Annotated in this window: 55 protein-coding genes (1 of these 55 cut by a window edge); 32 read left to right on the top strand and 23 right to left on the bottom strand. The window is 59.9% G+C overall.

Features of this window, described 5'->3' with window-relative positions; translation table 11 throughout:
• Positions 1-449 precede the first annotated feature (449 nt).
• Complete coding sequence (locus TX23_RS08170) at positions 450-1670, bottom strand: CaiB/BaiF CoA transferase family protein (RefSeq protein WP_057701765.1); 1221 nt, start codon at positions 1668-1670, stop codon at positions 450-452.
• A 13-nt stretch (positions 1671-1683) separates the two neighbouring features.
• Positions 1684-2865: an acyl-CoA dehydrogenase gene (locus TX23_RS08175; protein ID WP_057701766.1), complete on the bottom strand. Its 1182-nt coding sequence runs from the start codon at positions 2863-2865 to the stop codon at positions 1684-1686.
• Between the two features lie 156 nt (positions 2866-3021).
• Here TX23_RS08175 and TX23_RS08180 point away from each other — a divergent pair, with 156 nt between their 5' ends.
• The 19 genes from TX23_RS08180 (at position 3022) to TX23_RS08270 (ending at position 23332) form a co-directional block, all read left to right on the top strand.
• Positions 3022-3921, top strand: a complete 900-nt coding sequence (locus TX23_RS08180) for a LysR family transcriptional regulator (RefSeq protein WP_057701767.1) — start codon at positions 3022-3024, stop codon at positions 3919-3921.
• A gap of 452 nt (positions 3922-4373) precedes the next feature.
• Positions 4374-5495 carry a Re/Si-specific NAD(P)(+) transhydrogenase subunit alpha gene (locus TX23_RS08185; RefSeq protein WP_057701768.1) on the top strand — a complete coding sequence of 374 codons (1122 nt, stop codon included), beginning with the start codon at positions 4374-4376 and terminating at the stop codon, positions 5493-5495.
• Between the two features lie 15 nt (positions 5496-5510).
• Complete coding sequence (locus TX23_RS08190; protein WP_005783507.1) at positions 5511-5834, top strand: NAD(P) transhydrogenase subunit alpha; 324 nt, start codon at positions 5511-5513, stop codon at positions 5832-5834.
• Positions 5834-7270 carry an NAD(P)(+) transhydrogenase (Re/Si-specific) subunit beta gene (locus tag TX23_RS08195; RefSeq protein WP_057701769.1) on the top strand — a complete coding sequence of 479 codons (1437 nt, stop codon included), beginning with the start codon at positions 5834-5836 and terminating at the stop codon, positions 7268-7270. Before TX23_RS08190 ends, TX23_RS08195 begins: the two co-directional genes overlap by 1 nt.
• Positions 7271-7449: 179 nt before the next feature.
• Positions 7450-8943: an acetyl-CoA hydrolase/transferase family protein gene (locus TX23_RS08200; protein WP_057701770.1), complete on the top strand. Its 1494-nt coding sequence runs from the start codon at positions 7450-7452 to the stop codon at positions 8941-8943.
• Between the two features lie 318 nt (positions 8944-9261).
• Positions 9262-9477, top strand: coding sequence for a DUF1127 domain-containing protein (locus TX23_RS08205; protein WP_043048367.1), 216 nt, complete (start codon positions 9262-9264; stop codon positions 9475-9477).
• A 329-nt stretch (positions 9478-9806) separates the two neighbouring features.
• On the top strand, positions 9807-10127 hold the full coding sequence (locus TX23_RS08210) for a DUF2388 domain-containing protein (protein ID WP_032878532.1): 321 nt from the start codon (positions 9807-9809) through the stop codon (positions 10125-10127).
• A gap of 105 nt (positions 10128-10232) precedes the next feature.
• Positions 10233-10541, top strand: coding sequence for a DUF2388 domain-containing protein (locus TX23_RS08215; protein ID WP_057701771.1), 309 nt, complete (start codon positions 10233-10235; stop codon positions 10539-10541).
• A 26-nt stretch (positions 10542-10567) separates the two neighbouring features.
• On the top strand, positions 10568-10888 hold the full coding sequence (locus TX23_RS08220) for a DUF2388 domain-containing protein (RefSeq protein WP_057701772.1): 321 nt from the start codon (positions 10568-10570) through the stop codon (positions 10886-10888).
• On the top strand, positions 10885-12846 hold the full coding sequence (locus tag TX23_RS08225) for a DUF7844 domain-containing protein (RefSeq protein WP_057701773.1): 1962 nt from the start codon (positions 10885-10887) through the stop codon (positions 12844-12846). Before TX23_RS08220 ends, TX23_RS08225 begins: the two co-directional genes overlap by 4 nt.
• Before the next feature lie 379 nt (positions 12847-13225).
• A complete protein-coding gene (locus TX23_RS08230; RefSeq protein ID WP_003187405.1) occupies positions 13226-14533 on the top strand; it encodes a CitMHS family transporter in 1308 nt (435 codons plus the stop codon).
• A 64-nt stretch (positions 14534-14597) separates the two neighbouring features.
• Positions 14598-15365, top strand: coding sequence for a TerC family protein (locus TX23_RS08235; protein WP_005783489.1), 768 nt, complete (start codon positions 14598-14600; stop codon positions 15363-15365).
• Positions 15366-15577: 212 nt separating this feature from the next.
• Positions 15578-17236 (top strand): Na/Pi cotransporter family protein, encoded by a 1659-nt coding sequence (locus tag TX23_RS08240; RefSeq protein ID WP_057701774.1) that lies wholly within the window; start codon positions 15578-15580, stop codon positions 17234-17236.
• Between the two features lie 58 nt (positions 17237-17294).
• Positions 17295-18680: a M16 family metallopeptidase gene (locus TX23_RS08245; protein ID WP_057701775.1), complete on the top strand. Its 1386-nt coding sequence runs from the start codon at positions 17295-17297 to the stop codon at positions 18678-18680.
• 69 nt (positions 18681-18749) lie between these two features.
• Positions 18750-19781 (top strand): DUF5924 family protein, encoded by a 1032-nt coding sequence (locus tag TX23_RS08250; protein WP_057701776.1) that lies wholly within the window; start codon positions 18750-18752, stop codon positions 19779-19781.
• A 54-nt stretch (positions 19782-19835) separates the two neighbouring features.
• On the top strand, positions 19836-20984 hold the full coding sequence (locus TX23_RS08255) for an ABC transporter permease (protein WP_057701777.1): 1149 nt from the start codon (positions 19836-19838) through the stop codon (positions 20982-20984).
• On the top strand, positions 20981-21784 hold the full coding sequence (locus TX23_RS08260; protein WP_057701778.1) for an ABC transporter ATP-binding protein: 804 nt from the start codon (positions 20981-20983) through the stop codon (positions 21782-21784). The genes TX23_RS08255 and TX23_RS08260 overlap by 4 nt, the downstream gene beginning before the upstream one ends.
• A gap of 1 nt (position 21785) precedes the next feature.
• Positions 21786-22724 (top strand): MlaD family protein, encoded by a 939-nt coding sequence (locus tag TX23_RS08265; RefSeq protein WP_057701779.1) that lies wholly within the window; start codon positions 21786-21788, stop codon positions 22722-22724.
• Positions 22721-23332: an ABC-type transport auxiliary lipoprotein family protein gene (locus TX23_RS08270; RefSeq protein WP_057701780.1), complete on the top strand. Its 612-nt coding sequence runs from the start codon at positions 22721-22723 to the stop codon at positions 23330-23332. Before TX23_RS08265 ends, TX23_RS08270 begins: the two co-directional genes overlap by 4 nt.
• Before the next feature lie 92 nt (positions 23333-23424).
• On the opposite strand, the gene TX23_RS08275 is transcribed toward TX23_RS08270, so the two are convergent.
• The 5 genes from TX23_RS08275 to TX23_RS08290 all read right to left on the bottom strand — a co-directional run bounded on the left by TX23_RS08275 (position 23425) and on the right by TX23_RS08290 (position 27808).
• Positions 23425-24654 carry a nucleoside recognition domain-containing protein gene (locus tag TX23_RS08275; RefSeq protein WP_057701781.1) on the bottom strand — a complete coding sequence of 410 codons (1230 nt, stop codon included), beginning with the start codon at positions 24652-24654 and terminating at the stop codon, positions 23425-23427.
• 98 nt (positions 24655-24752) lie between these two features.
• The gene (gene gltP / locus TX23_RS08280) at positions 24753-26084 is read right to left on the bottom strand and encodes a glutamate/aspartate:proton symporter GltP (protein WP_057701782.1); all 1332 of its coding nucleotides are present in this window, start codon (positions 26082-26084) and stop codon (positions 24753-24755) included.
• Positions 26085-26811: 727 nt separating this feature from the next.
• The gene (locus tag TX23_RS08285; protein ID WP_057701783.1) at positions 26812-27279 is read right to left on the bottom strand and encodes an inhibitor of vertebrate lysozyme family protein; all 468 of its coding nucleotides are present in this window, start codon (positions 27277-27279) and stop codon (positions 26812-26814) included.
• A gap of 2 nt (positions 27280-27281) precedes the next feature.
• Complete coding sequence (locus tag TX23_RS26995) at positions 27282-27446, bottom strand: DUF1328 domain-containing protein (protein ID WP_003187386.1); 165 nt, start codon at positions 27444-27446, stop codon at positions 27282-27284.
• A gap of 77 nt (positions 27447-27523) precedes the next feature.
• Positions 27524-27808 (bottom strand): hypothetical protein, encoded by a 285-nt coding sequence (locus tag TX23_RS08290; protein ID WP_057701784.1) that lies wholly within the window; start codon positions 27806-27808, stop codon positions 27524-27526.
• Between the two features lie 392 nt (positions 27809-28200).
• Between TX23_RS08290 and algB the strand changes: the two genes are divergently transcribed.
• Positions 28201-29547: a sigma-54-dependent response regulator transcription factor AlgB gene (gene algB / locus TX23_RS08295; RefSeq protein WP_032878543.1), complete on the top strand. Its 1347-nt coding sequence runs from the start codon at positions 28201-28203 to the stop codon at positions 29545-29547.
• A gap of 10 nt (positions 29548-29557) precedes the next feature.
• On the top strand, positions 29558-31342 hold the full coding sequence (locus tag TX23_RS08300; protein ID WP_057701785.1) for an ATP-binding protein: 1785 nt from the start codon (positions 29558-29560) through the stop codon (positions 31340-31342).
• A 105-nt stretch (positions 31343-31447) separates the two neighbouring features.
• On the opposite strand, the gene TX23_RS08305 is transcribed toward TX23_RS08300, so the two are convergent.
• From TX23_RS08305 to TX23_RS08325, 5 genes are all read right to left on the bottom strand, one after another.
• The gene (locus TX23_RS08305) at positions 31448-32224 is read right to left on the bottom strand and encodes an N-acetylmuramoyl-L-alanine amidase (protein ID WP_057701786.1); all 777 of its coding nucleotides are present in this window, start codon (positions 32222-32224) and stop codon (positions 31448-31450) included.
• An 88-nt stretch (positions 32225-32312) separates the two neighbouring features.
• Positions 32313-34358 carry a GGDEF domain-containing protein gene (locus tag TX23_RS08310; RefSeq protein WP_057701787.1) on the bottom strand — a complete coding sequence of 682 codons (2046 nt, stop codon included), beginning with the start codon at positions 34356-34358 and terminating at the stop codon, positions 32313-32315.
• Positions 34355-35233, bottom strand: coding sequence for an endonuclease/exonuclease/phosphatase family protein (locus TX23_RS08315; protein ID WP_057701788.1), 879 nt, complete (start codon positions 35231-35233; stop codon positions 34355-34357). The genes TX23_RS08310 and TX23_RS08315 overlap by 4 nt, the downstream gene beginning before the upstream one ends.
• A 10-nt stretch (positions 35234-35243) precedes the next feature.
• Positions 35244-35879 (bottom strand): thiol:disulfide interchange protein DsbA, encoded by a 636-nt coding sequence (gene dsbA, locus TX23_RS08320; RefSeq protein WP_057701789.1) that lies wholly within the window; start codon positions 35877-35879, stop codon positions 35244-35246.
• A 167-nt stretch (positions 35880-36046) separates the two neighbouring features.
• Positions 36047-36673, bottom strand: coding sequence for a c-type cytochrome (locus TX23_RS08325; RefSeq protein ID WP_057701790.1), 627 nt, complete (start codon positions 36671-36673; stop codon positions 36047-36049).
• Positions 36674-37120: 447 nt separating this feature from the next.
• On the opposite strand from TX23_RS08325, the gene yihA reads away from it, so the two are divergent.
• Entirely contained in the window at positions 37121-37762 is a 642-nt protein-coding gene (gene yihA, locus TX23_RS08335; RefSeq protein WP_057701791.1) for a ribosome biogenesis GTP-binding protein YihA/YsxC, read from the top strand.
• A 268-nt stretch (positions 37763-38030) separates the two neighbouring features.
• Here yihA and polA read toward each other — a convergent pair whose 3' ends face one another.
• Positions 38031-40826, bottom strand: a complete 2796-nt coding sequence (polA, locus tag TX23_RS08340) for a DNA polymerase I (RefSeq protein WP_057701792.1) — start codon at positions 40824-40826, stop codon at positions 38031-38033.
• A 74-nt stretch (positions 40827-40900) separates the two neighbouring features.
• Here polA and TX23_RS08345 point away from each other — a divergent pair, with 74 nt between their 5' ends.
• Positions 40901-41191 carry a DUF2782 domain-containing protein gene (locus tag TX23_RS08345; RefSeq protein WP_057701793.1) on the top strand — a complete coding sequence of 97 codons (291 nt, stop codon included), beginning with the start codon at positions 40901-40903 and terminating at the stop codon, positions 41189-41191.
• Between the two features lie 55 nt (positions 41192-41246).
• Complete coding sequence (locus tag TX23_RS08350; protein WP_057701794.1) at positions 41247-42200, top strand: homoserine kinase; 954 nt, start codon at positions 41247-41249, stop codon at positions 42198-42200.
• A gap of 124 nt (positions 42201-42324) precedes the next feature.
• Here the strand turns inward: TX23_RS08350 and TX23_RS08355 are convergent, their stop codons facing one another.
• Positions 42325-43254, bottom strand: a complete 930-nt coding sequence (locus TX23_RS08355) for a zinc ABC transporter substrate-binding protein (RefSeq protein ID WP_057701795.1) — start codon at positions 43252-43254, stop codon at positions 42325-42327.
• 58 nt (positions 43255-43312) lie between these two features.
• Between TX23_RS08355 and zur the strand changes: the two genes are divergently transcribed.
• From zur to TX23_RS08375, 4 genes are read left to right on the top strand one after another with little or no spacing between them, the layout of a single operon-like run.
• Positions 43313-43795, top strand: a complete 483-nt coding sequence (zur, locus tag TX23_RS08360; RefSeq protein ID WP_005783442.1) for a zinc uptake transcriptional repressor Zur — start codon at positions 43313-43315, stop codon at positions 43793-43795.
• A complete protein-coding gene (znuC, locus tag TX23_RS08365; protein ID WP_005783440.1) occupies positions 43795-44565 on the top strand; it encodes a zinc ABC transporter ATP-binding protein ZnuC in 771 nt (256 codons plus the stop codon). Before zur ends, znuC begins: the two co-directional genes overlap by 1 nt.
• Complete coding sequence (gene znuB / locus TX23_RS08370; RefSeq protein WP_057701796.1) at positions 44558-45346, top strand: zinc ABC transporter permease subunit ZnuB; 789 nt, start codon at positions 44558-44560, stop codon at positions 45344-45346. The genes znuC and znuB overlap by 8 nt, the downstream gene beginning before the upstream one ends.
• A 37-nt stretch (positions 45347-45383) precedes the next feature.
• The gene (locus tag TX23_RS08375; RefSeq protein ID WP_005783438.1) at positions 45384-46103 is read left to right on the top strand and encodes a PA5502 family lipoprotein; all 720 of its coding nucleotides are present in this window, start codon (positions 45384-45386) and stop codon (positions 46101-46103) included.
• 49 nt (positions 46104-46152) lie between these two features.
• Here the strand turns inward: TX23_RS08375 and katE are convergent, their stop codons facing one another.
• A complete protein-coding gene (katE, locus tag TX23_RS08380; RefSeq protein ID WP_057701797.1) occupies positions 46153-48294 on the bottom strand; it encodes a catalase HPII in 2142 nt (713 codons plus the stop codon).
• A 265-nt stretch (positions 48295-48559) separates the two neighbouring features.
• Between katE and TX23_RS08385 the strand changes: the two genes are divergently transcribed.
• Genes TX23_RS08385 through TX23_RS08395 form a run of 3 tightly spaced genes read left to right on the top strand, consistent with a single transcriptional unit; the run spans position 48560 to position 51063 of the window.
• The gene (locus TX23_RS08385; protein ID WP_057701798.1) at positions 48560-49567 is read left to right on the top strand and encodes a methionine ABC transporter ATP-binding protein; all 1008 of its coding nucleotides are present in this window, start codon (positions 48560-48562) and stop codon (positions 49565-49567) included.
• Positions 49567-50241 (top strand): methionine ABC transporter permease, encoded by a 675-nt coding sequence (locus TX23_RS08390; RefSeq protein ID WP_005783435.1) that lies wholly within the window; start codon positions 49567-49569, stop codon positions 50239-50241. Before TX23_RS08385 ends, TX23_RS08390 begins: the two co-directional genes overlap by 1 nt.
• Before the next feature lie 51 nt (positions 50242-50292).
• Positions 50293-51063, top strand: a complete 771-nt coding sequence (locus tag TX23_RS08395) for a MetQ/NlpA family ABC transporter substrate-binding protein (protein ID WP_057701799.1) — start codon at positions 50293-50295, stop codon at positions 51061-51063.
• A 213-nt stretch (positions 51064-51276) separates the two neighbouring features.
• Here the strand turns inward: TX23_RS08395 and TX23_RS08400 are convergent, their stop codons facing one another.
• The 5 genes from TX23_RS08400 to TX23_RS08420 are packed head-to-tail and all read right to left on the bottom strand — an operon-like array spanning position 51277 to position 55200.
• On the bottom strand, positions 51277-51912 hold the full coding sequence (locus tag TX23_RS08400) for an SCO family protein (RefSeq protein ID WP_057701800.1): 636 nt from the start codon (positions 51910-51912) through the stop codon (positions 51277-51279).
• Positions 51909-52808, bottom strand: coding sequence for a heme o synthase (gene cyoE / locus TX23_RS08405; protein WP_057701801.1), 900 nt, complete (start codon positions 52806-52808; stop codon positions 51909-51911). The genes TX23_RS08400 and cyoE overlap by 4 nt, the downstream gene beginning before the upstream one ends.
• Positions 52796-53875: a COX15/CtaA family protein gene (locus tag TX23_RS08410; RefSeq protein ID WP_057701802.1), complete on the bottom strand. Its 1080-nt coding sequence runs from the start codon at positions 53873-53875 to the stop codon at positions 52796-52798. Before TX23_RS08410 ends, cyoE begins: the two co-directional genes overlap by 13 nt.
• Positions 53876-53885: 10 nt before the next feature.
• Positions 53886-54470, bottom strand: coding sequence for a hypothetical protein (locus tag TX23_RS08415; RefSeq protein WP_057701803.1), 585 nt, complete (start codon positions 54468-54470; stop codon positions 53886-53888).
• Positions 54436-55200 carry an SURF1 family protein gene (locus tag TX23_RS08420; RefSeq protein WP_057701804.1) on the bottom strand — a complete coding sequence of 255 codons (765 nt, stop codon included), beginning with the start codon at positions 55198-55200 and terminating at the stop codon, positions 54436-54438. The genes TX23_RS08415 and TX23_RS08420 overlap by 35 nt, the downstream gene beginning before the upstream one ends.
• A 32-nt stretch (positions 55201-55232) precedes the next feature.
• Between TX23_RS08420 and TX23_RS08425 the strand changes: the two genes are divergently transcribed.
• Positions 55233-55436 (top strand): twin transmembrane helix small protein, encoded by a 204-nt coding sequence (locus tag TX23_RS08425; protein ID WP_032878566.1) that lies wholly within the window; start codon positions 55233-55235, stop codon positions 55434-55436.
• A gap of 6 nt (positions 55437-55442) precedes the next feature.
• Here the strand turns inward: TX23_RS08425 and TX23_RS08430 are convergent, their stop codons facing one another.
• From TX23_RS08430 to ctaD, 3 genes are all read right to left on the bottom strand, one after another.
• Positions 55443-56330 carry a cytochrome c oxidase subunit 3 gene (locus tag TX23_RS08430; RefSeq protein WP_044270265.1) on the bottom strand — a complete coding sequence of 296 codons (888 nt, stop codon included), beginning with the start codon at positions 56328-56330 and terminating at the stop codon, positions 55443-55445.
• A 35-nt stretch (positions 56331-56365) separates the two neighbouring features.
• Positions 56366-56917 (bottom strand): cytochrome c oxidase assembly protein, encoded by a 552-nt coding sequence (locus TX23_RS08435; protein ID WP_057701805.1) that lies wholly within the window; start codon positions 56915-56917, stop codon positions 56366-56368.
• Between the two features lie 135 nt (positions 56918-57052).
• Positions 57053-57133: the final stretch of a cytochrome c oxidase subunit I gene (gene ctaD, locus TX23_RS08440; protein ID WP_057701806.1), read on the bottom strand. The gene runs 1503 nt beyond the window's last position; the window shows 81 of its 1584 coding nt (coding positions 1504-1584); its start codon lies off the right edge, out of view — the gene reads right to left on this strand; the stop codon is at positions 57053-57055.

Genomic DNA, 57133 nt, shown 5'->3' on the forward strand with positions numbered 1-57133 from the left:
CTCCACAAGCACCCACACGAATTGCTTGATTCAGTTGTTAAAGAGCGGTTGGTTAAGATCTTTCGTCTCAACCGAGGCGCGCATTCTACAGCAGCCTCATTTGCTGTCAAGTGATTATTTTCAGAAGTTTTCGAAGATTTCTTCAACAACTTCAACCACTTGCGCTTAAGATCTCTCCGAAGCGGGAGGCGAATTCTACAGCGTTACACGCTGCTGTCAACACCTCTTTTTCAACTTCCTTTTGGCTTCGATGAACTGAAGCAACCTACTGCCGAAAACCGCGTAACTCATTGTTTACCAAGGAGTTTTCCGTTTCGACTGCGCCGGAAGTGGGGCGAATTATAGGCCTCCAGAATCTGCCGTCAACTTCTAATTTCGTTTTCTTATCAAATAGTTAGGATTGATCAGAAAACGCACAGCAGACACCTCTCTATGATAGAAGAGAGTATTCATATAACCCCGGCTTCCTTTAATACAGCCACATTGGCTGGCGATAGCCCCAGCACCCCTTGCAGCACCTGGAGCGTGTGTTCGCCCAGCAACGGAGGTGCACTGCGATACTCCACGGGCGTCTTCGAAAGCCGGATTGGGCTGGCAACCTGAGGCACCATCCCCGCCAAAGCATGAGGCAACTCTATAGCCAACCCGCGCGCCTTGACGTGCGGATCAGCAAACATCTGCGCCAAATCATTGATCGGCCCGCACGGCACACCGACTTTTTCCAGTTGCGACACCCATTCCGCCGTAGTCCTGAAGACTGTTGCCTGACGAATCAACGGAACCAACGCCGCACGATTGGCAACCCGCATCTTGTTAGTAGAGAACCGCGGATCATCCGCCCACTGCGGCTGCCCGGCCACCTCGGCAAACTTGCGAAACTGCCCGTCATTACCAACCGTCAGGATGAAATCACCATCAGCCGTGGGAAAGTCCTGATACGGCACGATATTCGGATGCGCATTACCCAGGCGCTTTGGCGAAACTCCGGTGGTCAGGTAATTCATTGCCTGATTAGCCAGACAAGCCACCTGCACATCCAGCAGCGCCATATCGATATGCTGCCCACCGCCGTCATGGTCCCGGTGAGCCAACGCGGCCAGGATCGCGACGGTCGAGTAGAGCCCCGTGAGAATATCGGTCAATGCCACGCCAACTTTCACCGGCCCCGCGCCTTCATCACCCTCAGGCCGGCCAGTCAGGCTCATCAACCCACCCAGCCCTTGAATCATGAAGTCATAGCCGGCACGCGCGGCATAAGGCCCGGTCTGACCAAAACCCGTGATTGAGCAGTAGATCAACTCCGGGTTTATCTCCTTTAGCGACTCGTAATCCAGCCCATAAGCTGCCAGACCACCCACTTTGAAGTTCTCGATCAGAATGTCCGACTTGGCCGCCAGATCACGCACCAGCTTCTGCCCTTCAGGCTTAGTGAAGTCGATGGTCACCGACTCTTTATTTCGGTTGGCGGACAGGTAGTACGCCGCCTCACTGGTATTTTCGCCGTACGCGTCCTTGAGGAAAGGCGGCCCCCAGGCGCGTGTGTCATCACCGCAGCCCGGCCTTTCGACCTTGATCACCTCAGCCCCAAGATCCGCGAGAATCTGCCCGGACCAAGGGCCCGCCAGTACTCGTGATAAATCCAGTACCCGCAGATGCGACAGCGCGCCCATGCCCATGCTCCTATTAATAGAACGCCTGAAGACCGGTTTGCGCACGCCCAAGGATCAAGGCATGCACGTCATGGGTCCCTTCATAGGTATTGACCACTTCCAGGTTGACCAAGTGACGCGCCACCCCGAACTCGTCGGAGATGCCGTTGCCGCCCAACATGTCACGGGCCATACGGGCGATGTCCAGGGACTTGCCACACGAGTTACGCTTCATGATCGATGTAATCTCGACCGCTGCAGTCCCCTCGTCTTTCATCCGCCCCAGACGCAGGCAACCTTGCAGCGCCAGGGTGATCTCGGTCTGCATATCGGCCAGCTTCTTCTGGATCAACTGCGTTGCGGCCAATGGTCGACCAAACTGCTGACGATCCAGGGTGTATTGGCGCGCGGTATGCCAGCAGAACTCAGCAGCCCCCAACGCCCCCCAGGAGATACCGTAGCGCGCCGAATTCAGGCAGGTAAAAGGCCCTTTCAAGCCACGCACATCCGGGAAAATGTTCTCTTCGGGTACAAACACGTTATCCATGACTATTTCGCCGGTAACGGACGCTCGCAGGCCGACCTTGCCGTGAATCGCCGGGGCGCTCAGGCCCTTCCAGCCTTTTTCCAGGACGAACCCACGGATATCGCCTGCATCGTCCTTGCCCCACACCACAAATACATCAGCGATCGGGCTGTTGGTGATCCACATCTTCGCGCCGGTCAGGCTGTAGCCGCCATCTACCTTTCGCGCACGGGTAATCATCGCGCCCGGATCAGAGCCATGGTTGGGTTCGGTGAGCCCGAAACAGCCAATCCATTCGCCGGACGCCAATTTCGGCAGGTATTTTTGTTTTTGCGCTTCGGTGCCGAATTCATTGATCGGCACCATGACCAGTGACGACTGAACACTCATCATCGAACGATAGCCGGAGTCGACACGCTCTACCTCACGCGCAATCAGCCCGTAGCTGACGTAGTTCAAGCCGCTGCCACCGTACTGCTCGGGAATCATCGCGCCCAGCAAACCGGTCTCTCCCATCTCACGGAAGATAGCGGGATCGGTCTTTTCATGACGGAAGGCTTCAAGCACGCGAGGAGCCAGCTTGTCCTGAGCAAACTGCTCGGCGCTGTCACGCACCATGCGCTCTTCTTCGGTGAGCTGTTGATCCAGCAGCAGTGGATCGATCCAGTTGAAGCTTGCCTTGCCAGCCATGAATAAGTCCTCGCGGATAAAAACAGAAGTCGTGATTCAGACTAGGCCGGGCACGCGCAGAGGGCAAACGAGGTTTCTGCATAGGGTTGTGCTAATTTCTCACTTCGTAACACTCAAAAAGCCCAGAAACACGCCTTATCTGTGAGGGCAACGTACATGCGCAGGAAAATCCCAAGCACCACCGCGCTTATCAGCTTCGAAGCGGCAGCCCGTCACGAAAGCTTCACCAAGGCGGCGCAGGAGCTTTCCATCACCCAGGGCGCCATCTGTCGACAGATCGCCAGCCTGGAGGAGTTTTTAAGTGTCGAACTGTTTCGCCGTTCGCGTCGCGGGGTGAAGCTGACAGAGGCAGGGCTTTCTTATAGCCGCAGAGTTGCCACACAATTGGACGCCGTAGAGCGCGATACCTTGTCGGTCATGGGCCAGCAGGGCGCCAACGCCATCGAGCTGGCGGTGGTACCGACCTTCGGCACGCAATGGCTGATTCCACGCCTCAAGGACTTCCAGGACCGGCACCCGGAGGTGACGGTGAACCTGACCAATCGGACACGCCCGTTCCTGTTCGCCGACACGGCGTTCGACGCCGCGATCTACTTCGGCGACGCCGACTGGTCCGGCACAGAGTCACACCGGCTGATGGGAGAGAACCCTGTCCCGGTGTGCAGCCCACGCTTACTTGGAGACCGCGCGCACTTCACCCCTCAAGAGATCGCCGAACTGCCACTGCTACAACAGACCACCCGCCCCTATGCCTGGCGTCAGTGGTTCAACGCGCAGCAGCTGAGCCTGCCTCGCGACATGACAGGCCCTCGATACGAGCTATTCTCGATGTTGTCCCAAGCGGCCATGCATGACATGGGCATCGCACTGATACCTCCCTTCCTCATCCAGCGCGAACTGAAGGAGAAGCGACTAGTGATCGCGAGCACCGAAACGCTAAGCAGCGAAAAGGCTTACTACCTCATGATTCCCGATAAAAAGGTCGAATCGGCTTCGCTGCACGCCTTCAGAGACTGGCTGATTGAGCAGTCAAAACGCTATAGCCCTAGCATTTAAAGGACAAACTCCAATTACTGACCTTGTAGTCAGTTTATTTTTAATCCTACAGATATACGTATATGTCGCATTTAAACAGTCTGTACCGGTCGAGCAAAAATAAGGCTCAAGGCCATGATTTACATGGCGTGTAGCGACTATTAACAACCTATAAGCGACCATTCACAACGACCATTGAAAAAGAGCCGATAAACACCATACCCCCTTTAAAGGCTTGTATTTAAAGCGGTTATTTCCGAGCATTGCGACAATCAGTCACAGGGTGACTTGTAGTTAATTTTTCGTCACCCGTCATAATCTCTTGAAGGCCGTAAAGTTCGCCTGCAAAATGCCGCGCCCCGCTGTCATTTCAGCGGGATCGTGCTGATCGGTCGCCCCAGTTGCGCCACTCGCGGTGCACTGGCCTTTTTACAAAAAGATCAAAAGCAAAAAGATCATGCAGGAGATTTGACGTGCACATTGGTGTTCCTCTCGAAACCCAGACCGGTGAAACGCGGGTGGCTGCCACCCCGGAAACCATCAAGAAACTGATCGGCCAGGGCCATAAGGTCACTGTACAAAGCGGCGCAGGCATCAACGCCAGCATCGTCAACAGTGCTTATGAAACGGCAGGCGCAACCATTGGCAGTGCCAGCGATGCGTTCGGTGCCGAGCTGATCCTCAAGGTGGTGGCCCCCAACGACAGCGAACTGGCGCTGATCAAAAGCGGCACCGTATTGGTGGGCATGCTCAATCCGTTCAGCAACGAAACCATCGCCAAGCTTGCCGAACACGGCATCACCGCCTTCGCCCTCGAAGCCGCGCCGCGCACCTCCCGGGCCCAAAGCCTCGACGTGCTGTCTTCGCAAGCCAACATCGCCGGTTACAAGGCTGTGTTGCTGGCCGCTCATCACTACCCGCGCTTCATGCCAATGCTGATGACCGCCGCCGGCACTGTAAAAGCTGCGCGCGTGTTGATCCTTGGCGCCGGTGTGGCGGGGCTGCAAGCCATCGCTACGGCAAAACGCCTGGGCGCGGTCATCGAAGCGTCCGACGTCCGTCCGGCGGTGAAAGAGCAAATCGAATCCCTGGGCGCCAAGTTCGTCGACGTTCCCTACGAAACCGATGAAGAGCGTGAATGCGCCGTCGGTGTCGGCGGCTACGCGCGCCCGATGCCCACCAGCTGGATGCAGCGCCAGGCCCTGGCCGTGCACGAACGCGCCAAGCAGGCCGACATCGTTATCACCACCGCACTGATCCCCGGCCGCAAGGCGCCGACCCTGCTTAGCGCCGATACCGTCGCGCAGATGAAACCCGGCTCGGTGGTCATTGACCTCGCAGCAGCCCAGGGTGGCAACTGCCCACTGACCGTTGCCGACCAGGTCGTGGTGGAAAACGGTGTGATCATCTGCGGCCCGACCAATCTGGCAGGCGCTGTCGCCGCCGATGCTTCGGCCTTGTACGCGCGTAACCTGCTGGACTTCCTGAAGCTGGTCTTCACCAAGGAAGGGCAGTTTGAAATCAACCTCGAAGACGACATCGTCGCCGCGTGCCTGATGTGCCGCGACGGCCAAGTCATCCGCAAAAACGCCTAAGCAGGGATTCAGACGATGGAAGAGCTTATCTCCCCCGGTATCTACAACCTGATCATCTTTGTGCTGGCGATTTATGTCGGTTACCACGTGGTCTGGAACGTTACCCCCGCGCTGCATACGCCGTTAATGGCAGTAACAAACGCAATTTCCGCGATCGTGATCGTGGGCGCCATGCTGGCCGCTGCACTCACCGTGACGCCATTGGGCAAAACGATGGGCACTCTGGCGGTAGCGCTGGCTGCGGTTAACGTGTTCGGCGGTTTCCTGGTTACGCGTAGGATGCTTGAGATGTTCAAGAAGAAAGCGCCCAAAGCTGTGAAAGAAGAGGTGCAGAAGTAATGAGCATGAATCTGGTGACGACGCTCTACCTGATCGCGTCGATCTGCTTCATCCAGGCCCTCAAAGGCCTGTCGCACCCCACCACCTCCCGACGCGGCAACCTGTTCGGCATGCTCGGCATGGCGCTGGCGGTGCTAACCACCGTCGGCCTGATCTACAAGCTCGGCGCGGAGCTGGCGACAGCCGGCATCGGCTACGTCATCGTCGGCCTGCTGGTCGGCGGCACCGCCGGCTCGATCATGGCCAAGCGTGTAGAGATGACCAAGATGCCGGAGCTGGTGGCGTTCATGCACAGCATGATCGGCCTGGCAGCGGTGTTTATCGCAATTGCAGCGGTCGTCGAGCCGCAATCCCTGGGCATCGTCAAACACCTGGGCGACTCGATCCCGGCCGGTAACCGCCTGGAGCTGTTCCTCGGTGCCGCCATCGGTGCTATCACCTTCTCCGGCTCGGTGATCGCGTTCGGCAAGCTGTCGGGCAAGTACAAGTTCCGCCTGTTCCAGGGCGCACCGGTACAGTTTGGTGGGCAACACAAACTGAACCTGGTGCTCGGCCTGGCCACCCTGGGCCTGGGCCTGGCGTTCATGTTCACCGGCAACCTCACTGCGTTCGCACTGATGCTGGCCTTGGCCTTCGTGCTGGGCGTGCTGATCATCATCCCGATCGGCGGGGCAGACATGCCGGTAGTGGTATCGATGCTCAACAGTTATTCCGGCTGGGCAGCGGCAGGCATTGGCTTCTCGCTGAACAACTCGATGCTGATCATCGCCGGCTCCCTGGTCGGCTCCAGCGGCGCGATCCTGTCTTACATCATGTGCAAGGCGATGAACCGCTCCTTCTTTAATGTACTGCTGGGCGGTTTCGGCAATGCGCCAGACGCCGGCGCAGCAGCCGGCTCTAAAGAAGCGCGCCCGGTGAAGTCCGGCTCTGCCGACGACGCTACCTTCCTGCTGACCAACGCCGACACGGTCATCATCGTGCCGGGCTATGGCTTGGCCGTTGCGCGGGCACAACACGCGCTTAAAGAGCTGACCGAAAAGCTCACCCATCGCGGGGTCACCGTGAAGTACGCGATCCACCCGGTGGCGGGCCGTATGCCTGGGCATATGAACGTGCTGCTGGCCGAGGCTGAAGTGCCTTACGACCAGGTGTTCGAGATGGAAGACATCAACTCCGAGTTCGGCCAGGCCGACGTGGTGCTGGTGTTGGGCGCCAACGACGTGGTCAACCCGGCGGCCAAGAACGATCCAAACTCACCGATTGCCGGTATGCCGATTCTCGAAGCGTTCAAGGCCAAGACCATCATCGTCAACAAGCGCTCGATGGCCAGCGGCTATGCCGGCCTGGATAACGAGCTGTTTTACCTGGACAAGACCATGATGGTCTTCGGTGATGCCAAAAAGGTCATCGAAGATATGGTCAAAGCCGTCGAATAACACTGCGCCAGCGCAATACCCGAAACCCTGGCCTCCAGTAGGCTGGGGTTTTTTATTAGCGGATGAAACCCGACCAAAGGCTCTAAATCGCCACCTGGCATTCGACCATGGTAGCGGGCCGAAACTTTTTGAAATCACTACACTGCCCACCTTGCTTCCGTAGCCTGAGATAACAATTCATGTACCGTGATCGTATCCGCTTGCCTTCGTTGTTGAACAAGGTCATGAGCGCGGCAGACGCCGCCGCACTGATCGAGGACGGCATGACCGTCGGCATGAGCGGCTTCACCCGTGCCGGTGAAGCCAAGGCCGTCCCCCACGCCCTGGCCGAACGCGCCAAGACTTCGCCCCTCAAAATCACGCTGATGACCGGCGCCAGCCTGGGCAACGACCTGGACAAGCAACTGACCGAAGCTGGCGTACTGTCGCGACGCATGCCGTTTCAAGTCGACAGCACCCTGCGCAAGGCAATCAATGCCGGCGAGGTGATGTTTATCGACCAGCACCTGTCGGAAACCGTCGAACAGCTGCGCAACAATCAGCTCAAGTTGCCGGATATTGCGGTCATCGAAGCGGTCGCCATCACTGAACAAGGGCACATCGTGCCTACCACCTCCGTGGGCAACTCAGCCAGCTTTGCAATTTTTGCCAAGCATGTGATCGTCGAGATCAACCTCGCGCACAATCCGAACCTGGAAGGGCTGCACGACATCTATATTCCGACCTATCGGCCGACGCGCACGCCGATCCCGCTGGTGAAAGTCGACGACCGCATTGGCAGCGCTGCGATTCCGATCCCGCCGGAGAAAATCGTCGCCATCGTGATCACCAACCAGGCTGACTCTGCCTCAACCGTGACGCCGCCCGATGATGACACTCAAGGCATCGCCAACCACTTGATCAACTTCCTTAAGCAGGAAGTAGACGCCGGTCGCATGACCAACAAGCTTGGCCCGCTGCAAGCCGGGATCGGCAACATTGCCAACGCGGTGATGTGTGGCTTGATCGACTCGCCCTTCGAAGACCTGACGATGTACTCCGAAGTGCTGCAGGATTCGACATTCGACCTGATCGACGCCGGCAAGCTGAGCTTCGCTTCCGGCAGCTCGATTACCTTGTCGGAGCGCCGCAATGCCGATGTTTTCGGCAACCTGGAGCACTACAAGGACAAACTGGTGCTGCGTCCACAGGAAATCTCCAACCATCCTGAAGTGGTACGCCGCCTGGGCATCATCGGTATCAACACCGCACTGGAGTTCGATATCTACGGCAACGTCAACTCCACCCACGTTTGCGGCACGCGGATGATGAATGGCATTGGCGGCTCCGGGGATTTCGCGCGCAACGCGCACCTGGCAATCTTCGTCACCAAGTCGATCGCCAAGGGCGGCGCGATTTCCAGCGTGGTGCCGATGGTCAGCCATGTGGACCATACCGAACATGACGTGGACATTCTCGTGACCGAAGTGGGCTTGGCCGATCTGCGGGGCCTGGCACCGCGGGAACGTGCACGGGTGATCATCGACAACTGTGTGCACCCGGCCTACCGCGACGCGCTCAATACCTACTTCGAAGCAGCCTGCGCAATCGGTGGGCACACGCCACATATTCTGCGCCAGGCACTGAGTTGGCACATCAACCTGGAAGAAACCGGGCATATGCTCAAGGCTTGATGAATACAGATCCGGGCTGATGCAACTACAGTTTCATCAGCTCGATCGACCAATCGGCACAAATAGCAAAAACTGTACTACTGTACCGCTCCATTCCTACCGAAATATCCCACACCTCGCCTTGAAACCGGTCATTTCGCACCTTTTAGGTGCGCACAGGTACAGTTGCCCCATTTCCGTACCGTACAGCCGCATTAAACAGTTAACTGGCCCCTCACAATACAGGTGAACTGTATCTAGAGAGTCTTGTGCTGGAAGAGGATCATTGGCATCAGTTAAACCACTACCTAATCCCGCCACAAGCGGAAGGATGTCATCATGGAACGTACACTCAGTTCCGAACTGTTCTTCGAAGATAAAGCTGTAAACACTAACGCTTCCCTGCCTTTGCGCGTTCTCGCCAACCTGATGTTGTGGCAGCGCCGCATTTCCAGCCGCCACCAGTTGGCTCGCCTGGATTCGCGTCTGCTGGCTGACGCCGGTATCAGCGAAGCTCAACGCTACGAAGAGCTGAGCAAGCCGTTCTGGCGCTAAGCAGCGCCCGCTGGCCCTGACCCGTCGGGTCCACCGCCAGCACTCTGATTTGTCAAAACAAAGCCCGCCCCGGGTAACCGGAGGCGGGCTTTGTTGTTTCTGTGCAAAGGGCATTGAATCAGTACAGATTGCGCGGACAGGTACAGTTTTAATAGCGTTACAATTAACCAGTACAGTTAAATTACAGGCTTCCTGTTGCAACGGCGCGAGCCTAATATCCACCCACCACGTGGCGAACCCTGTAGAGCGAGCGTCTGATGCTCAACAGTCCCAGTCCGTTTAACTGTGGCCGCTTCGCGCCACCTTATTTCGTCTACAGGAGTTATCCCATGTCCCGTCTTCGCCTGCTGTGCACTGCCGCTGTGCTGACCCTGGCCGCTAACGCCAACGCGAGCAGCTTCATCATGACCACCGACTCGATCGTCGGCGCCCTGAAAGCCACTTCCGATGCTACCTCCGATGCGACGTCCTCGTTGCGCGACAACAAGGTAGTCCAGGCCGCCCGTGATGACGCCGCCAGCTTTGTCGCCAGCGAAGGTGCTATCCGTGGCGTGAAACTGGAAAGCGCCCTGGCTCACATCCGCCAGCAAGCTCCGCAACTGGCCATCGCTACCGATGCACAGCTGGCACAGGCAATCCTGGCGATCTGATCGGCGGCAACAGACGGGAGCGCCAGCCGCTCCCGGATGCCTCGGCGCTGGCCCTCGCCCGGCCATTGCGCTAGCCTTGGCGCTCGTTTTCAGTTGTCGAGTCCCATGTTTTTTTCATACCGCCTGTTGATTGTTCCCGTACTGTTTTGCGCCTGCTGGTCACCCTTGGTTTCGGCCCTGGACGTGTCCACCCAGAGCTCCGTCGTCAGCGTGTACGCCACCGGCAAGGTGACCTCTGCGCCGTTCGACAACAAGTTGGTCATGGCCGCCCAGGATGATGCTGCCGCATTTATTGCCACTGATGGTCAATGGCGGGGCGCGCGCCTGGAGTCTGCGCTGGATTATCTGCGCCGCAGCCAGCCAAAACTTCATGCGAGCGACCTTGAACTGGCGCGAGCAATTCTCGTCCAATAGCTATCTTTGTATTTCGGAGTCACTCGATGCGTAGCCCGCTGATCGTCGCCGCCCTCGGCCTGCTGTTTTTGGCCGATGTCGCCCAGGCGCAAACCTTGAAAGCCACCAGCAATATCATTGTGCGTGCATCGGCGCGCACCATTGATTTCACCTCGGACACCACCACTTCCATCCGCGACTCCAAAATAGTGCGCGAAGCCCACGATGATGCCGCCAGCTTCGTCGCCACCAATGGCGAGATCCGTGGTGCCCAGCTGGAAGCCGCGTTCGATACCCTTCGCACCCGCGTGCCAGAAGCCCGTGATGCCAGCGACCAGACCCTCGCCGAAGCTATCCTCGCTCTGTGAGGCGCATCAAAACATGGCTCTTGGCCGGGGCTGTGCTGCTGTGTGCAACTACAGCCCAGGCCAGCCTGCAACTGCGGCTCAAAACCGACGGTTTGAGCCCGGCCGAACAACAGGCCAGCCAGGCATTGCTCGATGAAGCGCTGCACGCCTTGCCGCCACGTTTTGTCGAGCAACTGGATCGGCGCATTGATGTCGGCTGGACCGACAAAATGCCTGAAAATGCCTACGGCCAGGCCTCCCTGGTGTCCGAACTGGACCTTAACCAGAACCTGCTCGCCAGCCTGACCGACGGCAGTGCCGCCACTCACAAAACCAATCGACCTCACGGCACAGTGCGCAAGGAATTGCTCGCCACCGTGCTGCATGAGCTGACCCACATCTACGACCGGGCACGCCTGTGGCCCAAAGACGAGCGCGCACTGATCCAGCGTTGCAGTCGCCAGAACAGCATCACCGGCTTGATCGGCCTGCCCGATCAATGCCGTGGCCAGAACGACCGGCGCTTTACCCTCAGTGATGACCCACGCCTGCTGGACCTCGCCGGCTGGCCACAATACGTCGGCCGCCGCGGCGAGCGCGAGCAGCACAACAATCAAGTGGTGCGCAGCCCGGACATCTACGAAACCACCAGCCCGTTGGAGTTTGTGGCGGTCAACATGGAGTACTTCCTCCTGGACCCCAGCTACGCCTGCCGACGCCCCGCGCTGTTCCGCTATTACAAAGAACATTTCGGCTGGGCACCGCCCGAACAGCAAGCCTGTGCCAAGACCTACCCCTTCCTGAACGCCGGCAACGACTTCGCCAAAACGCCACTGGGGCAAATTGATCCGGAGCGGGTGTACGAAATCGACTACCTGCTCGCCGAAGCCAACCAAAACCTGGTGAGCCGCTGGGGCCATAGCATGTTGCGCCTGGTGATCTGCGCGCCTGGTCGCCCGCGTGGCCCCGATTGTCGACTGGATCTGGACCGCCACCTGGTGCTGTCCTACCGCGCCTTCGTCGGTGACGTACAGCTGTCGAGCTGGGATGGCCTGGTGGGCAAGTACCCGTCACGGCTGTTTGTACTGCCCCTGGCTCAGGTCATCGATGAATACACCAAGACAGAATTGCGTGGCCTGGCGTCTGTGCCGCTGAAGCTTAGCCGCCAGGAAATCAACGACACCGTCGAACATGCTGCCCAGATGCACTGGAGCTATGACGGCAACTACTTCTTTATCTCCAACAACTGCGCGGTCGAAAGCCTGAAACTGTTACGCAGTGGCAGCGCCAACCCGCAATTGACCGGCCTGGACAACATCACGCCCAACGGTTTGCTGGAAGTGCTCAGCGCCCGCGGGCTCGCCGATACCAGCGTATTGAATGACAAGCGCGAGGCGTTGCGCCTGGGGTATCACTTCGACTCGTTCCGCGAACGCTACCAGGCGATGTTCGATGTGCTGCGCAAGCGTCTGCCGATCAAGCAGACCCAGGTCGAAGACTGGCTGGCGCTGGATGCGCAAGCGCGCCGCCAGTGGTTCAGCCAGGCCGACCTGCGCACCAGCGCTGCGTTGTTGTTGCTTGAACAAGCCAGCTATCGCAAGCAACTGATGCTCGCCCAGGACGAAGTCAAACAGCGCTATCTCAATGCCCGCGAGCTGAAAAACGGCGGCATGGAGAAGGCCAACAACACGCTGCAGCAAATTCTCGCCAACAGCGGCTTCCTGAGTCGCCCGGCCGAGTTGCTGGACAGTGGAGGTTATGGCCTGCCACAGCCTTCGGAAGCCAAGCGCCTGGAATCAGAAAGCGCCGAACGTCAAAAGCAGTTGCAATCGTTGACCGGCGAGCTGGATAAGGAGGTGAGGGCGCTGCTCGATCCGGCCCGTGCTGCCGAGATTGCCGCCAGTGAAGCCAACCTCAAGCAAATCGGTGAACACCTACGAGCGCTGCATAAAGCCGCCGGTGGCCTCGAACTCCCCTGAATTTTGTTAGCCACCACCTTGCAAATGTGGGAGCTGGCTCGCCTGCGATGACAGTGGCACAGCCATGAAAGATATTGGCTGACACACCGCTATCGCAGGCAAGCCAGCTCCCACATTTTGTTCTGCGTCAACCTGAAGAACGGGTGCATACCCTTCATCAGCTGTTTTCTCAGCGAAAGCTGGCTGAAAGCTTACCCGTCTAGGATCGCCCCAACTGCCGGCAACAGACCGGCTGTAAACAACAACAATGGTGATTCCCGATGTCCGCTCGTACCCGCCTGTTCGCACCCACTCCGCCCGTAAGCCTCGTGCCTTTCGTTCTGCGCTGACCTTCACCCGGTTCGCCATTCCCTAGCCGCGCTACGCCTGGAGTATTCCTATGCTGACTTTCCTTGGCTTTGCCATGGTCATCACGTTCATGTTCCTGATCATGACCAAGCGCCTGTCTGCGCTGATCGCCTTGATCATCGTGCCCATCCTGTTTGCGCTGTTCGGCGGTTTCGCACCGAAGATCGGCCCGATGATGCTCGAAGGCATCACCAAGCTCGCGCCGACCGGCGTGATGCTGATGTTCGCCATTCTCTACTTCGCCTTGATGATCGACTCCGGCCTGTTCGACCCGGCCGTGCGCAAGATCCTCAAGATGGTCAAGGGCGACCCGCTGAAAGTCTCGGTCGGCACTGCCGTGCTGGCGTTGGTGGTGTCCCTGGACGGTGACGGCGCCACTACCTACATGATCTGCGTCGCCGCCATGCTGCCGCTGTACCAGCGTATCGGCATGAGCCCGCGGATCATGGCCGGCCTGATCATTCTCGCCGGTGGCGTGATGAACATGACGCCCTGGGGTGGCCCGACGGCGCGTGCTGCCAGTGCGTTGCATGTGGATCCGTCCGACATCTTCGTACCGATGATCCCGGCCATGGCCGCCGGTGTGGTGGCGATCCTGGTGATTGCCTACATGTACGGCAAGCGCGAGCGTGCACGCCTGGGCGAACTGCACCTGCAAGGCGACGAGATCGACCACAGCGAAATCAGCGTGTCGCAATTCCCCGACGCCCGCCGCCCAAAACTGATCTGGTTCAACGGCGCCCTGACGCTGGCCCTGATGTGCACCCTGATTGCCGGCCTGTTGCCGCTGCCGGTGCTGTTCATGGTGGCGTTCAGTATCGCCATGATCGTCAACTACCCGTGCCTGCAGCAACAAAAGGACCGCGTCGCGGCTCACGCCGGTAGCGTATTGGCGGTGGTGGGCTTGATCTTCGCCGCCGGTATCTTCACAGGCATCCTGTCGGGCACCGGCATGGTCGACGCCATGTCCAAGAGCCTGTTGGCGGTCATCCCGGAAGCCATGGGCCCGTACCTGGCAGTGATCACTGCGCTGGTGAGCATGCCGTTCACCTTCTTCATGTCCAACGATGCCTTCTACTACGGCGTACTGCCGGTATTGGCCGAAGCCGCCAGCCACTACGGCATCACTGCAGTAGAAATGGCCCGCGCATCGATCGTCGGGCAACCCGTACACCTGCTCAGCCCGCTGGTACCCTCGACGTACTTGCTGGTGGCACTGGCAGGCATCGAATTCGGCGATCACCAGCGCTTCACCTTGAAGTGGGCAGTGCTGGTATGCCTGTGCATAATGTTCGCCGCATTGCTGATGGGGATTTTTCCGCTGTTCAGCACTCTATAATCGTACTGACTCACCGCGCGGCGCTACAGCTTGCGCGGTTTAACACTTGCTTAAAGGAATACACATGGAATGGCTGACCAATCCGGAAATCTGGATTGCCTTCTTCACCCTGACGGCTCTCGAGATCGTCCTGGGCATCGATAACATCATCATGATTTCGATCCTGGTCAGCCGCATGCCCAAGCATATGCAGGCGCGCACCCGGATCTTCGGCCTGGCACTGGCCATGGTCACGCGCATCCTGTTGCTGCTGTCGATCACCTGGGTGATGCAACTGACCGCCGACCTGTTCGTGGTGTTTGGCCAGGGCATCTCCGGTCGTGACCTGATCCTGTTCTTCGGTGGCCTGTTCCTGCTGTGGAAAAGCTCCCAGGAGATGTACCACGCTCTGGAAGGTGAAGACGAAACCAACGACGAGCCCAAAGGCGCCGGCGGCAAGTTCATCTACACCATCATCCAGATTGCCATCATCGATATCGTGTTCTCCCTGGACTCGGTGATCACCGCCGTCGGCATGGTTTCCCATGTGCCGGTGATGGTGGCTGCAATCGTCGTGGCCGTACTGGTGATGATGCTGGCCGCCGGCACCATCAGCGAGTTCATCGACAAGCACCCGTCGCTGAAAATGCTGGCGCTGTCGTTCCTGCTGGTGGTGGGTACCGTGCTGATCGCCGAATCCTTCGACGTGCACGTGCCAAAAGGCTACGTCTACTTCGCCATGGCGTTCTCGCTGGCAGTGGAAGCGGTCAACATCAAAATGCGGACCGCCATCGCGAAAAAGAAGAAGCAACAGGATCCAGTGAAACTGCGTAAAGATATTCCGGGTCAATAAACCTGACCCGCTGCTGAAATGGGGCGCTTGCGCCCCATTTTTTCGTCTGTCAAAAAGTTGATTTCATGACAGTTTTGTTTCAATCCCGAGTTTAGCTATGCGATGCTGGCGCAGAGCCCATTCGCCAACTACAGCTTAAGTACAAGACGTAGAACGGCACGCGGTAACTTTACTTCGCTCCTATTGGAGCGCACCCACACGGGGGGCCGAGCATGCTGACCTTGCTCAATCTGCTTTCCGCCGTGACCCTGCTGATCTGGGGCACGCACATCGTCCGAACCGGCATCCTGCGGGTCTACGGTTCCAACTTGCGCCAAGTCATCGGGCAGAACATGTCCAAGCGCTGGCTGGCCTTTATCGCCGGGATCCTGGTGACCGCCATGGTGCAAAGCAGCAACGCCACGGCGATGCTGGTCACGTCCTTTGTCGGCCAGGGGTTGATGAGCCTTACGCCGGCCTTGGCCACCATGCTGGGCGCCGACGTCGGTACCGCACTGATGGCGCGGGTGCTGACCTTCGACTTGTCCTGGCTGTCGCCGCTGCTGATCTTTCTCGGGGTGATTTTCTTCCTGTCGCGAAAACAGACGCGTGCAGGGCAGTTGGGCCGGGTAGGGATCGGTCTTGGGCTGATCATTCTCGCGCTGCAATTGATCGTTGAAGCCGCCGGGCCCATCACCCATGCCCAGGGCGTCAAGGTGATCTTCGCCTCGCTGACCGGCGATATTTTGCTCGACGCCCTGGTCGGGGCACTGTTCGCGATGATTTCCTACTCCAGCCTCGCCGCCGTGCTGCTCACGGCCACCCTGGCCGGCGCCGGCGTGATCGGTTTGCACGTGGCCATCGGCCTGGTGATCGGCGCCAATATCGGCAGCGGTGTGCTGGCATTTCTAAGCACCAGCATGCAAAACACTGCCGGTCGCCAAGTGGCCCTGGGGAGCCTGTTGTACAAACTGATCGGCCTGTTGCTGATCATTCCAGTGCTTGACCCGCTCGTAGGCTGGATGGACGGCCTGGACTACAGCGCCCAAGGCATGGTCATCACCTTTCACCTGCTCTACAACGTCACGCGCTGCTTGATTCTGTTGCCCACCATTGGCCCTATGGCGCGGCTGTGCGCCTGGCTGTTGCCCGAGCGCGAAGAAACCAATGGCAAGGCCAAACCACGCCACCTCGACCTGGCCGCACTCACCACGCCGAGCCTGGCCTTAGCCAACGCCGCGCGAGAAACCCTGCGCCTGGGTGACCTGATCGACAATATGCTCACCTCCATGCAGGAGGTGCTGCGCGGTAATCAAACCGCAATCACCCAGCAAATGCGCAGCCTCAGCGATGATGTCGAGGCGCTCTACAGCGCGATCAAACTCTACCTGGCGCAAATGCCCCGTGAAGATCTGAGCGAACAAGACAACCGCCGCTGGGCGGAGATCATCGAGTTGTCGATCAACTTAAAACTGGCGGGTGACTTGATCGAACGCATGTTGCGCAAGGTCCAGCAGCAGAAAACCTCGCAGCGACGGCAGTTTTCCGAAGTGGGCCTGGAAGAACTCAGCGGTTTGCACAGCCAGTTGATCTCCAACCTGCGCCTGGGTCTGTCGGTGTTCCTCAGCGGTGACCCGGAAAGCGCTCGCCAATTGCTGCGTGAAAAGCGCCGCTTCCGCGCCCAGGAACGTCGCCTGGCTCACGCCCATGTCAGCCGCCTGCAGCGCAAGATCGTACAGAGCCTGGAAACCAGCTCCCTGCACCTGGAGCTGATCGCCGACATGAAACGCTTGAACTCGTTGTTTTGCAGCAGCGCTTATGTAGTCTTGGAAACGTCCGACACTGGCGCACTCTCCACCGAAGATATTGCCGACATCACCCATTCGCCCTGAACGTACGACGGCCAGTGAAGTCAGTTAACAATGGACCTCACTTGCCAGGAAGCTTGTTATGCGTCGCCTGTTACTCGCCTGCCTGCTTCTAGGATCGGCACACACCTTTGCCTTCGACCGCCAGCAAGTCGAGGGCTACACCTTGCCCAATGGCCTGCAGCTGCTGCTCAAACCGGGCACCGAACGCGGGCACGTGGCCATCCGCCTGGTGGTCGGCGTAGGCCTGGATGACTTCGGTTGCGAAGACAAAGAGCTTCCCCACCTGTTCGAGCACCTGCTGTTCAGCGGCATCGACGGCGGTGGCGAAGGCGACCTCGAAGACCGCATGCAAGCGTTGGGCGGCGAGTGGAACGCCTACACCAGCAACGCCGACACCACATTCGTCATCGAGGCCCCCGCGCACAACCAGCGCAAGGTGCTGGACTTGCTGCTGGCCATCCTCACCCGCACGCAGCTGACCGACGCCAATATCAACGCCGCCAAGCAGGTGGTCGAGCGTGAAGACGGCGGCCACTATTCGCATTTGCAACGCCTGCTGGACCGTCAGGACCTCGGCCACAGCGCCAGCAACCAATTGGCCGTCGAGCTGGGACTCAAATGCGCCGAACGCGCGCAGGTCGGCCACCTGACCCGCGATCAATTAGAGACGCTACGCAAAGCGTGGTACGCCCCCAACAATATGACGCTGATCGTCGTCGGCGATCTGGATAAACTGCTGCCCGCCTACCTGGAACGCACCTACGGCCAACTCGACCCGGTAGACCCGAGCGAACACCGCCCACTGCCGCAGATCCAACACACCGCCGCCAGCCACCGCGATCTGGTGCATGGCTGGGTCGGCGATGGCGCCAAGCTGCACTGGCTGTTCCCAGAGCCAGTGCTGGACGACCAACATGACGAAACCTACGACCTGCTCAAGGATTACATCGACTGGGCACTGTACCGACAGCTGCGTCTCAAACACGGCTTGTCCTACGGCCCGTGGAGCGAACGCGAAGTACTCGGCGGCGTAGGCTTCCTGAGCCTGAACGCCGACCTGGAACGGGAAAATCTCCCTGAAGCCGAGCAAGTCTTGCAAGACCTCAAGGCACAACTGCTCAAGGATGGTCTCGACGCGAAGGTGTTCGCCCGCCTGCAACAGGCCGCCATTGCTCGCCAAGCCTGGGCGGTACAGGGCAACAGTGCGTTGGCCGATTACTACTGGAGTGCAGCCGGCGACTACGCTGACGGCCGCTTCGGCGACCCGGTCAAGCGCATCAAGGCGGTGAGTCTTTCGCAAACCAACCAGGCAATGCGCGAAGTGTTCAAGCAACCGGGCTACTGGCGCATCGAAAAGCCGTTGTTAAGCTATGACGCCCTGACCTGGATCGGCGCAGGCGTGCTTGGGCTCATCGCCATCGTGTTGATGGGCGTTCGGCGTTATCGCCAACGGATCGTGGAATGAAGCAACGGGCCCAGCGCTAAGACGTTATTCTGTCTGGGATTTTTTCCTACAAAGACTGCGAACCGCCGAATGCCAAACCTGACCCATCTAATCCAGCGCATCCTCGAACTGATCAAGCGCTACCCAGGGGTCATTGCACTCGGCGGTTTCATCTCGGGTGTGGGCAGCTTCATCCTGGTGGACCGCCAGCAAGGCATGGCCAGTTGGATCGCTGTCATCATGCTGGTGAGCTGGCTGTGGCTGATGCTGGAAAACAGCTTTACCCAACTGTTTGCCAAGCTCTTCAAGCGCGAGATCCCGGAACCGCTGCTGCGCTACGCCACGCAGATGATCCACCAGGAAAGCCTGTTCTTCGTGCTGCCGTTCTTTTTCGTCACTACGGCCTGGAACAGCGGCCAATCGCTGTTCACCGGCCTGCTCGGCGCGGCAGCATTGGTGTCGATCATCGACCCGCTGTACTACAAGTGGCTGGCACCCAAGCGCTCGCTGTTCCTGGCCCTGCACACCCTGACCTTGTTTGCCGCATTGCTCACCGCGCTGCCAATCATCATGCACCTGACCACTGCCCAGAGTTACAAGCTGGCGCTGGGCGTGGCCATGGCCCTGTCGATCCCCAGCCTGGCGGTCAGCCTGCCGCTGCGCAGCCTCAAGGGCTGGGCAATGCTGCTGGGGGTAACGGCAGCGATCGGCTGCGCAGGCTGGTTCCTGCGCAGCTGGGTACCGCCGGCCACCCTGTGGATGACCGAAGTCGCCATCAGTACTCAACTGCAAGACCGCACCCCAGGCGATGACCTCAAGGAGGTCACTGCCGCCCAGTTGCGCAGCGGTGGCCTCTACGCCTACACCGCGATCAACGCGCCACGCGGGCTGGATGAGCGGATCTATCATGTGTGGAAATTCAACGGCAAGGAAGTCGACCGCATTGCCCTGGATATCCATGGTGGGCGCAAGGAAGGCTATCGCGCCTGGACCCACAAGCAGAATTTCCCGGGCGACGCAGCGGGGCGCTGGCAAGTGCAGGTCCTCACCGAGGATGGCCAGGTGATCGGCGTCTTGCGCTTCAAGGTGATCGACACAGCACAAGCGGACAACCCAAAGTAGGTCAGATCGTGCTATTACGTAGCCATTGTGGATAGCCAAACAAGCTCGGAGCTTATGACCACTCGCACGACCGCAGGCGCAGCCCATCTTGATACGTCCAGCACCCCGCCCTCGCTGCGGATTACCGGTGACTGGACGCTTGCCCACTACGCCAGCCTGAAAAAACTGTCGGACAAACTCGACGGCCAATACGACGCCGGCGCCCGTATCGACCTTAACGGCCTCGGTGCGCTGGATACCGCCGGTGCGTCATTGCTGGTAGAGCTGCTGGGCCCCGACCGCATCGAGCACTCCGCCGAGCAGACCGATTGCAGCCTGTCGGCTGCCGACCGGGCGCTGCTCAAGACGGTCTACCGTTCCCTCAATGATTTTTGCGTCCCGCTCAAAGAGCCGCAAGAAAGCGCCGGCATCCAGGTCCTGGCACGTATCGGCCGCGCCGTGGACACCGTCTGGCAAGACGCCAAGAAACTCCTGGGTTTTATCGGCCTGATTCTTGAAACCCTCGTACGCGGGATGTTTCGACCCAAGCGCTGGCGCCTTACACCGATGGTCGCCCATATCGAACAGACCGGTCTCGACGCCGCACCTATCGTGGCCCTCCTGACCTTTCTGGTGGGCGCGGTGGTGGCGTTTCTGGGCGCCACCGTGCTCAAGAGTTTTGGCGCGACGATTTTTACCGTGGACCTGGTGGCGTTTTCTTTCCTGCGTGAATTCGGCGTGCTGCTCACCGCGATCCTGATCGCTGGCCGCACCGCCAGTGCGTTCACCGCGCAAATCGGCTCAATGAAAGCCAACGAAGAAATCGACGCCATCCGCACCCTGGGCCTGGACCCGATGGAGCTGCTGGTACTGCCGCGGGTTCTGGCGCTGCTGGTGGCACTGCCGATGCTGACTTTCCTGGCGATGCTCTCGGGGATTGTCGGCGGTGGCGTGGTGTGTGCCGTCGCGCTGGATATTTCACCGGCGATGTTCCTCTCGCTGCTGCAATCGGACATCGGCGTTCAGCACTTTTTGGTGGGTATGGTGAAAGCGCCGATCTTTGCTTTCCTGATCGCGGCCATTGGTTGCTTGGAAGGCTTCAAGGTCAGCGGCAGCGCCGAATCAGTCGGCGCGCACACCACCTCCAGCGTGGTGCAGTCAATTTTTGTGGTGATCGTGCTGGATGCGGTCGCCGCGATGTTTTTCATGGAGATGGGCTGGTGAGTCGTCTACACCGTGCGCCCACTGAGGCGGTCATTGAGGTACGCGGCCTGTGCAACCGCTTTGGTAGCCAGAGTGTGCATGAAAACCTCGACCTGGATTTATACAAAGGCGAGATTCTGGCAGTGGTCGGCGGCTCCGGCAGCGGCAAGTCGGTGCTGTTGCGCAGCATCGTCGGCCTGCGTCGGCCCAGCGAAGGTGAAGTGCGGGTATTGGGCAAGAACCTGCCGAGTCTGCCTGAGCACGAACGCTCGCTGGTGGAGCGGCGCTTTGGTGTGCTGTTTCAGAAAGGCGCGCTGTTTTCCTCGCTGACCGTTACCGAGAACGTTGCCCTGCCATTGATCGAACACGCCGGCCTCAGCCGCGCCGACGCCGAGCACTTGGCGGCGGTCAAGCTGGCACTGGCCGGGCTGCCCTTGTCGGCGGCCGACAAATACCCGGCTTCGTTGTCCGGTGGCATGATCAAGCGGGCGGCCCTGGCTCGTGCGCTGGCACTGGATCCGGACATCCTGTTCCTCGACGAACCCACCGCCGGCCTCGACCCGATTGGCGCAGCGCAATTCGACCAACTGATCCTGACCCTGCGCGATGCGTTGGGCTTGAGCGTGTTCCTGGTTACCCACGACCTCGATACGCTGTACACCATCACCGACCGCGTGGCGGTGCTGGCGCAGAAGAAAGTGCTGGTGGCCGACGCCATTGATGTCGTCTCGGAAACGGACGACGCCTGGATTCACGAATATTTCCACGGCCCCCGAGGCCGCGCGGCATTGGATGCCGCTCAATCGCTCAACGAGGTATGACATGGAAACCCGAGCCCATCATGTGATGATCGGACTGTTCAGCGTAATTGTGGTGGTCGGCGCTATGCTCTTCGGCCTGTGGCTGGCCAAGTCCAGCGTCGACAGCGCCTTCCAGGATTACGAAGTGGTGTTCAACGAAGCGGTCAGCGGCCTGTCCCAGGGCAGTGCGGTGCAGTACAGCGGGATCAAGGTGGGCGACGTCACCAGCCTGCGCCTGGATCCCAAAGACCCGCGCCGCGTCCTCGCGCGCATCCGCCTGGCCGGGCAAACGCCGATCAAGGAAGACACCCAGGCCAAGCTGGCGCTGACCGGCATCACCGGTACCTCCATCATCCAGCTCAGCGGTGGCACCCCGCAAAGCCCGGAACTCAAGGGCAAAGACGGCAACCTGCCGGAAATCATCGCCTCGCCATCGCCCATCGCGCGCCTGCTCAATAACAGCAACGACCTGATGACAAGCGTCAACTTGCTGCTGCACAACGCCAACCACATGTTTTCCCGGGAAAACGTCGAACGCTTGAGCAACACCCTGGATAACCTGCAACAAACCACCGGTGCCATCGCCGAGCAACGCGGCGACATCAAGGTGGTGATGCAGCAACTGATGCAGGTGAGCAAACAGGCCGGTGCCGCGCTGGAGCAAACTACCGTACTGATGCGCAGCGCCAATGGCCTGCTCAACGAGCAAGGCAAGCAAGCGTTCGGCAGCGCCGAGCAAGCGATGAAATCCCTGGAACAAAGCACCGCCACCATCAACAGCTTGCTGACCAACAACCAGGACTCGGTGAACAGCGGTATGCAGGGCCTCAACGGACTGGCGCCAGCGGTGCGCGAGCTGCGTGAAACCCTCGGTTCGCTGCGCGCCATCTCTCGCCGCCTGGAAGCCAACCCCAGCGGTTACCTGCTGGGCAGTGACAAGAACAAGGAGTTCACGCCATGAAGCGTGCTTACCTGATGATCGCCCCTGTGGCCCTGGCACTGCTCAGCGCCTGCTCGATTCTGCCCAAGCCTGACCCGTCAGACGTGTACCGCCTGGTGTCCACCCAACCAACCACCCAAGGCACGCCGGTGAGTTGGTCGCTGCGCGTAGCCAAACCCCAGACCAGCGAGTTTCTCGACAGTCCACGCATTGCCGTGGTGCCTGACGGCAACCTGATCAGCAGCTATGCGAACTCACGCTGGAGCGACCCGGCACCGGTACTCTTACGCAACCGCCTGCTGGACGGCTTCCAACGCGATGGACGGGTAACGCTGCTGAGTACCGACGAGACCAACCTGCAAGCCGACTATGAGCTGGGCGGGCAGTTGCAGGCGTTTCAAAGTGAATACCGGGGTGGTGCGGTGGATGTGGTGATTCGCCTGGATGCGCGTTTGGTGCGCGGCAGCGATCAGCGGATTATTGCCAGCCGGCGGTTTGAGGTAAGGCAGCCGGTGGGTGACACCAAGGTGCCAGTAGTGGTGGCAGCCTTTGGTAAGGCCGGGGATCAGTTGAACAAGCAGGTGGTGGATTGGGTAGTGGCGCAGGGCAATACAGCACCTAGACGCTGAGGGCCTCATCGCAGGCAAGCCAGCTCCCACTTTTGATTGTATTCACAAATCAAAATGTGGGAGGGGGCTTGCCCCCGATAGCAATCCAAGGCTTAACCGAAGAACCAGTAGCACACCGCAATAGCCGCCACGACACCGGCAAACTCCGCCAGCAACGCACAGCCCACGGCATGTCGCGCCCGCTGAATCCCCACCGAACCAAAGTACACCGCCAACACATAGAAGGTGGTCTCAGTACTGCCCTGTACCGTCGCTGCCACCAACGCCGGGAAGCTGTCCACGCCCTGGGTCTGCATGGTCTCGATCAACATCGCCCGTGCCGCACTGCCGGAGAACGGCTTGACCATCGCAGTCGGCAGCGCGTCGACAAACCGCGTATCCATGCCCGTCCAGGCCACCACGTGGCGAATCCCCTCCAGGCCGAAGTCCAACGCGCCCGAGGCCCGCAATACGCCCACCGCACACAGCATCGCCACCAGGTAGGGCAACAGGTTCTTGGCCACGTCGAAACCTTCCTTGGCGCCTTCGACAAAAGCCTCGTACACCTTGACCTTGCGCAGGGCGCCAATGACCAGGAACAGCATGATCAGGCCAAACAACGTGAGGTTGCCCAGGATCGACGACAAGCCGGCCAGCGCCGTTGCAGACAAGGTCGCCAGCAGCGCCATAAAGCCGCCCAGCACCAATGCGCCCGGAATCAGATAAGCCAGCACCACCGGATCCCACAGCCGCAGGCGCTGCATCACCGCCACCGACAGCAGGCCCACCAGCGTTGAGGCGCTGGTGGCCAGCAGGATTGGCAGGAACACCAGCGTCGGGTCGGCGGCGCCTTGCTGGGCGCGGTACATGAAGATGGTGACCGGCAACAGCGTCAGCGAGGACGCGTTGAGCACCAGGAACAGGATCTGCGCGTTGCTCGCCGTGTTGGGGATGGGGTTGAGTTCCTGCAAGGCCTTCATGGCCTTCAGGCCGATGGGCGTGGCGGCGTTGTCCAGGCCCAGGCCGTTGGCGGCGAAGTTGAGGGTGATCAAGCCGATAGCAGGGTGACCGGCAGGCACTTCTGGCATCAGCCTTCGAAACAACGGGCCGAGCGCCTTGGCCAGCCAATCGACGATCCCGGCTTTTTCAGCGATACGCAAAAAGCCCAGCCACAAGGTCAGGGTGCCGAACAGCAGCACCATGACTTCCACCGATAATTTGGCCATGGCGAAAATGCTTTCCACCATCGCCGCAAAAATCCCGGCGTTACCGCCCACCAGCCATTGCGCCAGTGCTGACACCATTGCCACGACAAAGAAGCCAAGCCACAGGCCATTTAGCATCAGTTGAATCCCCCGAAAGATGGGGCGAATGATAGCGGGGCTGACAGAAACGACAAACCCCGGAATTACCCGGGGTTCGTGTCAGCGCATTCGTGCGATCAGCCGCGAGTGGTCTCGCCGGCCGGCAAAGTTTCCTTGCTGCGCCAGTGCGGCAGGGAGTTCCAGTAGCGCTCACCCTTGGCGTCGTCGTACATGCCTTCCCAACGGGAGATGACCAGCACGGCCAGAGCGTTGCCGATCACGTTCAGTGCGGTACGCGCCATATCCATCACACGGTCGACACCGGCGATAAACGCCAAGCCTTCCAGCGGAATGCCCACGCTGCCCAGGGTAGCCAGCAACACCACAAAGGAAACACCCGGCACGCCGGCGATACCTTTGGAGGTGACCATCAGGGTCAGTACCAGCATCAGCTGCTGGCCGATCGACAGGTCAATGCCATACAGCTGGGCGATAAAGATTGCCGCGATGCTCTGGTACAGGGTCGAGCCATCGAGGTTGAACGAGTAACCGGTCGGCACCACGAAGCTGCAGATCGCCTTCGGCGCGCCGTAGGCCTCCATCTTCTCGATCACCCGTGGCAGCACGGTTTCGGAACTGGCAGTGGAGTAAGCCAGTACCAGCTCGTCCTTGAAGATGCGCATCACTTTCAGGATCGAGAAGCCAAACAGACGAGCGATCAGGCCCAGTACCGCAAAGGCGAAGAACAAGATGGCGACGTAAACCAGGATGACCAGCTTGGCCAGCGGCAGCAGCGAGGCAAAGCCGAAGTTGGCGACGGTCACTGCGATCAGGGCAAACACGCCGATAGGGGCGTACTTCATGATCATGTGGGTGACTTTGAACATGCTCTCGGACACGCCCTGGAACATGGTCACCAGCGGCTCGCGCAGCTCGGGCTTGAGGCTCGACAAGCCCAGGCCGAACAGCACCGAGAAGAAGATGATCGGCAGCATTTCGCCACGGGCAACCGCCGCGAAGATGTTCGAGGGGATCAGGTTGAGGATGGTTTCGATGAACGCATGTTCATGCTGCACCTCGGCGGCGGTCGCCTGGTACTTGGAGATGTCGACAGTACCCAGGGTACTCATGTCAATGCCGGCGCCCGGGTGGAACAGGTTGGCCAGCAACAGGCCAACCACGATGGCGATGGTGGTGACTACTTCGAAGTAAAGGATGGTTTTGACGCCGATGCGACCGAGCTTTTTCGCGTCGCCCACTCCGGCAATGCCGACGATCAGCGAGGAAATCACAATCGGGATCACGATCATCTTGATCAGGCGGATAAAGATATCGCCCGCCGGCTGCAATACGTTGCTGATCCACCAGGCTTTTTCAGCACTGAAATGGTTGAGCACTGCACCGATTGCGATGCCCAGTACCAAACCGATGAGGATCTGCCAGGCGAGGCTTAGCTTTGCCTTCTTCATGTCATTACCCTTACTTCAAGTGGACTTATGGCAAATGCGCCAGCTGCAACGCCCGAAAGCGAAAAAGTGTGTGCATCTGCCTCCATGGAAGGTCACCGCAGCGTGGCCGAAATGGCTTACTGGTAGGCGAAAAAAGGCGCAACTATTCCCATGCAAGGGAGCGACGTCTAATGCCGTAAACGCCTACCCTATGCCGAATCGGCATGGCTTTTTTTAAAAATAATTGTCCAAACGGTCAGTTCGAATACGCCATTAAGGCGGGCGAATACGCCGTGAGGCTGCCAAATCAGGCTCGCTCAGTGATGCTGAACGACTTGCCGCGGTTGGCAAAAATGCGTGAGAAATCCACCACCTAGCACCAGAAATCTCCTATGGTGCGGATGAAAATTTCTCGATAGATGGTCGCGCCGACATACCCGGTAATGGTTGGCGAAAGGCAAAAAGCAAAATTGAGACTATGAGAGGCATGAAGCAAGACACATGAAGCGCGGGCATCAGAGTCGTAAGCCCGCCGCAAGTTCAGCAAGCTTGAGGTCTTGTGAACTTGCGTCGCAGCTTTTTGCCTGACCCGGCCCTTTCGCAGGCACTCCCTGTACCCGTAGGTCACGCCGATCTTGATTGATCAGAGCAACCCGGCCCCCTGGTCATGCACCACCCTTGGCGAGTGATGCAAACAGAAAGAAGCGAGGGGCTCCTTTCTATGGACGCCGGCTCCGTCAGACGGAACCTAGTACCAATTCGGATCTTTCTTTAACTGCTCCATCAGCAGCTTCTGCATGCCTTCGTCCGGTTTACCGATAAAACGGTAATCGGCGTGCCGCGTCGGGGACTTGTCTGCCGGCAAACCTGCCGGGACTTCCACCAACATGGCGTAGGCATCTTCCTTGTCCAGGCTGAAAGCAACGATCAGACGCTTGTTCAGGCAGGTGTCAGCGGTTTCGCAGAGCGGCCCGACCAAGTACTTGTCGCCATCTTCCTCAACAGCATTCATCTGCTCGGCCGAACCGGACAGGTTCATCACCCATTCCGGCATACGCTCTTCTTTCTTCACCACGCCTTGCCAGGTTTCACGGTATTGCGCATCCGCACTGAGCAATTCGTTTGCCCGGGATTGCCCGTCATTGGCGGCAATTGCCAGGCCGCTGCCACCCAAGAGCAGGGCGGCAGCCATGGCTTTAAAAGGCAGAGAGGTCATATTCAACCTCGGCCTTTGCGGCCAAAGAAGAACGAAGCAATGAACATCACCAGGAAGACGACAAACAGGATCTTGGCGATGCCGGTGGCGGTGCCAGCGATACCACCGAAGCCCAGGACTGCAGCGACAATGGCGATGATCAGAAAGGTGATTGCCCAACTCAACATGGTGATTCTCCTTATGCTTCTATAGAGGTAACAGCGGTAGTGCCGTGCAGCCGCTCAACACAAGCGACGTTTAGTGCCTAGAACACCCAGCGCTCTTGAGCAGGTAGCTCGTCCAGAGTGGAATCCTGGTCGACCAGGCTCAATTGCGGGGCGGTTACATTAGCGCTGGCGCTGCCAATGGAACGGAAGTGGGTCTGGGTCATCACCGGACGCTCAAATTGCGGGGTTGGCTGCTCGCTCTGCTGCCAGTGCTGCATCTGCTGACCGCCAATCAGCGTGACCATCAAGGCCAGGCTGGCAAACAGGCCCTGCTGCATACGCAGCGGCGATACACGCAATTGGCTTAGGCTTTGGCGAGTCATGCTGTATTTCTCCCGCATTCTGATTATTCGTTCATGACGCTCTTGGGAGAGATATTGCAGAGTACATGCCAGCTTTATTGCAAAATAAAACACAATAAAATCAATGAGTTACCAATCAATCCACAATTCGCCACCCAGCATCCTGCACGATGCCTGTAGAGATGCCGTGCGAAATGCACGATGGTCGGTGGTCGGGTCAAGGGATCGAATGCGCCTGTCCAGTTGCCGAAGTGGCGAGAAGGCATGAAAAGGCCATTAGCTGGCACCTTGTAGGAAGGCCTGCAGATACCTACACGAAGATGCTTTTTATGAATCAGAATAAACCATGCAACTTGCCCGATTATTCCGGGACTAAACACCATCTTATTTAATAGTTAAGGAGCGCGGGACAGATGGATTCAGCCAAGGAGCTTCAAGGCCGCATTCTTTTAGTGGATGACGAATCCGCAATTCTGCGCACGTTCCGTTATTGCCTGGAAGACGAGGGCTACACCGTTGCCACCGCCAACAGCGCCGCGCAGGCCGATGCGCTGATGCAGCGCCAGGTGTTCGACCTGTGCTTTCTGGACTTGCGTCTGGGAGAGGACAACGGCCTGGACGTACTCGCGCAGATGCGTATCCAGGCGCCGTGGATGCGTGTGGTGATCGTCACGGCCCACTCCGCCGTGGATACCGCCGTGGACGCCATCCAGGCCGGTGCCGCCGACTATCTCGTTAAACCCTGCAGCCCCGACCAATTGCGCCTGGCGACCGCCAAGCAATTGGAAGTACGCCAGCTCTCTGCGCGACTCGAAGCCCTGGAAGGTGCCGTGCGCCAACCCAAGGATGGCCTCGACTCTCACAGCCCATCAATGATGGTGGTACTGGAAACCGCCCGCCAAGTGGCCGGGACCGATGCAAATATCTTGATCCTCGGCGAGTCCGGCACCGGTAAAGGTGAGCTGGCCCGCGCCATTCACGGCTGGAGCAAACGCTCCAAGAAGTCTTGCGTGACCATCAACTGCCCGTCTTTGACCGCCGAGCTGATGGAAAGCGAACTGTTCGGCCACAGCCGCGGCGCGTTCACCGGCGCCAGTGAAAGCACGCTGGGTCGAGTTAACCAGGCCGATGGCGGCACGTTGTTTCTTGACGAGATCGGCGATTTTCCACTCACGTTGCAACCCAAGCTGCTGCGCTTTATTCAAGATAAGGAATATGAACGTGTGGGCGACCCGGTCACCCGCCGCGCCGACGTGCGTATTCTCGCGGCCACCAACCTGAACCTGGAAGACATGGTGCGCGACGGCCGCTTCCGGGAAGACTTGCTGTACCGCCTCAACGTCATCACCCTGCACCTGCCACCGCTGCGCGAACGCAGTGAAGACATCCTCACCCTGGCCGACCGCTTCCTGGCACGCTTCGTCAAGGAATACGCGCGCCCCGCGCGTGGCTTCAGTGATCAGGCCCGTGAAGCGCTGCTCAACTATCGTTGGCCCGGCAATATCCGCGAGCTGCGTAACGTCGTGGAACGCGCCAGCATCATCTGCCCCCAGGAAAAGGTAGAGATCAGTCATTTGGGGATGGCCGAGCAACCGACCAACAATGCACCTCGTATCGGTGCGGCGTTGAGCCTGGACGAGCTGGAAAAAGCCCATATCGGCGCCGTGCTCGCTACCAGTGACACCTTGGATCAAGCAGCCCGCACCCTCGGCATCGACGCGTCGACCCTGTACCGCAAACGCAAACAGTACAACCTGTGAGCAGGACCTTATGAAGCTCGCGATGAAACTGCGCACTCGGTTATTTCTGAGCATTTCAGCGCTGATCACCGTGGCCTTGCTGGGGTTGATCCTGGGCCTGGTCAGCGTCATGCAAATGGCCAAGACCCAGGAATCGCTGATCCGCAGTAACTTCATCACCCTGGACCTGGGGCTCAAGTTGCGTCAGAGCCTGGGCGACCAGCTGATCATGATGCTGGAGAAACGCCCCGACCCTGAGGCCCTGCGGGCCTCCAAGCAGCATTATTTCGACCTGCTGGACCAAGGCATCGCCCATGAACAGGCCGGTATAAGCCATGGCTTCGGACAGGCACGCTCCGATTACCAGAAACTGCTCGACGCATTCGATCAATCCCAACAGGAACCACCACCGCCGGGCAGCAAGGAAAAAATCACTGAAACCTTCAACATATTGCGCAACGGACTGATTGCCGATCACAAGCAGGCGCTGGAGAACATCAGCGCCAGCGAGCACAAGTCCCGTGAGCGTGCGCTATTGATCGCAGGGCTGCTCGGGTTGGTGGGCCTTGCGGTGCTGATCATTGGCTTTGTCACGGCCCATGGCATCGCGCGACGCTTTGGCGGGCCGATCGAGGCACTGGCCAAAGCCGCCGACAAGATCGGGCAGGGCGATTTTGAAGTGACCCTGCCTATCTCCTCGGCAGCGGAGATGAATCAGCTGACCCGCCGTTTCGGCATCATGGCCGAAGCGTTGCGCCAGCATCAGGCCACCAATGTCGATGAACTGCTGGCCGGCCAACAGCGCCTGCAAGCGGTGCTCGACAGCATTGATGACGGCCTGCTGATGATTGATCGCCAGGGCTGCCTGGAGCACCTCAACCCGGTTGCACAGCGCCAACTGGGCTGGGACGAGGAACGCCTCGGTCAAGGCCTGGGCGAAGCTCTGGGTCGCGCAGAGATGGATGAACAACTGCAACTGGTGCTGCGCGGCGGCAACCTGGAGCGGGCGCCGGAGGATCTGGAAGTGGAAGTCGAGGGCGAACTGCGCCTGCTGACCTACAGCCTGACCCCTGTGAGCCATACCCAGGGCCATATTCTGGGGGCGGTGATGGTGCTGCACGACGTTACCGAACAGCGCGCTTTCGAGCGAGTACGCAGCGAGTTCGTGTTACGCGCCTCTCACGAGCTACGTACACCGGTGACCGGCATGCACATGGCCTTCGGGCTGTTTCGCGAGCGAGCCAAGTTCCCCGCGGAGTCCCGTGAAGCGGACCTGCTGGATACGGTCAACGAAGAAATGCAGCGCCTGATGCAGCTGATCAACGATTTGCTCAACTTCTCGCGCTACCAGAACGGCCTGCAAAAACTCACCCTGGGCGCCTGCGATGTGACCGACCTGCTGGAACATGCCCGGGCACGATTCGCCGAACCCGCCAATGCACAGCACATTGAATTGCTGGTGGAAGCCCAGCCGGAGCTGCCGCGACTGTATGCCGACCGGGTGCAACTGGAGCGCGTGCTCGACAATTTGCTCGGCAACGCGTTGCGCCACACCGCCGAAGGCGGACAGATTCGCCTGCAGGCACGGCGTCATGGCGAGCGGGTGATTATCAGTGTTGAGGACAACGGCGAAGGCATCGCCTATGGGCAGCAAGGGCGAATCTTCGAGCCCTTTGTGCAGGTGGGTCGAAAGAAAGGCGGCGCGGGCCTGGGGCTGGCCTTGTGCAAGGAGATCGTGCAATTGCACGGCGGCCGCATGGGCGTGTATTCACGGCCGGGGCAGGGTACGCAGTTCTATATGGCCTTACCCCTGTAGGAGCGAGCTTGCTCGCGAAGAACCTCAACGATAACGCTGTGCTGTCAGGCAGCCCGCGTCGTCTATGCGTTCTTCGCGAGCAAGCTCGCTCCTACCTGTACACCATCAACGGTGATTCAGGGCCCGCAGGATCGCGGCGCTTTCAGCATCCGGGGTGCCATCAAACAGTGACGGGCGAAAGCGCATCTGGAACGCGGCGATCACGTGTCGCGTGGCCACATCCAGCTCCCCGGTCTGCGGCGTCTGGTAGCCCAGGCGAGCCAGTTCTTCTTGGAACCAGGTGATGCTCGGCAGCTGAGCGGCGTACTGCACCTGGAACCGTGCCACGGCCTGGGCATCCGGCCATACGGCCAGGCCTTCTGCGGCCAAACGCTTCCAGGGGAACAGCGGCCCCGGATCCAGTTTGCGCAGTGGGGCAATGTCGCTATGCCCGATGATGTTCTTGGGGTCGATGCCATTACGCTTGCTGATGTCCTTGAGCAGCACGATCAGCGACTGCACCTGTGCTTCGGAATACGGGTACCACACACGCCCTGTCGGCGTATCGCGGAACCCCGGATTGACGATTTCGATGCCGATGGAGCTCGAATTGAGCCAGGTGCGTCCCGCCCACTCGCTTTCCCCCGCGTGCCAGGCGCGCTGGCTTTCATCCACCAGCTTGTAGATGGTGCCTGAGGCGTCGTCGCCGATCAGGTAATGGCTGCTAACCTGGCCATGGGTCAGCAAGGCCAGCGAGCGCTCCAGGTTGGTCGAGGTGTAATGCACGACGACGAACTGCACGCGGTTGTCGTGGTTCACCGACGGGTGGCTGGTATTCAGACGCGGGCCGCTGGCGCAACCGGCGAGCAGGAGAAACACAAAAGCAATAGACAAGGATTTCATGGCAGGAGCATTACACTGAGAGACGATAATGCAACAGTGTAACGTAACGTAATTCGCGCAGCGGTCAAATTACAAAATGGAACATCTTTTAGGCCGCCTGCACTTGATTGCGTCCCGCTGCCTTGGCCCTGTAAAGCGCTTCATCGGCACGCTTGAGGGCCATGTCGCTGCGCTCGCCAGGTTGAAACTGCGCCACGCCCATGGACACTGTGATCGTCACAGGCTCGCCTTTGAAGTGGAACGGGCAAGCCTCGATGGCAGCGCGCATTACTTGAGCGACGGCCAAGGCATCCGCCAGGGTTGAGTCGGGCATCAACAGCACGAACTCTTCACCGCCAAAACGCGCGATGAAGTCGCTGGGCCGCAGGCGCTTGCTCAGCACATTGGCGATGATCTTGAGCACCTTGTCGCCCGCCAGATGACCATAGCCATCGTTGATGCGCTTGAAATGATCCAGGTCGAGCATGGCCAGCGACAGGCTGTTGCCCTGCTGATGCCAGGCGTTGACCTCGTGATCCAGGCGCTCACTCCACGCTGCCCGGTTGGGCAAACCAGTCAGTGGATCGAGCAAGGCCTTCTGACGCTGTACCTCCAGATGCTCACGGTAGCCCTGGGCTTCCTGCTCCATGTTGGCCACACGCTCAGCCAGGGCTTTAAGGCGCGCAGCCACTTCCTGCTCACGTTGATCACGCTGCTGCTGATGCTCGTCCATCGTCCCGAGCAAGCCCTCAAGATGGCTTTCAAGCACCTGCTTGAGGCTGTCCAGATCGGCGGCTTCCTGCACGCTGCTTTGCAAGCCGTCGACCTGTTCACGAATCTGCGTATCCAGCTCCCGCGCGGCCAGGCTGCTATCGGCGTGGCCCTCGCTGGCGACCTGCAGGTGGCCCTGGAATGCCTCAAGGCGCTCGTTGAGTTGCTTGAGATAAGCCTCGAACTCATGCTGGCCACTGTCGGTGATCGCCAGCATCAGCACAGCCAGGTCATCCAGAATGGGGATCAGCTCGTACCAATTCAAGCCGTGGGCAAGACGCTCGCGCATGGCTTGCGCCTGGGGCCGATGACGTTCAGGCAGGGACAGGTCTTCCAACAGACCCAGTAACGTATCTTCGATGTGCTTGGCTACCGAGCTGTAGGACGGCTCAGGCGAGTCGGGCAGGGCGTATATTGCATCGGACTGCAGCTCGTCTGGCTCGGGAGTTTCCAACACAGGCGGGAGAGACAGGCTACCTATGCTGGTTTGATCCGGCGCCTCGACTTGAACCGGCGGTGCTTCAATAAAGGCGGCGAGCGCGCTTTCAGGGGCCGGCTCTTCTATCGGCGGCTCAGGGGTCTGCGCAGGTGAAGCAATCGGCTCTACTGGAGGCGGTGCCTCGAATACAAAGGTGTCGCGGGCCGCTTCCAGCGGGGCCTGCACTACCGGCTCAGAGGTGGGAGCAAGCGGCGTTTGTGGTTGCGGGGCAAAGGCACGCAAGGCCTGGGTCAATTCTTCGGACTGTGCGGGCTCCTGCGGTTCGGGCGCCGGTGGCGGCGCAGCTGGCTTTGACGGCGCCGACTGCGCTGTGGGCAATGGCGCAGCGTCAACCTGCGGCGCTTCACTCGATCCATCCTTGCTGCCAAACAGCCGTTGCAGCAGCCCAGGACCTGCGCGCGAGGTATCGCTTTCAGGCTCCAGATTATTCAGCGCCTGCCCTTGCAGGCTGCTTAGCTCGCTGAGCAACAGCGGTATCTCCCGCGCTTGGCCGACGCGGCTATCGAGCTGCTTGGCGAAGGCTTTCAGCGGGCGGGCTACCTCGCGCGGCAAGGCAAGCTTTTGCAACTGAGCAACCAGGGCCGTGAGTGCGGTGCTGATCTGGTCAACCCGGGTTTCGCGACGCTGCTCGGAATCCAGCACGGCCTTTTCCAGGCGCGGCAACAGTGCGGCGAGGGCGGCGTCCATGTCGTCGGTACGCACCACATCACGCATTTCCTTCATGCATTGATCAACAGCGCGGTCAGTCCCTTCAGCGGCCAGGGTGCTGCGTACCAGGCCGCGGCGCAGCAGGTCGAGGCGGGCGGCCCAGCGGCGTTCGAGCTTGTCTTGTTGCTCGATGCTCTTAAGGTATTTCTCTTTCCAGCGCTGGGCGTCGTCGCTCATGCAAGAGGTCCGCGAGGGCCTGGGCTCAACGCGGGTAATGCATCAGCCGTAAGCGAACCCGGCAGACGAATCTCTACCGCGACGGGCAGGTGATCGGAAATGGGCTGCGCCAGTACCCGCACACTTTCCAGTGTAAGGCTCGGGCTGAGCAGGATGTGGTCAAGGCAGCGCTGCGGGCGCCAGCTGGGAAATGTGGCTTCGACTTGCGGAGCCAACAGGCCCAGGTCGCGCAGCGGGGAATTCTGCAACAGGTCGTTGGCATGGGTGTTCATGTCACCCATCAACACCTGGTGCTTGTAGTGGCCAATCAGGTCGCGCACATAGGCAAGTTGCAGGTTGCGGGTACGTCCGCCGAGTGCCAGGTGCATCATTACTACCACCAAGGCTTCGGGACCTTCACCGAAACGCACCAGGATCGCACCGCGGCCTTTGGGACCCGGCAGCGGGTGATCCTCGATGACGGTCGGCTTCAAGCGGCTGAGCACACCATTACTGTGCTGTGCCAGGCGCCCCAGGTTGCGGTTGAGCTGCTGGTACCAGTAGGGGAACGCGCCAAGTTGGGCAAGATGCTCCACCTGGTTGATGTAGCCCGAGCGCAGGCTGCCGCCGTCGGCCTCCTGCAAGGCGACCAGGTCGAAGTCGCTGAGCAGGTCGCCGATCTTTTGCAGGTTACCGGTACGCCCCTTGTGCGGCAGAACGTGCTGCCAGCCACGGGTGAGGTAGTGCCGGTATTTCTCGGTACTGTTGCCCACCTGAATATTGAAACTGAGCAGGCGCAAGCGGCTGTCTGCCGGCAGGTCCGTGGCTTGCAGGTGGTGTTCGTTGACCTGCGGCTCGTGCAGGCCAACGACGCGTTCGGTACCCCAACGGCGCATGGCGGGCCCCTTACTTGGCTGCGCGCTCTTTGGCGATCAATTGGTCGGCAACATTGAGGACCGCTTCAGGACCACCGGCAGTGCCCAGGTCGAAACGGTATTTGCCGTTGACGATCAGGGTTGGAACGCCTTGCACACCGTACTTCTGCGCGAGTTCCTTGGCTTGCTTGATCTGGCCCTGGATGGCGAAGGAGTTGAACGTGGCCAGGAACTTGTCCTTGTCCACACCCTGGGTGGCGACGAAGTCAGCCATTTCGTCTGGCTTGGTCAGGCGCTTGCCTTGTTTCTGGATGGCTTCGAAGACGGCGTTGTGAACCTTATGTTCCACACCCATGGCTTCAAGGGTCAGGAACAGTTGGCCGTGGGCATCCCATGGGCCGCCGAACATGGCGGGAAGGCGACGGAAGTTAACGTCCTTGGGCAGCTTTTCGGCCCATGGGTTGATGGTCGGCTCAAAAGCGTAGCAATGCGGGCAGCCGTACCAGAACAGCTCCACCACTTCGATCTTGCCGGGTACCGAAACCGGTACAGGGTTAGCCAATTCAACGTAGGTTTTACCGGCTTCAAGCGGCACGTCGGCAGCTTGTGCGGTCATGCCGAAGAGGCTGGCAGTGACGAGAGCGGCGCTGAGGATCAGATTACGCATGCTTTACTCCTGGACAAATAAAGTCGCCTCACGCGACCTTTGTTGTGACAGGTCTACGCGGGCATGAGTTCGTTAGTGTAACGGCAGCGGCCACAAAAAAGGGCGGCCTGAGCCACCCTTTTTATGCTTGCATCGCGGGATTAATCGAGCGTTAACGTCGAGCCCCGTCAGTGCAGGCCCTGGATATAACTGGAGAGGGCTGCAATGTCTTCATCGCTCAGCTTGCGAGCAATGGTGCGCATGGTCATTGCGTCACCATCATTGGCCCGGCCGGCTTCTTCTTTACGGAAGTCAGTCAATTGCTTGGCGATATAGGTGGCGTGCTGTCCGCTCAGGTGCGGGAAGCCCGCGGCGGCGTTGCCTGCGCCATTTGGCGAGTGGCAACCGGTGCAAGCAGGCAAGCCTTTTTCCAGGTCACCGCCACGGAACAGCTTCTCTCCGCGGGCTACCAATTTAGGATCAGCAGCTCCCACACTGCCTTTCTGGCTGGCAAAATACGCTGCGAGGTCCGCCAGGTCCTGATCGTTGAGATTGGTCAGCAGGCCGGTCATTTCCAGCACCGTGCGCTTGCCGTCCTTGATGTCGTGCATCTGCTTGGTCAGGTAACGTTCACCCTGGCCGGCCAGTTTGGGGAAGTTCGGCGCCGGGCTGTTGCCATCCGGCCCGTGGCAGGCACCACACACGGCGGCTTTCGCTTGACCGGCAGTGGCATCACCTTTGACGGGGCCCTCTGCAGCGACGCCAGCGCCTGTGATGCCCAAGGTCAACAGCAGACTCACGATCAGTTTGTTCATCAGCTAATCCAACTACGGCTAAGGGTTTAAGAGTTATCTACCGGGTTTACTCACCGCCAACTCAATGACGGCCTGGTAATCCTCAGTACTGCAGTCCATGCACAAACCACGCGGCGGCATTGCCTTGAAACCCTGGGTCACGCGCTGCATCAGCGTGACCACACAAACTCGGTTGTACAGCGCTTGTGGATCCTGTGTAGCCTGAGCGCCGTAAAGCGGGTTCAGGACACCAAAAGCGGCAACCATTGAGGCCATACATCGACCTTTTCAGGGTTTGAGAGCGTTTTGCGTTCTAATGCGCAATAAAGGTCTTTCGCTCCCGTGAGCTTCATCCTTCGCTGGGACAAAGCACACACAAAATCTGCGGCATTATATACTGGCGCTACTGAAACGGAAACGACACCGCTTGCCGCACCCTTTTTCGGCACCGCCCACATCGGAAATCTCATGCAACTCAAGAATCCCATCCTCGGCCTGTGCCAACAGTCCACGTTCATGCTCAGCGCCGCCAAAGTGGACCAATGCCCCGATGACGAGGGCTTTGAAGTCGCCTTTGCCGGCCGTTCCAACGCTGGCAAATCCAGCGCACTGAACACCCTGACCCACGCCAGCCTGGCGCGCACCTCGAAAACCCCGGGTCGCACGCAACTGCTCAATTTCTTCAAGCTAGACGATGATCGGCGTCTGGTCGACCTGCCGGGCTACGGTTATGCAAAAGTACCTATCCCGCTGAAGCTGCACTGGCAGCGTCACCTGGAGGCTTACCTGGGTGGCCGCGAGAGTTTGAAGGGTCTGATTCTGATGATGGACATCCGCCATCCAATGACTGACTTCGACCTGCTGATGCTCGATTGGGCGGTCGCCAGCGGCATGCCGATGCATATCCTGCTCACCAAAGCCGACAAGCTCACCTACGGCGCAGCCAAGAACACCCTGCTCAAAGTGCAGTCCGAGATCCGTAAGGGCTGGGGCGATACCATCACTATCCAACTGTTCTCGGCGCCAAAGCGCATGGGCCTGGAAGAGGCTTACACCGTGCTGGCCGGCTGGATGGAATTGGCGGACAAAGGCGCGCAAGTCACCGAGTAACTTTTCTGCGGGCAAAAAAAACCCCGGACTTCGTATGGGGAGGGAAGTTCGGGGTCCAAGTTCCGGACCGCTAGGGCGGGGTCCAGATATCTGCCAACACTTAACACAACATAGGAGCATTGAAGGGCTTCACCACCCATTCAGTAACTCTGAGTAGCAGTTCACAGGTTAAGTTCCGGCAGCTCCAAAAAACTATTGGAAATAACCCTCGACGATTTGTGCTCTAAAGCACTGCGCCAGCACACGCGGTGTTGGCGCAGGTTTGGCATCAGTGCGCTTCGTCCCAGTTATCGCCTACGCCCACATCCACTACCAGCGGTACGTCCAGCTGGGCCGCGGCGCTCATATGTTCGCGAATCTTCTCGCTGACTTGTGGGATCAGGTCCTCACGCACCTCCAGTACCAGTTCATCGTGCACTTGCAGGATCACTTTGGCATCCAGGCCCGACTCGGTCAGCCAGTTATCCACCTGCACCATGGCCTTCTTGATGATGTCCGCCGCCGTGCCCTGCATGGGCGCGTTGATAGCCGTGCGTTCTGCAGCGGCGCGCTCCTGAGGCTTGTTGGAGTTGATATCCGGCAAGTACAGGCGTCGCCCGAAAAAGGTTTCTACATAGCCCTGGTCCGCTGCCTGGGCGCGAGTGCGCTCCATGTATTCGCGAACACCGGGATAGCGGGCGAAGTACACATCGATGTACGCCTTGGCGGTCTTGGTGTCGACACCGATGTCCTTGCCCAGCTTCTGGGCACCCATGCCGTAGATCAGGCCGAAGTTGATCGCCTTGGCGCTGCGGCGCTGGTTGGACGTGACCTCAGCCAGCTCAACCTTGAATACCTCGGCAGCCGTGGCGGTGTGCACGTCCAGATCGTTTCGGAAAGCGTTCATCAGTCCTTCGTCCCTGGACAGGTGCGCCATGATCCGCAGCTCGATCTGGGAATAGTCCGCCGCCAGCAGTTTGTAGCCCTTGGGTGCGACAAACGCCTGGCGAATCCGCCGCCCTTCGGCGGTGCGCACCGGGATGTTCTGCAGGTTCGGGTCGCTGGAGGACAAGCGCCCGGTGGCCGCTACCGCCTGATGATAAGACGTATGAATGCGCCCGGTGCGTGGGTTGATCTGTTCCGGCAGGCGGTCGGTATAGGTACTTTTGAGCTTGCTCATGCTGCGGTACTGCATCAGCACCTTGGGCAACGGAAAATCATCTTCGGCCAATTTGGCCAGTACTTCTTCGGCAGTGGACGCCTGCCCCTTGCCGGTTTTTTTCAACACCGGCATCCCCAGCTTCTCGTAGAGGATTGCACCAAGCTGCTTGGGTGAACCGAGGTTGAACTCTTCACCGGCAATCTCGAAGGCCTGGCGCTCCAGCTCGACCATCTTGTTACCCAACTCAATGCTCTGGATGCCCAGCAGCTCCTTGTCTACCAATGCGCCCTGGCGCTCGATACGTGCCAGAACCGGCACCAGCGGCATCTCGATATCGGTCAGCACACTGGCCAGGCTCGGGATCGCGGCCAGCTTCGCGTGCAGCGCCTGGTGCAGACGCAAGGTCACATCGGCATCTTCGGCCGCATAAGGGCCTGCTTGCTCAAGGGCAATCTGGTCGAATGTCAGCTGCTTGGCGCCTTTGCCGGCAATGTCCTGGAAACTGACCGTGTCGTGGTCCAGGTACTTCTTCGCCAGGCTGTCCATGTCATGGCGGGTCGCCGTGGAGTTCAGCACGTAGGATTCGAGCATAGTGTCGAAGGCGATGCCCCGCACAGTGATGCCCTGCGCAGGGTCGCCACCGATGGCGCAGTTGGCGAGGATGTTCATATCGAACTTGGCGTGCTGGCCAACCTTGAGTTTGGTCGGGTCTTCCAGCAGCGGTTTCAAGGCCAGCAGCACGGTGTCACGGTCCAATTGATCCGGCGCGCCGATATAGGAGTGGGTCAGCGGGATGTAGGCGGCCTCATGGGGCTGCACAGCGAACGAGACCCCGACCAGTTGCGCCTGCTGGGCGTCGATGCCGGTGGTTTCGGTGTCGAAGGCAAACAACGGCGCATCGTGGAGTTTCTTCAGCCACACGTCGAACGTGGCCTGGTCCAGGATAGTGGTGTAAACCGCCTCTACCGGCACCGATATAACGGCCTCAACCGGCGTGTCGGCGGCAGGCGCAACCTCGCTCGCCGACTTGAGCTCCACACGCTTGGCATCGCGCTGGATTTCGTCGTACCAGCTCTTGAACTCAAGCAGCGTGTACAGCTCCAGCAGCTTTTCGCGGTCCGGCTCGATCAGGTGCAGGTCATCCAGGCCCACGTCCAGCGGCACATCGATCTTGATCGTCGCCAACTGATAGGACAGGAATGCCATTTCCTTGTGTTCTTCCAGCTTGGCCGGCAGGGTTTTGGCTCCGCGGATAGGCAGGGTTGGCACAATATCGAGCTGCTCATAAAGCTCTTTGAGACCGCCATTGACCCCCACCAACAAGCCCGAAGCGGTCTTAGGGCCAATGCCCGGAACGCCTGGGATGTTGTCGGACGAATCGCCCATCAACGCCAGGTAGTCGATGATCTGCTCGGGAGCGACGCCGAATTTCTCTTTTACGCCCTCAACGTCCATCGAGCTACCGGTCATGGTGTTGACCAGGGTAATGTGCCCGTCCACCAGCTGCGCCATGTCTTTATCACCGGTCGAAATCACCACCGGGCGGCTGGCGGCCGCGCTGCTGCGGGCCAGGGTGCCGATCACGTCGTCAGCCTCAACGCCTTCGACGCACAACAACGGGAAGCCCAGGGCGATTACGCTTTGATGCAGCGGCTCGATCTGCAGGCGCATGTCATCGGGCATGCTCGGGCGATTGGCCTTGTATTCGGCGTACATCTCATCGCGAAAGGTCCCACCCTTGGCGTCGAACACCACCGCGAACGGGCTGTCCGGGTACTGCTTGCGCAGGCTTTTGAGCATGTTCAACACGCCCTTGACCGCACCGGTTGGCAGGCCTTTGGAGGTGGTCAGCGGTGGCAACGCGTGGAAGGCGCGGTACAGATAAGAAGAACCGTCCACCAGGACGAGGGGCGCTTGGCTCATGAGCAGGATCAACCTTTTCGGCGGGTCAGGCGCTAGAATAGCCGGACCAATGAAAACAAAGGGACAAGGTTATCATGCGTACATTCAATCGCCTGCTGTTGACCGGCTTGTTTGCACTCGCTCCGATGGCTGCCATGGCGGCAGACGATGCCCCTTCGGCAGACCCGGAAGTTACCATTCGCACGGAAGGCGACAAGACTATCCAGGAGTACCGCCAGAACGGCTTCCTGTACGCCATCAAGGTCACCCCGAAGGGTGCTCCAGCGTATTTCCTGGTGCGTGCGGACGGAACCGACGCGAACTTCATCCGCTCTGACCAGCCGGATATGCTGATCCCGTCATGGAAGATCTTCGAATGGAAATGATTTCTTAATTTTAACCGGTGCTGCTACGGCAGCGCCCGTAACGGCAGTTTTAACCATGTCTGTGTTCACCCCCCTGGCTCGGCCCGAGCTGGAAACCTTTCTCGCCCCTTACGGGCTCGGCCGCCTGCTTGATTTCCAGGGGATTGCCGCCGGCAGCGAAAACACCAATTTCTTTATCAGCCTGGAGCAGGGCGAGTTTGTGCTGACCCTGGTTGAGCGCGGCCCAGTGGCAGAAATGCCATTCTTCATCGAACTGCTCGACGTGCTTCACGCTGCCGACCTGCCCGTGCCGTACGCCCTGCGTACCACCGACGGCGTCGCCTTGCGCGAACTCAAGGGCAAACCGGCCTTGCTGCAACCGCGCCTGGCTGGCAAGCACATCAAGGACGCCAACGCCCAACACTGCGCCCAGGTCGGCGACCTGCTCGGTCACCTGCACTTGGCGACTCAGGGTGAAAAAGTGCTGGAGCGCAAGACCGACCGCGGGCTGAACTGGATGCTCAATGAAGGCGCGCAGCTGATTTCGCACCTCAACGACGCACAGCAGCGCCTGCTGCAAGACGCGCTAAGCGAGATCGAAACCCATAAAGCTGACATCCTCGGCCTGCCACGGGCCAACGTTCACGCCGACCTGTTTCGCGACAACGCGATGTTTGAAGGCACGCACCTGACGGGCTTGATCGACTTCTACAACGCCTGCTCGGGGCCGATGCTCTACGACGTGGCGATTGCCTTGAATGACTGGTGCTCGGATGCCGATGGTGTAATTGACGGGCAACGCGCCCGGGCGCTTTTGGGTGCTTATGCAGGGCTGCGGCCATTTACCGCGAAGGAAGCCGAGCTATGGCCGACCATGCTGCGCGTGGCGTGCGTGCGGTTCTGGCTGTCGCGCTTGATCGCGGCGGAGTCGTTTGCCGGGCAGGATGTGTTGATTCATGACCCGGCGGAGTTCGAACACCGGCTGGTGCAACGTCAGCAGGTCACGGTCCACCTGCCGTTCGCGCTGTAACCCGCCCCTGTAGGAGCGAGCTTGCTCGCGAAAAACCTGATAACGACGCGTTTATCCAGCAAGAACGCGTCACCGTTGACGTTCTTCGCGAGCAAGCTCGCTCCTACAGCGAGGCAGTGCAGCGCTATAGAGACTCCAGGCATCCGGCAAGGTCATTGCCGAGTTTTTCCAGTACCTGTTCATAGCCCTGCGCGGTCGCCGGGGTATAGCCACCCAACGCATCCAGCTCCGCCAGCTTCACCGGCAACCCAGCAACCAATGTCTCGGCCAAGCGCGGGCGCAACGGCGGCTCGCTGAACACGCACGTCTTGCCGACTTCCTGCAACCGCGCACGCATCGCCGCCACATGCTGGGCGCCTGGCTGCACCTCGGCGGCCACGCTGAACACGCCGGCGTGCTTGAGGCCGTAAGCCTCTTCGAAGTAATCGAAGGCTTCGTGGAACACGAAGTAAGGCTTGCCTTCGACACCCGCCAAACGCTTTTTCAAGCGTGCATCCAGCGCGTCCAGGCGCTCACCAAAAGCTTTGGCGTTGCTCTGATAACGCTCGGCGTTCACTGGATCAGCCGCACTGAGGTCCGCAGCCATGCGCGTGGCAATTACCCGCGCATTGACTGTCGACAGCCACAAGTGTGCATCGACACTGCCAGGGCGATGATCGTGATCATGGTCGTCGGCTTCTTCAGCGTGAGAGTGGCTATCTTCGCCAAAAATGCGCAGCTTCATGCCCGGCAGGTCCTGCACGGCTACGGTCGTCGCCGTACGGCCTTTCAACACGCGCGGCAAAAAGGTCTCCATGTCGGGTCCGATCCAATACAGCAGGTCGACCGACTGCACGCGCCGTACGTCGGATGGGCGCAGCGCGAAGTTATGCGGTGAGGCACCCGGCGGCAGCAATACCTCCGGAACCGCCACACCGTCCTGCACCGCCGCGGCAATCAGCTGCAACGGCTTGATGCTGGTGAGCACCTTCACGTCGGCCTGAGCGGCACCCGCAGCGAACAAGCTGGTGACAAAAACGACAAAAACGGGAAAAAGTCGGGACACGATGACCACTCAATGGCGTAGGAACGGGTAACATAATAACGTCTCTATCAAATATCTGTCGCCGCTCATGCCTAAAACACCGCTTGCCAGCCGTCCCCACGACCACTCTCACTGCGTGCACACCGCATTGTCAGAGGCCGATACCCTGTGCGCACAAAAGGGCTTGCGCCTGACCGCGTTGCGTCGCCGGGTGCTGGAGCTGGTGTGGCAGAGCCACAAGCCTTTGGGTGCGTACGACATTCTTGGCGTACTCAGCGAACAGGACGGCCGCCGCGCCGCGCCGCCTACCGTGTACCGCGCACTGGATTTCCTGCTGGAAAACGGCCTGGTCCATCGCATCGCATCGCTCAACGCCTTTGTCGGTTGCAACCACCCGGAGCACGCGCATCAGGGCCAGTTCCTGATCTGTCGCGAGTGCCACGCCGCCATTGAGCTTGAACAAAAAAGCATCAGCGACGCCATTATCCAAAGCTCTGCCGACGTCGGCTTCAAGGTCGAGGGGCAAACGGTCGAAGTGGTCGGCCTGTGCGCGGGCTGCCAGGGGGCTTGATGAGCAACGCGTTGATCCGTCTGGAGCAGGTTGGCGTCACGTTCGCCGGGCAAAACGTGCTGGAAAACATTGCACTGAGCGTGGAGCCGGGGCAAATCGTCACCTTGATCGGCCCCAATGGCGCGGGCAAGACCACTCTGGTGCGCGCCGTACTTGGCCTGCTCAAGCCCGACAGCGGCAGCGTATGGCGCAAGCCCAAGCTGCGCGTGGGCTATATGCCGCAAAAGCTGCATGTGGACCCGACCCTGCCGCTGTCCGTATTGCGCTTCCTGCGCCTGGTGCCCGGTGTCGATCGCGCCCGGGCGCAGGCTGCACTCAAGGAAGTCGGCGCCGAGCAGGTCATCGACAGCCCGGTACAAAGCATCTCCGGCGGCGAAATGCAGCGCGTACTGTTGGCCCGCGCGCTGTTGCGCGAGCCAGAGCTGCTGGTACTCGATGAGCCGGTACAAGGCGTCGACGTCGCCGGTCAGGCCGAGCTGTACAGCCTGATCACCCGCCTGCGCGACCGCCACGGCTGCGGCGTGCTGATGGTCTCCCATGATCTGCACCTGGTGATGAGCACCACCGACCAGGTGGTCTGCCTTAACCGTCATGTGTGCTGCTCCGGCCACCCGGAACAGGTCAGTGGCGACCCGGCGTTTGTGGAGCTGTTCGGCAAAAACGCCCAGAGCCTGGCGATCTACCACCATCATCACGACCACGCCCATGACCTGCATGGTGCCGTGGTCGATACTCCCCACGTTCATGGAGATAGCTGCAAGCATGGCTGATTTTCTGCTCTACGCCCTGCTGGCAGGCTTGGCTTTGGCACTGGTGGCGGGCCCGCTGGGCTCGTTTGTGGTCTGGCGGCGCATGGCCTATTTTGGCGACACCTTGTCCCATGCCGCGTTGCTGGGTGTGGCCCTGGGTTTTCTGCTGGACGTAAGCCCGACCATCGCCGTGACCGTCGGCTGCCTGCTGCTGGCGGTACTGCTGGTGACCCTGCAACAACGCCAGCCGCTGGCCTCCGATACGTTGCTGGGCATCCTCGCGCCAAGCACCTTGTCTTTGGGCCTGGTGGTATTGAGCTTCATGCATGAAGTGCGTATCGACCTGATGGCCTACCTGTTCGGCGACCTGTTGGCGATCAGCCCCACTGACCTGGCCTGGATCCTCGGCGGCAGTGCTGGCGTACTGGCGTTGTTGGTAGCCCTGTGGCGCCCGATGCTGGCGATCACCGTGCATGAAGAGCTGGCCAGGGTGGAAGGCTTGCCCGTCGCAGGCCTGCGCATGGCCCTGATGTTGCTCATCGCCGTGGTGATTGCTGTCGCGATGAAGATAGTCGGCGTATTGTTGATCACGTCGCTGCTGATCATTCCTGCCGCCGCTGCCCAGCGCCACGCCCGCTCTCCGGAGCAGATGGCGATTGGCGCCAGCCTCTTGGGGATGCTTGCAGTGTGTGGTGGCCTGGCGCTGTCCTGGTTCAAGGACACACCGGCCGGGCCGTCGATTGTGGTTACGGCGGCCGCCCTGTTTCTGCTGAGTTTTGTCCTGCCCCGTCGAGGGGTGTAGACTTGCTCGCTTTTTGCGCAAATAGAGAGTCGCAGGAATGAAGCCGTTCACCTCCCGTTATCTGCTCCTTGCCGCATTTTCCCTGCTGCTGGGCGCCTGTCAAAGCACGCCGCCCGCTGCCCCCGAGGCCCCGGACGCACGCGCTGTGGCCATCGCGCAGCTGGAGCAAAACCTGGCCAGCAGCGAGCTGGCAACCGCCGAAGACCAACTGGCGGCGTTGCAGGCCCAGTCGCCCAACGATCCCGCACTTGAGGCCTACCAGCGTCAACTGGCCGAAGCCTACCTGCAGCGCAGCCAGATCGTGCTGCAAAAAGGTGATGTCAACGCCGCTGCCACTGCCCTGAGCCGTGCCCGCGCACTGATGCCCAAGGCCCCCGCACTGACCGGTGGCGTCAACAGCGCGATCAGTCATGCGCGCAAGGCCGAACTGGATCAAGCAGAAGCCGCGTTGAAAGCCGCCGAAGCCAAGCCTGCGGCCAAGGTCATCGACCCCGCAGCGCCGAGCACCACCGTGGCGCTGAACCTCGCCGATGTCGAAGACATGCGTCATCAGTTGGATGCCATCGCCACCGACGTGGTGAATTATCAATGCGATGTCAGCATCCAGGTGCCGCGCACCCAGGATTACCCGTGGCTGGCCACGCTGCTGACCAAACGGGTAAAGCGGATTGATTCGGGGTATGACCTGAAAATTCACCGGCAGATTCTGAAACACATTCCGGCACAGGTTGTGCTGATTCCGCGCAAGGCGGACTAAAAGCATCGGGGGCAAGCCCCCGATAGCAGTTTAGAAAACAGCCGAAGATTTAAGCCGGAATCGCCTTCGATTTTGGTTCCCGCTCCCAAACCCGATGCTGAGCAATCGCAGCAAAGAACGCCTTGAACGCCTTGGCATCCGCGCCCACGATCAACCCCGCATCCGCCTCCAGCTTCAACAAATCCAGCAACGGCTTCACATCACTGGCCACCGCAATCGCCTTGAGGTGCTTGTACGCCTCCAGTACGTAATGCAACGCCACGCCATCGCCGCTCAGCGCTTTCACCGACTCTTTTCCGCCCGGGATAAACACGGCGTCGAAGGCAATGGACGGCATACCTTCCATCGAAGCGTCTACCGGCAGCGTCTTGCCATCGGCGGTGGTCACAGGCGCCGACGTCGGCCCCAGCAACTTGGCATGAGCACCCTCAGCCTCCAGCGCGGCCTTAAGCGCATCAATCGCCGCACCATCAACGCCGTTCGCCGCCAGAATCGCCACTTTACGTGTCTTGATATCGCCCGACAGCAAATTCACCTGGCTCAACGCCGGTGATTCTTTAAGCGATGTTTTCACTGGCGCAACCGTACCCTTGGCCGGCGCTGGCAAGCCCAGGTTCTGCGCCACGCGCTTGGCCAGTTCCAGATCAATGTTGGCCAGGATCTCGTTGACCTGACGCGCCCGAATAAACTCGCGCTCGACCTTGCCCAGCTCAAAGCTATAGGCCGCGATGATGTGCTCTTTCTCGTGGTGGCTCATGCTGTTGTAAAACAGCGTGGCCTGTGAGAAATGGTCGCCGAACGATTCGCTGCGCTCGCGCACTTTATTGGCATCGACGCGCTCGTAGTAGGACTCAAAGCCGCCGTCGGCAGGCGCGGCAGGGGTTTCCTTCGGCCAGCCACCATCAATCGAGTTGGGCTCATACGACGCACGCCCCTTATCAATCACGGTGCGGTGCTGAGCGTCGCGCTGGCCGTTGTGGAAAGGCACCACCGGGCGGTTGATCGGCAGCTCATGGAAGTTCGGGCCACCCAATCGACTGATCTGCGTGTCCGTGTAGGAAAACAGGCGGCCTTGCAGCAGCGGGTCGTTGGTAAAGTCGATGCCCGGCACGATATGGCCCGGGCAAAACGCGACCTGCTCGACTTCAGCGAAGAAGTTGTCCGGGTTACGGTTGAGCACCATCTTGCCCAGCGGGGTGATCGGCACCAACTCTTCAGGGATAATTTTGGTCGGGTCGAGCAGGTCGAAATCGAACTTGTGTTCGTCTTCTTCGGCCACGATCTGCACACCCAGTTCCCACTCGGGGTAATCGCCGCTCTCAATCGATTCCCACAGGTCACGGCGGTGATAATCGGTGTCTTTGCCGGCCAGCTTTTGCGCCTCGTCCCATACCAGGGAGCACGTGCCTACTGTTGGGCGCCAGTGAAATTTCACGAAGCTGGACTTACCTTCGGTATTGATCAAGCGGAAGGTATGCACGCCAAAGCCCTGCATGGTGCGCAGGCTTTTTGGGATGGCCCGGTCAGACATGGCCCAGATCACCATGTGCGCCGACTCCGGCTGCAACGAGACGAAATCCCAGAAAGTGTCGTGTGCCGAGCCGCCGGTAGGAATCTCGTTGTGCGGCTCAGGTTTTACCGCGTGTACAAAGTCAGGGAACTTGATCGCATCCTGAATGAAAAACACCGGCATGTTGTTACCCACCAGGTCGAAGTTGCCTTCGTCGGTGAAGAACTTCACGGCAAACCCGCGCACATCACGCACGGTGTCGCCAGAACCGCGCGGGCCCTGCACCGTGGAAAAACGCGCGAATACTGGGGTTTTATGCTCAGGCGTGCGCAGGAAACCGGCCTTGGTCAGCGCCGAATGGTCGCCATAGCTCTGGAAGTAACCATGGGCGCCGGTACCCCGGGCATGCACGATGCGCTCAGGGATACGCTCATGGTCAAAGTGCGTGATCTTTTCACGCATGATGAAGTCTTCGAGCAGCGAAGGGCCGCGGGCGCCGACTTTCAGGCTGTTCTGGTTGTCGGAAATCTTCACGCCCTGGTTGGTGCGCAGGGCCTGGCCGGTTGCATCGGAACGGAATTCTTCCAACGCCTGCAGTTTGGCGTTGGTATTGCCTCGGTCCAGGGTATCAGTGCCCGCGAGTTCACTCTTGGGCGGGGTGGCTGGCTTCTTGGTACTCATCAGTCAAAACTCCTTAGTCAAAGTGGCCAGAGCGGTCCCCGGCTCGTTTGAGCGAAACCCCAGGCACGGCACCCGGGACATCGAATTGCTTATGTAGTGACTGATGGGGTTTTGGGCCGTTCCTTTTTTATGACCTTTGGTCTCGTTATTGCCAAATCGCTGGATGGATACGAAATAAATGCTAAGAAACACTAGATGGACAGGCTAAAATGCGCGCCCGGCTAACCGCTGATCCCTTTTCAATGCGCCCCACAAGGTTCGCTACGTGATCGAGTTTCAAAACGTCCATAAAACCTACCGCGTCGCCGGTAAGGATATTCCCGCACTGCACCCCACCAGCCTGCGCGTCGCCAACGGCCAGGTGTTTGGCCTGATTGGCCACTCGGGTGCGGGTAAAAGCACACTGCTGCGCCTGATCAACCGCCTGGAAGAACCCAGCGGCGGGCAGATCACGGTCGACGGTGAAGAAGTCACCGCCCTGGATGCCAACGGCCTGCGCCGCTTCCGTCAGCAGGTCGGGATGATCTTCCAGCACTTCAACCTGCTGGCGTCCAAGACCGTGGCCGACAACGTCGCGCTGCCGCTGACGCTTGCCGGTGAACTGTCGCGCAAGGAAATCGACCAGCGCGTGGCTGAACTGCTCGCCCGCGTCGGTTTGTCGGACCACGCCAGGAAGTACCCGGCGCAGTTGTCCGGCGGCCAGAAGCAGCGCGTCGGCATCGCCCGCGCTTTGGCGACCAAGCCGAAGATCCTGCTGTGCGACGAAGCCACCAGCGCGCTAGACCCACAGACCACCGCGTCGGTCCTGCAACTGTTGGCCGAGATCAACCGCGAGCTGAACCTGACCATCGTGCTGATCACCCATGAAATGGATGTGATCCGCCGCGTGTGTGACCAGGTCGCGGTGATGGATGCCGGCGTGATCGTTGAGCAAGGTTCGGTCGCCGACGTGTTCCTGCACCCCAAGCATCCGACCACCAAGCGTTTCGTGCAGGAAGCCGAGCAGGTTGACGAAGGCGAGCAGCGCGACGACTTCGCCCATGTGCCGGGCCGCATCGTGCGCCTGACGTTCCAGGGCGATGCGACCTACGCGCCATTGCTGGGGACAGTCGCTCGCGAAACGGGCGTGGACTACAGCATCCTGGCCGGTCGTATCGACCGCATCAAAGACATCCCTTACGGGCAACTGACCCTCGCCGTCACCGGCGGTGACATGGAAGCCGCGTTTGCACGCTTCACCGCCGCCGACGTTCACATGGAGGTCCTGCGCTGATGGACGTTTTCCTGAGTTTCTTCGCCAACATCGACTGGTCCGAAATCTGGCTCGCCACCGGCGACACCATGACCATGCTGTTCGGCTCGCTGTTTTTCACCGTGCTGCTGGGCCTGCCTCTGGGTGTACTGCTGTTTCTGACCAGCCCGCGCCAATTGTTCGAACAAAAAGGCCTGTACGCGCTGTTATCGCTGATCGTAAATATCCTGCGCTCGCTGCCGTTCATCATCCTGTTGATCGTGATGATTCCGTTCACCGTCCTGATCACGGGCACGTCGCTGGGCGTTGCCGGTGCGATCCCGCCGCTGGTCGTAGGCGCTACGCCATTCTTTGCGCGGCTGGTGGAAACGGCCCTGCGTGAAGTCGACCGCGGCATCATCGAAGCCACCCAATCCATGGGCGCCAGCACGCGCCAGATCATCACCAACGCCCTGTTGCCCGAGGCGCGCCCCGGCATTTTCGCGGCGATTACCGTGACGGCGATTACACTGGTTTCCTACACGGCCATGGCCGGTGTAGTCGGAGCTGGCGGCCTGGGTGACCTGGCGATCCGTTTTGGTTATCAGCGCTTCCAGACTGATGTGATGGTAGTCACCGTGGTAATGCTGTTGATCCTGGTGCAAATTCTGCAAACCGTCGGCGACAGGCTGGTGGTGCATTTTTCTCGAAAATAACGACCATTGCCGGCTCAAAGCCGGCAGATGCCCGAACAAGGAGCTTGCTGGATGAAAAAACTACTGGTTGCTTTCGCCGCCGTTGCCGCGTTTTCCGCCCACGCCGAGACGATTACGGTCGCTGCTTCGCCGGTGCCCCACGCCGAAATCCTGGAATTCGTGAAGCCTGCCCTTGCCAAAGAAGGCGTGGATTTGCAGGTCAAGGTGTTCACCGACTACGTGCAGCCAAACGTACAAGTGGCTGAAAAGCGCCTGGATGCCAACTTCTTCCAGCACCAGCCGTACCTGGATGAGTTCAACAAGGCTAAGGGCACTCACCTGGTGAGCGTTGGCGGCGTGCACCTGGAACCCCTGGGTGCCTACTCCAGCAAGTACAAGAAACTGGCCGACCTGCCTGACGGCGCCAACGTGGTGATCCCTAACGACGCCACCAACGGCGGTCGTGCGCTGTTGCTGCTGGCCAAGAACGGTCTGATCACCCTGAAGGACCCGACCGACATCCTGTCGACCGTCAAGGACATCACCGGCAACGATAAAAAACTCAAGTTCCGCGAACTGGAAGCCGCCACCCTGCCGCGCGTGCTGACCCAGGTCGACCTGGCACTGATCAACACCAACTACGCCCTGGAAGCCAAGCTGGACCCATCCAAGGATGCCCTGGTGATCGAAGGCAGCGACTCGCCTTACGTGAACATCCTGGTAACCCGCGAAGACAACAAGGATGCGGACGCAGTGAAGAAGCTGGTTGCAGCCCTGCACACGCCTGAAGTGAAAAAATTCATCGAAGAAAAATACAAAGGCGCGATCAAGCCGGCCTTCTGATCCAACCGATCTGCAAAAAACTGAAGATCAAAATGTGGGAGAGGGCAATGCGGCATTGCCCTCTTGTAGGAGCGAGCTTGCTCGCGAAAAACGTCAACGATAACGCGCGCCTCCTGAATGAACACGGCGCCTATGGGTTTCTCGCGAGCAAGCTCGCTCCTACAAAAGCCTGCCACCAGGCGTTGCCCTTCCCACCTTTGCTTTGTGTCGCCTTTACTTGCGCTGTAGCAACCCCGGCAACTGCGCCATCAGCTTCTGGTTGTTCAACGGCGCACGAATAAACCCACGCTGAGTACCATCCGGGCCGATCAGTGCCAGGTTACCGCTGTGGTCGACGGTGTAGTTCGGCTTGCTGGTATCCGCCGGAATGAAGGGAATGCTCACCGCATTCGAAACCTTCTGCACCTCCTCAACATTCGCGCCGGTCAGACCCTGAAATTGCGGGTCGAAGTAACCCAGGTACTGCTTGAGCTGGGCCGGAGTATCGCGGTTCGGATCAACGCTGACCAAAATCACCTGCAACTTATCCACAGCCTCTTTGGGCAGCTCACTCTTGATCTGGCGCAGTTGGGCGAGGGTGGTCGGGCAGATGTCCGGGCAGAAGGTGTAGCCGAAGAACAGCAGGCTCCACTTGCCTTTCAATTCATTGACCAGCACCGGCTGGCCGTCCTGGTTGGTCATGCTCACTGCGGGCAACTGACGGCTTTGCGGCAGCAGGATGATGCCAGCGTCGATCAGCGCGGTCGGGTCGCCCTGGCCTTTGCCCGAGAGCACTTTGTTGACGGTCAGGCCCATGATCAACGCCACCAGGGCCACGAGGATGAAGACGGTTTTTTGAGTTCGAGTCATAGGTTCAACAGTAAGTAGTGGTCTACGAGCAGGGCGATGAACAGCAGCAGCAGGTACCAGATAGAGTACTTGAACGTGTTGATCGCCGCGTGCGGCTTGCTGCCACGGTACAGCACCCAGGCCCATTGCAGAAAGCGCGCGCCCAATACCACCGCACAACCCAGGTAGAGCAGCCCGCTCATATGGATGACATAGGGCATCAGGCTCACCGCCAGCAAGGCGAAGGTATACAGCAGGATATGCACCTTGGTGTAGTGCTCGCCATGGGTGACCGGCAGCATGGGGATGTCGGCCTTGGCATATTCCTCTTTGCGGTGAATGGCCAGAGCCCAGAAGTGCGGCGGGGTCCAGGCGAAGATAATCAGCACCAGCAGCAGGGGTTCGGCACTCACATGCCCAGTGACGGCCACCCAACCCAGCAGCGGCGGCGCTGCCCCGGCGAGGCCACCGATGACGATATTTTGTGGTGTCGCCCGCTTCAGAAAGCCGGTGTAGATCACCGCGTAGCCGAGCAGCGACGCCAATGTCAGCCAAGCCGCCAGAGGGTTGGTGAACGCTAACAGCAGCGCCAGGCCGGCCACTGCCAGAAACAGCGCAAAGACCAATGCCGCAGCGGGCGATACGCGCCCCTCGGCCAGCGGCCGCTTATGGGTGCGTGCCATCAGTGCATCAATCCGCCGATCAACCACATGGTTCACCGCTGCTGCGCCGCCCGCACACAGGGCAATGCCCAGGTTACCGAACACCAGCACCGTCCACGGCACGCCGGCACGAGTGGCCAGGAACATGCCCACCAGCGAGGTGATCAGCATCAGCACCACTACTTTGGGCTTGGTCAGCTCCAGGTAGTCACGCCAGATTGCCCGATCGTGGCCTGCGCCGATCAGGGTCGCCATGGCATCTCTCCTTTAAGGGTGATCAGGCCTGAAACCTGTTTGCGCGGGCTGAACCGCCAGCCGAGCGGCAGCGGGGCGCGAATCCGGACCAGGCTGGTGCGAGCGTGGTAATTGACCAGCACCAGGCTCAGCAACAAGGCCGCTCCGCCCGCGTTGTGACCCACCGCCACCGGCAGCGGCAGGCCGAACGCCACGTTGCTCACTCCCAGGCAGACTTGCGCCGCCAGTGCGATCAACAGCAAGCCCGCCAGCCGCGTCATGCCCACTGCACGCAGTTGCCAGGCCAGCCCCAACAGCACCAGGGTCACCAGCACTGCGCCGATACGATGGGTCAGGTGGATGGCCGTACGCGCCTCGCTGTCGAGTTGGCCGCCCAGGTAATTGGGGCCAATGTGCTGGGTCAGGTGAAAGCCATTGGCAAAGTCCGCCGCCGGCCACCATTGGCCGTGGCAGGTCGGCAGGTCGACGCAGGCCACGGCCGCGTAGTTGGAACTGACCCAACCCCCCAGCGCGATCTGCCCGATCACCAGCACCAGCCCCGCCGTTGCCCAATATTGCAGGCGCCTGGGCACAATCAAGGCTGGCAGCACACCGGACAGGCGCAGGGTGAGCAGAAACAACAGGCTCAAGGTCGCAAAGCCACCCAGCAGATGCCCCGTCACTACCTGCGGCCACAGCTTTAACGTCACCGTCCACATGCCGAACGCCGCTTGAGCAAGCACCACCACTAACACAAAGAGTGGCAATTTCACCGGCTGGCCCGGGTCACGTCGATGGCTCCACGCACGCGCCGCCAGCAGCGCAATCAGCAAACCCAGGGTGCCGGCGAAGTAGCGATGGGTCATTTCTGCCCAGCCCTTGTCGGCCTCCACCGGCGCATCCGGAAAATGCAGTTCGGCATGGGCCAACTGGGCTTCGCTTTGCGGCACGCTGATAAAGCCGTAGCAGCCGGGCCAGTCCGGGCAGCCGAGCCCGGCGTGGGTCAGGCGGGTATAGGCACCGAGCAGCACGACAATCAGCGCCAACAAGGTGGCAAACAGCGCGAGGCGAAATCCAGGCTTGGCCATAACGGTGCCCTTATCCGATGTTCGACAGTTTCAGCAGCAGGCGCAGGTCGTTGAGCAAGTCCTTGCCCTTGACCCTGGCGTCGTAGCGCAGCACCAGGTTGCCGTGGGGGTCGACGATCCACAGCTGCGACTCGCCGGGCGCGGCGGCGTTCCTGGCAAAGGTCGACACATCCAGCGGATAGCGCTGCAGTTGCGGGTATTCAGCTTTTAGCTTGGCCTCGTAGTCGGTGCTCAGCGGTTGTGCAGCCGCCAGGGCATGGCTGGCGCGGGACGCATCACGGCCAAGGCTGATTTGCAGTTGGCGCGCCAGGTACACCAGTTGCTGGCAATCGGCGGCGCAGGCGGTGGGTGCGGTAACCAGCAGTTGCCAACGATCCTCATCAGCCTGCACGCCGATATCGGCACGGGTCTGACCATTACCGATCAGTTCACCGTGATAGCTGCGGCTGTCCGGCACCCAGAACTGCAATTTGTACATGAAGGTGGCCAGCACCATCGGGCCGATCACCATCATCAGGATCAAGATCAGCTGCCAGCGCCCTTTGCGCCGGTCCGGTGCTTCAGACGTGCTGGGTGGATTCATGGCCGCTCCCATGGGGCTTCTCCTTTTTGTTGTGCCATCCGAGGTAGAGGTAAAGCACCAGCAACGCCAGCGCCATGGCGAACCACTGCACGGCGTAAGCCAGGTGTTTTTCCGGGCCCATGCCAACGACAGGCCAGGTGGTTTCGTACGTACCGGGGCCCGCTTCGGCACGCAGTTCGTAGGCAAAGCCGCTGCGCCCCAGCTCTTCCCACAGCGCGGCGGGGTGTAGCGCAGTGAGCAAGCGCGGCCATTGCGCGCTGGCAGGGTCGGCATGCAGCTGGAAGGTCTCGCCGGGGGCGACGTACACCCAGGCGTCGAGATTCAATGCCTGCTCAGGCGTGGAGAAGGCCGGCGGCGTACGCCGGTCCGGCCACGGCAACCAGCCGCGATTAAGCAGTAGCCACAGGCCGCTGGCCTGATCCTGAAAGGGTTGCAGCAGTTCGACACCCACCTTGCCGTCACGCATACGGTTATCCAGCAATACGCTGTGCGCGCCGTCCAATTGCCCGCGAAGATGGACGCGGCGAAAGGCCGGGTCGGCCATATCACCGAGCTGCGCACTGCTGATCGGCTCGGCGACACGGCGCTCGGCGTAACGCTCCACCAACAGCTGTTTTTCATGCCCACGAGACAGCTGCCAGAACCCCAGGCTCACCATCAGCGGTAACAGCACCAGCACCACCAGTGTCGGCGCGATACCTGGACGAAAGCGCTGCATGGCACTGGCTATACTGGATCTCATCGCCCCTCCCTCTGCAGCCCTGGAGCCAGACCATGCTCAAAGCAGCCATTGCCCTGATGCTGATCGCGACTGTCGTGAGCCTGTTCAGTGGCCTGTTCTTCCTGGTCAAGGACGAGGGCAACTCCAACCGCCTCGTCACCGCCTTGACCGTGCGCGTGGTACTGGCCGTGATCACCGTGGGCTTGATCGCCTGGGGCTTTTTCAGCGGCCAACTGGTCTCTCATGCGCCTTGGTAAGCCGCCTCACAGCACATAAACAAAGAAAAACAACCCGATCCACACCACATCCACAAAGTGCCAATACCAACTGGCCGCCTCGAAGCCGAACTGATGCTCGGCGTTGAAATGCCCACGCAGAATGCGCATCAGCATCACGAACAGAATGAGGGTGCCGATGGTCACGTGGGCGCCGTGAAAGCCCGTCAGCATGAAGAACGTAGCGCCGTATACACCTGAGCCCAGGGTCAGGCCCAACTCCTTATAAGCATGGATGTATTCCTCAGCCTGGAACCCAAGAAATGCCAGGCCCAGCAGCACGGTGATCGCCAGCCAAAGCTTGAGCGCACCGCGATGACCTTTGCGCAGGGCATGGTGGGCAATGGTGATGGTCACGCTGGAACTCACCAGCAGGATGGTATTGACCAACGGCAGGCCCCAAGGGCTGATGGTGCCTTTGGGCGCAGGGTAAAGCTTGGGGTCGGGGTTATTGAGCAGCGGCCAGGCAAACTCGAAGTTCGGCCACAACATATGCGCGATGCCTTTGGGGCCTTCACCCGCCAGCCAGGGCCCCGCCCAGACGCGCACGTAGAACAGCGCACCAAAAAAGGCGATGAAGAACATCACCTCGGAAAAGATGAACCAGGTCATGCCCCAGCGAAACGAGCGATCCATCTGCGCGCTGTACAGCCCGGCGCGGCTTTCCTTGATCACCGCGCCGAACCAGCCGAACAACATGTAGGCCAACAACAGGCCGCCCACGAAAAAGATCCACGGCCCGTGGGATTCGGGGCGCGCGGCCTTCAAGTCGTTAAACCACACCGCCAGGCCGTACACGGTGACCAGTAAGCCAATCGTGGCAATTATCGGCCATTTGCTTTGCGCCGGTACGTAGTACGTATCATGAGTCGACATGTATTCGCTCTCCTGATTGAGGGGGCAAACAGTAGCTAGCCGCCGGTCCTCACGGCCACGGGCGGCTGACGCGCAGTGATATCGAACAGCGTGTACGCCAGGGTCAAATGCTTCACATCCTTGGGCATCGCGCGGTCGACGATAAAACGCACCGGCATTTCGATCCGCTCACCCGGCTGAAGCACTTGCTGGGTGAAGCAAAAGCATTCGGTCTTGTGGAAATACATGGCCGCTTCGGCCGGGGAAATACTCGGGATCGCCTGGGCGGTCATGGGTTTATCGGTAGGGTTGTAGGCCACGAACAGCATCTCGTTAACCGCCCCCGGGTTGACCACAATCTCATCGGCCCTGGAATGAAACTCCCAGACCATGTCGATGGCGTTGGTGGACAGAAACTGCACCCGCACCTGCCGGGAAGGGTCGACCATTTGCTCGCCCTCGTACTGCCCGGCGGTCTTGCCGTTGATGCCGAACGCCTTGCACATCACGTCGTAGATGGGCACCAGCGCGAAGCCGAAGGCGAACATCGCCAGCACCAGGATTAGCAGGCGGGTGACCAGGCGCTTGAGCGGGACGGAGTCAGCCATGGCGCCCACCTGGCTTTGGACTTTCTGTGGGAGCTGGCTTGCCTGCGATGAGGGCCTGGGGGTTGGTAGATTCAGCGCCTGACCTACCGCCATCGCGGGCAAGCCCGCTCCCACAGGGGGAGTATAGGGAGGGCTTCATTTGACCTCCGGCGGCGTGGTGAAGGTGTGGTACGGCGCAGGCGAAGGCACGCTCCATTCCAGGCCTTCGGCGCCATC

Source organism: Pseudomonas paralactis (genome assembly GCF_001439735.1).
GTDB classification, from domain to species: Bacteria; Pseudomonadota; Gammaproteobacteria; order Pseudomonadales; family Pseudomonadaceae; genus Aquipseudomonas; species Aquipseudomonas paralactis.

Coding starts and splice junctions, on each gene's coding strand:
- TX23_RS08170 (WP_057701765.1), bottom strand. CDS start 1,670: ATGGGCGCGCTGTCGCATCTGCGGGTACTGGATTTATCACGAGTACTG.
- TX23_RS08175 (WP_057701766.1), bottom strand. CDS start 2,865: ATGGCTGGCAAGGCAAGCTTCAACTGGATCGATCCACTGCTGCTGGAT.
- TX23_RS08180 (WP_057701767.1), top strand. CDS start 3,022: ATGCGCAGGAAAATCCCAAGCACCACCGCGCTTATCAGCTTCGAAGCG.
- TX23_RS08190 (WP_005783507.1), top strand. CDS start 5,511: ATGGAAGAGCTTATCTCCCCCGGTATCTACAACCTGATCATCTTTGTG.
- TX23_RS08195 (WP_057701769.1), top strand. CDS start 5,834: ATGAGCATGAATCTGGTGACGACGCTCTACCTGATCGCGTCGATCTGC.
- TX23_RS08200 (WP_057701770.1), top strand. CDS start 7,450: ATGTACCGTGATCGTATCCGCTTGCCTTCGTTGTTGAACAAGGTCATG.
- TX23_RS08205 (WP_043048367.1), top strand. CDS start 9,262: ATGGAACGTACACTCAGTTCCGAACTGTTCTTCGAAGATAAAGCTGTA.
- TX23_RS08210 (WP_032878532.1), top strand. CDS start 9,807: ATGTCCCGTCTTCGCCTGCTGTGCACTGCCGCTGTGCTGACCCTGGCC.
- TX23_RS08215 (WP_057701771.1), top strand. CDS start 10,233: ATGTTTTTTTCATACCGCCTGTTGATTGTTCCCGTACTGTTTTGCGCC.
- TX23_RS08220 (WP_057701772.1), top strand. CDS start 10,568: ATGCGTAGCCCGCTGATCGTCGCCGCCCTCGGCCTGCTGTTTTTGGCC.
- TX23_RS08230 (WP_003187405.1), top strand. CDS start 13,226: ATGCTGACTTTCCTTGGCTTTGCCATGGTCATCACGTTCATGTTCCTG.
- TX23_RS08235 (WP_005783489.1), top strand. CDS start 14,598: ATGGAATGGCTGACCAATCCGGAAATCTGGATTGCCTTCTTCACCCTG.
- TX23_RS08240 (WP_057701774.1), top strand. CDS start 15,578: ATGCTGACCTTGCTCAATCTGCTTTCCGCCGTGACCCTGCTGATCTGG.
- TX23_RS08245 (WP_057701775.1), top strand. CDS start 17,295: ATGCGTCGCCTGTTACTCGCCTGCCTGCTTCTAGGATCGGCACACACC.
- TX23_RS08250 (WP_057701776.1), top strand. CDS start 18,750: ATGCCAAACCTGACCCATCTAATCCAGCGCATCCTCGAACTGATCAAG.
- TX23_RS08255 (WP_057701777.1), top strand. CDS start 19,836: ATGACCACTCGCACGACCGCAGGCGCAGCCCATCTTGATACGTCCAGC.
- TX23_RS08265 (WP_057701779.1), top strand. CDS start 21,786: ATGGAAACCCGAGCCCATCATGTGATGATCGGACTGTTCAGCGTAATT.
- TX23_RS08270 (WP_057701780.1), top strand. CDS start 22,721: ATGAAGCGTGCTTACCTGATGATCGCCCCTGTGGCCCTGGCACTGCTC.
- TX23_RS08275 (WP_057701781.1), bottom strand. CDS start 24,654: ATGCTAAATGGCCTGTGGCTTGGCTTCTTTGTCGTGGCAATGGTGTCA.
- gltP (WP_057701782.1), bottom strand. CDS start 26,084: ATGAAGAAGGCAAAGCTAAGCCTCGCCTGGCAGATCCTCATCGGTTTG.
- TX23_RS08285 (WP_057701783.1), bottom strand. CDS start 27,279: ATGACCTCTCTGCCTTTTAAAGCCATGGCTGCCGCCCTGCTCTTGGGT.
- TX23_RS26995 (WP_003187386.1), bottom strand. CDS start 27,446: ATGTTGAGTTGGGCAATCACCTTTCTGATCATCGCCATTGTCGCTGCA.
- TX23_RS08290 (WP_057701784.1), bottom strand. CDS start 27,808: ATGACTCGCCAAAGCCTAAGCCAATTGCGTGTATCGCCGCTGCGTATG.
- algB (WP_032878543.1), top strand. CDS start 28,201: ATGGATTCAGCCAAGGAGCTTCAAGGCCGCATTCTTTTAGTGGATGAC.
- TX23_RS08300 (WP_057701785.1), top strand. CDS start 29,558: ATGAAGCTCGCGATGAAACTGCGCACTCGGTTATTTCTGAGCATTTCA.
- TX23_RS08305 (WP_057701786.1), bottom strand. CDS start 32,224: ATGAAATCCTTGTCTATTGCTTTTGTGTTTCTCCTGCTCGCCGGTTGC.
- TX23_RS08310 (WP_057701787.1), bottom strand. CDS start 34,358: ATGAGCGACGACGCCCAGCGCTGGAAAGAGAAATACCTTAAGAGCATC.
- TX23_RS08315 (WP_057701788.1), bottom strand. CDS start 35,233: ATGCGCCGTTGGGGTACCGAACGCGTCGTTGGCCTGCACGAGCCGCAG.
- dsbA (WP_057701789.1), bottom strand. CDS start 35,879: ATGCGTAATCTGATCCTCAGCGCCGCTCTCGTCACTGCCAGCCTCTTC.
- TX23_RS08325 (WP_057701790.1), bottom strand. CDS start 36,673: ATGAACAAACTGATCGTGAGTCTGCTGTTGACCTTGGGCATCACAGGC.
- yihA (WP_057701791.1), top strand. CDS start 37,121: ATGCAACTCAAGAATCCCATCCTCGGCCTGTGCCAACAGTCCACGTTC.
- polA (WP_057701792.1), bottom strand. CDS start 40,826: ATGAGCCAAGCGCCCCTCGTCCTGGTGGACGGTTCTTCTTATCTGTAC.
- TX23_RS08345 (WP_057701793.1), top strand. CDS start 40,901: ATGCGTACATTCAATCGCCTGCTGTTGACCGGCTTGTTTGCACTCGCT.
- TX23_RS08350 (WP_057701794.1), top strand. CDS start 41,247: ATGTCTGTGTTCACCCCCCTGGCTCGGCCCGAGCTGGAAACCTTTCTC.
- zur (WP_005783442.1), top strand. CDS start 43,313: ATGCCTAAAACACCGCTTGCCAGCCGTCCCCACGACCACTCTCACTGC.
- znuC (WP_005783440.1), top strand. CDS start 43,795: ATGAGCAACGCGTTGATCCGTCTGGAGCAGGTTGGCGTCACGTTCGCC.
- znuB (WP_057701796.1), top strand. CDS start 44,558: ATGGCTGATTTTCTGCTCTACGCCCTGCTGGCAGGCTTGGCTTTGGCA.
- TX23_RS08375 (WP_005783438.1), top strand. CDS start 45,384: ATGAAGCCGTTCACCTCCCGTTATCTGCTCCTTGCCGCATTTTCCCTG.
- katE (WP_057701797.1), bottom strand. CDS start 48,294: ATGAGTACCAAGAAGCCAGCCACCCCGCCCAAGAGTGAACTCGCGGGC.
- TX23_RS08390 (WP_005783435.1), top strand. CDS start 49,567: ATGGACGTTTTCCTGAGTTTCTTCGCCAACATCGACTGGTCCGAAATC.
- TX23_RS08395 (WP_057701799.1), top strand. CDS start 50,293: ATGAAAAAACTACTGGTTGCTTTCGCCGCCGTTGCCGCGTTTTCCGCC.
- TX23_RS08400 (WP_057701800.1), bottom strand. CDS start 51,912: ATGACTCGAACTCAAAAAACCGTCTTCATCCTCGTGGCCCTGGTGGCG.
- cyoE (WP_057701801.1), bottom strand. CDS start 52,808: ATGGCGACCCTGATCGGCGCAGGCCACGATCGGGCAATCTGGCGTGAC.
- TX23_RS08410 (WP_057701802.1), bottom strand. CDS start 53,875: ATGGCCAAGCCTGGATTTCGCCTCGCGCTGTTTGCCACCTTGTTGGCG.
- TX23_RS08415 (WP_057701803.1), bottom strand. CDS start 54,470: ATGGGAGCGGCCATGAATCCACCCAGCACGTCTGAAGCACCGGACCGG.
- TX23_RS08420 (WP_057701804.1), bottom strand. CDS start 55,200: ATGAGATCCAGTATAGCCAGTGCCATGCAGCGCTTTCGTCCAGGTATC.
- TX23_RS08425 (WP_032878566.1), top strand. CDS start 55,233: ATGCTCAAAGCAGCCATTGCCCTGATGCTGATCGCGACTGTCGTGAGC.
- TX23_RS08430 (WP_044270265.1), bottom strand. CDS start 56,330: ATGTCGACTCATGATACGTACTACGTACCGGCGCAAAGCAAATGGCCG.
- TX23_RS08435 (WP_057701805.1), bottom strand. CDS start 56,917: ATGGCTGACTCCGTCCCGCTCAAGCGCCTGGTCACCCGCCTGCTAATC.